Source organism: Halovivax sp. (assembly GCA_007119345.1).
Taxonomy (GTDB): Archaea; Halobacteriota; Halobacteria; order Halobacteriales; family Natrialbaceae; genus Halovivax.
In genome coordinates this window covers 1-48,767 of the sequence record SKPV01000239.1, presented here as the reverse complement: position 1 = coordinate 48,767, position 48,767 = coordinate 1, and the positions used below count along the sequence as shown (strand labels likewise).

General features: G+C 67.2%; 50 protein-coding genes, 2 tRNA genes and 1 pseudogene. 26 read left to right on the top strand and 27 right to left on the bottom strand.

Features of this window, described 5'->3' with window-relative positions; all coding sequences use genetic code 11:
• Positions 1–355: 355 nt before the first annotated feature.
• From QZT59_RS16655 to QZT59_RS16640, 4 genes are all read left to right on the top strand, one after another.
• On the top strand, positions 356–1,021 hold the full coding sequence (locus QZT59_RS16655) for a hypothetical protein (RefSeq protein ID WP_290818884.1): 666 nt from the start codon (positions 356–358) through the stop codon (positions 1,019–1,021).
• A gap of 202 nt (positions 1,022–1,223) precedes the next feature.
• Positions 1,224–1,352, top strand: coding sequence for a hypothetical protein (locus QZT59_RS16650; protein WP_290818882.1), 129 nt, complete (start codon positions 1,224–1,226; stop codon positions 1,350–1,352).
• A gap of 122 nt (positions 1,353–1,474) precedes the next feature.
• The gene (locus QZT59_RS16645; protein ID WP_290818880.1) at positions 1,475–2,236 is read left to right on the top strand and encodes a ribonuclease H-like domain-containing protein; all 762 of its coding nucleotides are present in this window, start codon (positions 1,475–1,477) and stop codon (positions 2,234–2,236) included.
• A 114-nt stretch (positions 2,237–2,350) separates the two neighbouring features.
• Positions 2,351–2,743, top strand: coding sequence for a thioesterase family protein (locus QZT59_RS16640; protein ID WP_290818878.1), 393 nt, complete (start codon positions 2,351–2,353; stop codon positions 2,741–2,743).
• A gap of 33 nt (positions 2,744–2,776) precedes the next feature.
• Here the strand turns inward: QZT59_RS16640 and QZT59_RS16635 are convergent, their stop codons facing one another.
• Positions 2,777–3,085, bottom strand: a complete 309-nt coding sequence (locus QZT59_RS16635; RefSeq protein WP_290818876.1) for a HalOD1 output domain-containing protein — start codon at positions 3,083–3,085, stop codon at positions 2,777–2,779.
• A gap of 489 nt (positions 3,086–3,574) precedes the next feature.
• Between QZT59_RS16635 and QZT59_RS16630 the strand changes: the two genes are divergently transcribed.
• Positions 3,575–3,712, top strand: a complete 138-nt coding sequence (locus QZT59_RS16630) for a zinc ribbon domain-containing protein (protein ID WP_290818874.1) — start codon at positions 3,575–3,577, stop codon at positions 3,710–3,712.
• A 30-nt stretch (positions 3,713–3,742) separates the two neighbouring features.
• Here QZT59_RS16630 and QZT59_RS16625 read toward each other — a convergent pair whose 3' ends face one another.
• The gene (locus QZT59_RS16625) at positions 3,743–4,207 is read right to left on the bottom strand and encodes a pyridoxamine 5'-phosphate oxidase family protein (protein ID WP_290818872.1); all 465 of its coding nucleotides are present in this window, start codon (positions 4,205–4,207) and stop codon (positions 3,743–3,745) included.
• A gap of 122 nt (positions 4,208–4,329) precedes the next feature.
• Positions 4,330–4,980, bottom strand: a complete 651-nt coding sequence (locus tag QZT59_RS16620; protein WP_290818870.1) for a helix-turn-helix domain-containing protein — start codon at positions 4,978–4,980, stop codon at positions 4,330–4,332.
• Between the two features lie 154 nt (positions 4,981–5,134).
• On the opposite strand from QZT59_RS16620, the gene QZT59_RS16615 reads away from it, so the two are divergent.
• Positions 5,135–5,554, top strand: a complete 420-nt coding sequence (locus QZT59_RS16615; RefSeq protein ID WP_290818868.1) for a helix-turn-helix domain-containing protein — start codon at positions 5,135–5,137, stop codon at positions 5,552–5,554.
• A 116-nt stretch (positions 5,555–5,670) separates the two neighbouring features.
• Here the strand turns inward: QZT59_RS16615 and QZT59_RS16610 are convergent, their stop codons facing one another.
• The 9 genes from QZT59_RS16610 to mct form a co-directional block, all read right to left on the bottom strand.
• The gene (locus tag QZT59_RS16610; RefSeq protein WP_290818866.1) at positions 5,671–5,865 is read right to left on the bottom strand and encodes a hypothetical protein; all 195 of its coding nucleotides are present in this window, start codon (positions 5,863–5,865) and stop codon (positions 5,671–5,673) included.
• A gap of 414 nt (positions 5,866–6,279) precedes the next feature.
• Positions 6,280–7,389, bottom strand: coding sequence for a copper-containing nitrite reductase (gene nirK, locus QZT59_RS16605; protein ID WP_290818864.1), 1,110 nt, complete (start codon positions 7,387–7,389; stop codon positions 6,280–6,282).
• 364 nt (positions 7,390–7,753) lie between these two features.
• Positions 7,754–7,827, bottom strand: a tRNA-Thr gene (locus QZT59_RS16600).
• An 11-nt stretch (positions 7,828–7,838) separates the two neighbouring features.
• Complete coding sequence (locus QZT59_RS16595; protein ID WP_290818862.1) at positions 7,839–8,351, bottom strand: GNAT family N-acetyltransferase; 513 nt, start codon at positions 8,349–8,351, stop codon at positions 7,839–7,841.
• Positions 8,323–9,540: a phosphoglycerate kinase gene (locus QZT59_RS16590; RefSeq protein WP_290818860.1), complete on the bottom strand. Its 1,218-nt coding sequence runs from the start codon at positions 9,538–9,540 to the stop codon at positions 8,323–8,325. Before QZT59_RS16590 ends, QZT59_RS16595 begins: the two co-directional genes overlap by 29 nt.
• Positions 9,541–9,613: 73 nt before the next feature.
• On the bottom strand, positions 9,614–10,192 hold the full coding sequence (locus QZT59_RS16585; protein WP_290818858.1) for a cyclic nucleotide-binding/CBS domain-containing protein: 579 nt from the start codon (positions 10,190–10,192) through the stop codon (positions 9,614–9,616).
• A gap of 235 nt (positions 10,193–10,427) precedes the next feature.
• Positions 10,428–11,192, bottom strand: a complete 765-nt coding sequence (locus QZT59_RS16580) for a GTP cyclohydrolase III (RefSeq protein WP_290818856.1) — start codon at positions 11,190–11,192, stop codon at positions 10,428–10,430.
• A gap of 198 nt (positions 11,193–11,390) precedes the next feature.
• Positions 11,391–11,711 carry a DUF5785 family protein gene (locus QZT59_RS16575; RefSeq protein WP_290818854.1) on the bottom strand — a complete coding sequence of 107 codons (321 nt, stop codon included), beginning with the start codon at positions 11,709–11,711 and terminating at the stop codon, positions 11,391–11,393.
• 202 nt (positions 11,712–11,913) lie between these two features.
• Positions 11,914–13,092, bottom strand: a complete 1,179-nt coding sequence (gene mct, locus QZT59_RS16570; protein WP_290818852.1) for a succinyl-CoA:mesaconate CoA-transferase — start codon at positions 13,090–13,092, stop codon at positions 11,914–11,916.
• Between the two features lie 289 nt (positions 13,093–13,381).
• Here mct and glmS point away from each other — a divergent pair, with 289 nt between their 5' ends.
• From glmS to QZT59_RS16540, 6 genes are all read left to right on the top strand, one after another.
• The gene (glmS, locus tag QZT59_RS16565; RefSeq protein WP_290818850.1) at positions 13,382–13,822 is read left to right on the top strand and encodes a methylaspartate mutase subunit S; all 441 of its coding nucleotides are present in this window, start codon (positions 13,382–13,384) and stop codon (positions 13,820–13,822) included.
• Between the two features lie 5 nt (positions 13,823–13,827).
• Entirely contained in the window at positions 13,828–15,273 is a 1,446-nt protein-coding gene (locus QZT59_RS16560; protein ID WP_290818848.1) for a methylaspartate mutase subunit E, read from the top strand.
• Position 15,274: 1 nt separating this feature from the next.
• Entirely contained in the window at positions 15,275–16,573 is a 1,299-nt protein-coding gene (locus tag QZT59_RS16555; protein WP_290818846.1) for a methylaspartate ammonia-lyase, read from the top strand.
• On the top strand, positions 16,566–17,729 hold the full coding sequence (gene mch, locus QZT59_RS16550) for a 2-methylfumaryl-CoA hydratase (RefSeq protein WP_290818844.1): 1,164 nt from the start codon (positions 16,566–16,568) through the stop codon (positions 17,727–17,729). Before QZT59_RS16555 ends, mch begins: the two co-directional genes overlap by 8 nt.
• A gap of 67 nt (positions 17,730–17,796) precedes the next feature.
• Positions 17,797–18,837 (top strand): L-malyl-CoA/beta-methylmalyl-CoA lyase, encoded by a 1,041-nt coding sequence (citE, locus tag QZT59_RS16545; protein WP_290818842.1) that lies wholly within the window; start codon positions 17,797–17,799, stop codon positions 18,835–18,837.
• A gap of 126 nt (positions 18,838–18,963) precedes the next feature.
• Complete coding sequence (locus tag QZT59_RS16540; RefSeq protein WP_290818840.1) at positions 18,964–19,344, top strand: hypothetical protein; 381 nt, start codon at positions 18,964–18,966, stop codon at positions 19,342–19,344.
• 396 nt (positions 19,345–19,740) lie between these two features.
• Here the strand turns inward: QZT59_RS16540 and QZT59_RS16535 are convergent.
• Positions 19,741–19,824, bottom strand: a tRNA-Ser gene (locus tag QZT59_RS16535).
• A 47-nt stretch (positions 19,825–19,871) separates the two neighbouring features.
• Positions 19,872–20,612, bottom strand: a complete 741-nt coding sequence (locus tag QZT59_RS16530; protein ID WP_290818838.1) for a hypothetical protein — start codon at positions 20,610–20,612, stop codon at positions 19,872–19,874.
• Positions 20,613–20,793: 181 nt separating this feature from the next.
• On the opposite strand from QZT59_RS16530, the gene QZT59_RS16525 reads away from it, so the two are divergent.
• A complete protein-coding gene (locus QZT59_RS16525) occupies positions 20,794–21,015 on the top strand; it encodes a hypothetical protein (protein ID WP_290818836.1) in 222 nt (73 codons plus the stop codon).
• A 28-nt stretch (positions 21,016–21,043) separates the two neighbouring features.
• On the opposite strand, the gene QZT59_RS16520 is transcribed toward QZT59_RS16525, so the two are convergent.
• Entirely contained in the window at positions 21,044–21,670 is a 627-nt protein-coding gene (locus QZT59_RS16520) for a uracil-DNA glycosylase family protein (protein ID WP_290818834.1), read from the bottom strand.
• Positions 21,671–21,885: 215 nt separating this feature from the next.
• Between QZT59_RS16520 and QZT59_RS16515 the strand changes: the two genes are divergently transcribed.
• On the top strand, positions 21,886–22,056 hold the full coding sequence (locus QZT59_RS16515; RefSeq protein ID WP_290818890.1) for a DUF2243 domain-containing protein: 171 nt from the start codon (positions 21,886–21,888) through the stop codon (positions 22,054–22,056).
• Between the two features lie 51 nt (positions 22,057–22,107).
• Positions 22,108–22,400, top strand: a pseudogene (locus QZT59_RS16510) (DUF2243 domain-containing protein).
• A 24-nt stretch (positions 22,401–22,424) separates the two neighbouring features.
• On the opposite strand, the gene QZT59_RS16505 reads toward QZT59_RS16510, so the two are convergent.
• The 3 genes from QZT59_RS16505 to QZT59_RS16495 all read right to left on the bottom strand — a co-directional run bounded on the left by QZT59_RS16505 (position 22,425) and on the right by QZT59_RS16495 (position 24,360).
• Positions 22,425–22,646 carry a hypothetical protein gene (locus QZT59_RS16505; RefSeq protein WP_290818832.1) on the bottom strand — a complete coding sequence of 74 codons (222 nt, stop codon included), beginning with the start codon at positions 22,644–22,646 and terminating at the stop codon, positions 22,425–22,427.
• 189 nt (positions 22,647–22,835) lie between these two features.
• Positions 22,836–23,915 (bottom strand): Mrp/NBP35 family ATP-binding protein, encoded by a 1,080-nt coding sequence (locus tag QZT59_RS16500; protein ID WP_290818831.1) that lies wholly within the window; start codon positions 23,913–23,915, stop codon positions 22,836–22,838.
• A 124-nt stretch (positions 23,916–24,039) separates the two neighbouring features.
• Positions 24,040–24,360, bottom strand: a complete 321-nt coding sequence (locus QZT59_RS16495; RefSeq protein WP_290818830.1) for a hypothetical protein — start codon at positions 24,358–24,360, stop codon at positions 24,040–24,042.
• Between the two features lie 100 nt (positions 24,361–24,460).
• Between QZT59_RS16495 and QZT59_RS16490 the strand changes: the two genes are divergently transcribed.
• Together QZT59_RS16490 and QZT59_RS16485 are read left to right on the top strand one after the other, a co-directional pair.
• A complete protein-coding gene (locus tag QZT59_RS16490; RefSeq protein WP_290818828.1) occupies positions 24,461–25,312 on the top strand; it encodes a translation initiation factor eIF-2B in 852 nt (283 codons plus the stop codon).
• 208 nt (positions 25,313–25,520) lie between these two features.
• Positions 25,521–26,807 carry a TIGR00341 family protein gene (locus tag QZT59_RS16485; protein ID WP_290818825.1) on the top strand — a complete coding sequence of 429 codons (1,287 nt, stop codon included), beginning with the start codon at positions 25,521–25,523 and terminating at the stop codon, positions 26,805–26,807.
• Positions 26,808–26,826: 19 nt separating this feature from the next.
• Here QZT59_RS16485 and QZT59_RS16480 read toward each other — a convergent pair whose 3' ends face one another.
• Positions 26,827–27,510 carry a ThuA domain-containing protein gene (locus QZT59_RS16480; RefSeq protein WP_290818824.1) on the bottom strand — a complete coding sequence of 228 codons (684 nt, stop codon included), beginning with the start codon at positions 27,508–27,510 and terminating at the stop codon, positions 26,827–26,829.
• Between the two features lie 282 nt (positions 27,511–27,792).
• On the opposite strand from QZT59_RS16480, the gene QZT59_RS16475 reads away from it, so the two are divergent.
• A complete protein-coding gene (locus QZT59_RS16475; RefSeq protein WP_290818822.1) occupies positions 27,793–28,932 on the top strand; it encodes a Gfo/Idh/MocA family protein in 1,140 nt (379 codons plus the stop codon).
• Between the two features lie 410 nt (positions 28,933–29,342).
• Here the strand turns inward: QZT59_RS16475 and psmB are convergent, their stop codons facing one another.
• Positions 29,343–30,071, bottom strand: coding sequence for an archaeal proteasome endopeptidase complex subunit beta (psmB, locus tag QZT59_RS16470; RefSeq protein ID WP_290818820.1), 729 nt, complete (start codon positions 30,069–30,071; stop codon positions 29,343–29,345).
• Between the two features lie 241 nt (positions 30,072–30,312).
• A complete protein-coding gene (locus QZT59_RS16465; RefSeq protein ID WP_290818888.1) occupies positions 30,313–30,525 on the bottom strand; it encodes a hypothetical protein in 213 nt (70 codons plus the stop codon).
• A 390-nt stretch (positions 30,526–30,915) separates the two neighbouring features.
• Here QZT59_RS16465 and QZT59_RS16460 point away from each other — a divergent pair, with 390 nt between their 5' ends.
• Together QZT59_RS16460 and QZT59_RS16455 are read left to right on the top strand one after the other, a co-directional pair.
• Positions 30,916–31,275 carry a DUF555 domain-containing protein gene (locus QZT59_RS16460; protein ID WP_290818818.1) on the top strand — a complete coding sequence of 120 codons (360 nt, stop codon included), beginning with the start codon at positions 30,916–30,918 and terminating at the stop codon, positions 31,273–31,275.
• Positions 31,276–31,341: 66 nt separating this feature from the next.
• Positions 31,342–31,881: a CBS domain-containing protein gene (locus QZT59_RS16455; protein WP_290818816.1), complete on the top strand. Its 540-nt coding sequence runs from the start codon at positions 31,342–31,344 to the stop codon at positions 31,879–31,881.
• Between the two features lie 455 nt (positions 31,882–32,336).
• Here the strand turns inward: QZT59_RS16455 and QZT59_RS16450 are convergent, their stop codons facing one another.
• Both QZT59_RS16450 and QZT59_RS16445 read right to left on the bottom strand, forming a co-directional pair.
• The gene (locus QZT59_RS16450; protein WP_290818814.1) at positions 32,337–32,627 is read right to left on the bottom strand and encodes a HalOD1 output domain-containing protein; all 291 of its coding nucleotides are present in this window, start codon (positions 32,625–32,627) and stop codon (positions 32,337–32,339) included.
• A gap of 61 nt (positions 32,628–32,688) precedes the next feature.
• Positions 32,689–32,820 carry a hypothetical protein gene (locus QZT59_RS16445; protein WP_290818812.1) on the bottom strand — a complete coding sequence of 44 codons (132 nt, stop codon included), beginning with the start codon at positions 32,818–32,820 and terminating at the stop codon, positions 32,689–32,691.
• A gap of 613 nt (positions 32,821–33,433) precedes the next feature.
• On the opposite strand from QZT59_RS16445, the gene QZT59_RS16440 reads away from it, so the two are divergent.
• Positions 33,434–34,654: a PQQ-binding-like beta-propeller repeat protein gene (locus tag QZT59_RS16440; protein ID WP_343195784.1), complete on the top strand. Its 1,221-nt coding sequence runs from the start codon at positions 33,434–33,436 to the stop codon at positions 34,652–34,654.
• A gap of 195 nt (positions 34,655–34,849) precedes the next feature.
• Here QZT59_RS16440 and QZT59_RS16435 read toward each other — a convergent pair whose 3' ends face one another.
• Positions 34,850–35,251, bottom strand: a complete 402-nt coding sequence (locus QZT59_RS16435; RefSeq protein WP_290818808.1) for a hypothetical protein — start codon at positions 35,249–35,251, stop codon at positions 34,850–34,852.
• Positions 35,248–37,746, bottom strand: a complete 2,499-nt coding sequence (locus QZT59_RS16430; RefSeq protein WP_290818806.1) for a penicillin acylase family protein — start codon at positions 37,744–37,746, stop codon at positions 35,248–35,250. The genes QZT59_RS16435 and QZT59_RS16430 overlap by 4 nt, the downstream gene beginning before the upstream one ends.
• 444 nt (positions 37,747–38,190) lie before the next feature.
• Between QZT59_RS16430 and QZT59_RS16425 the strand changes: the two genes are divergently transcribed.
• The gene (locus QZT59_RS16425; protein WP_290818804.1) at positions 38,191–39,159 is read left to right on the top strand and encodes a 4-hydroxybenzoate polyprenyltransferase; all 969 of its coding nucleotides are present in this window, start codon (positions 38,191–38,193) and stop codon (positions 39,157–39,159) included.
• Positions 39,160–39,252: 93 nt separating this feature from the next.
• Here the strand turns inward: QZT59_RS16425 and QZT59_RS16420 are convergent, their stop codons facing one another.
• On the bottom strand, positions 39,253–40,080 hold the full coding sequence (locus tag QZT59_RS16420) for a hypothetical protein (RefSeq protein WP_290818802.1): 828 nt from the start codon (positions 40,078–40,080) through the stop codon (positions 39,253–39,255).
• A gap of 676 nt (positions 40,081–40,756) precedes the next feature.
• Between QZT59_RS16420 and QZT59_RS16415 the strand changes: the two genes are divergently transcribed.
• Positions 40,757–42,085, top strand: a complete 1,329-nt coding sequence (locus tag QZT59_RS16415; protein WP_290818800.1) for a M20/M25/M40 family metallo-hydrolase — start codon at positions 40,757–40,759, stop codon at positions 42,083–42,085.
• Between the two features lie 799 nt (positions 42,086–42,884).
• Positions 42,885–44,333: an FAD-dependent oxidoreductase gene (locus QZT59_RS16410; RefSeq protein ID WP_290818798.1), complete on the top strand. Its 1,449-nt coding sequence runs from the start codon at positions 42,885–42,887 to the stop codon at positions 44,331–44,333.
• Positions 44,334–44,357: 24 nt separating this feature from the next.
• Here the strand turns inward: QZT59_RS16410 and QZT59_RS16405 are convergent, their stop codons facing one another.
• On the bottom strand, positions 44,358–44,594 hold the full coding sequence (locus QZT59_RS16405; protein WP_290818796.1) for a ribbon-helix-helix domain-containing protein: 237 nt from the start codon (positions 44,592–44,594) through the stop codon (positions 44,358–44,360).
• A 252-nt stretch (positions 44,595–44,846) separates the two neighbouring features.
• On the opposite strand from QZT59_RS16405, the gene QZT59_RS16400 reads away from it, so the two are divergent.
• Entirely contained in the window at positions 44,847–45,287 is a 441-nt protein-coding gene (locus tag QZT59_RS16400) for an ATP-binding protein (RefSeq protein ID WP_394348669.1), read from the top strand.
• Positions 45,288–45,506: 219 nt separating this feature from the next.
• Positions 45,507–48,206 (top strand): PAS domain S-box protein, encoded by a 2,700-nt coding sequence (locus QZT59_RS16395; RefSeq protein WP_290818794.1) that lies wholly within the window; start codon positions 45,507–45,509, stop codon positions 48,204–48,206.
• The last annotated feature ends 561 nt before the right edge of the window (positions 48,207–48,767 follow it).

The following is a 48,767-nucleotide window of genomic DNA, read 5'->3' as shown; positions in this document are numbered from 1 at the left end:
TGGGGCGGTCGGGGGAACCCGGGTCGCGGCCGGCGTCGCTCGGCGTCGAGTTCGTCCCGTAGGTCCCGGATCGCCTCGGCGAGCTCCGCGATCGCTTCGGCGAGATCGTCGTCGCTCATACTGACTCTTACGCGGCGAACAGGAAAAAGTGGCCGATCTCGTCCCGCGATGGCGTGCCGAGCGGTCGCTGTCGATTCGTGTTCTGCTCGCTCCGACGGAACGCTCGTCGTGTAGGCTACGGAGCCCTCGAGGGGGACAGGATACGCGTCGCCAGGACAAATTACCGGCGGATCGGCCGTTTGTATGAACTGCCGGCCGCAATGTTTATTTGACGGGGAACTGTGCAGGGAAGTGAATGCGCAGCGAGCCTGGGGTCGGTGTTCCGGAGAGCGCTTCGTTCGCGCAGGCGCTCGGGACGCTGAAGCGACGGGGGAGTAACATTCTGGTCGTGGGGGCGGCCGGGTGCGGGTCGCACGGATCCGCCTGCAATCGACTGTTAGGCGACGGCTCGAACGAGGCGAGATTCCGACTGGTCGTGGCCACGGATCCCGGCCGGGTCGCGTCTCACGCCGAACGTGGCGAGGACGGCGAGACGCGGTTCATCGTTCAGAGGGACGGGGACGCCGCCAGGTCGGATCGAACGTATCCGACCGGGTCGGTGATCGAGACCGAGATGTTGGGCGTGACCGGGGCGAAGTTCGTGGGGACCCTCGACGAGTTCGACGAGGAGAGCGACCTCGCCCCGTCGGAACTTCGGGTGTGCGTGGACTCGGTCTCGGATCTCGTCCAGTCCCACGACGCGGAGAACGTGTTTCGCCTCCTCCACGTCATGACGACCCGAATCCGTCGGAGTCGGGGGATGGGTCACTTTCACTTCCCGATCGACCGCGAGGAGGAGGCGGCTCGCCTGTTCGAACCGCTGTTCGACGCGGTCGTCGAGCTCCGATCGGGTTCCGAGGGCCCGGAACACCGCTGGCACCTTCGCGATCGGGACGCGGACACCGACTGGATCTCCCTGTGAGGCGTCGACGCCGTCGACGATGAGGAGCCGGCAACTCACCGGGTCGCCACACGGTCTCACGACGCGCGCCGAGGCGGACGAGAACGGCGCGGTTCTCGTCCACGAGTTCGACGCGGCCGACCTCTAGGCGACCGACTCGACGAAGCGGTTCCTGCGGTACCAGCTCGAGGGCTACGCCGATCGGATCGACGCCGACGCGTCCGTGACGGTCGAGGACGCCGGAGTCGCGGTCGAGATTCCCGGCGCCGAAGGCGAAGACGTCTCTCGCTGGCAGAGCGCGGCGGTCGAGGCGATCGATCGAACGCTGTTTCTCTCCGACAACAGCGAGTGACGGCGAACGCCGAGTGACGGCGTCTCGAGACCGCCGAACCGCCGCGAACTCGCGTGGCGGACTCGCGGGACCGGCCCGCCGGATGCGAGCGTTTTTATCGGATCGACACCCCAGGTCACCTCGTGCGAATCGAGAACAGCTTCATCCCCGTCCGGGGAGTCGGCGAGACGACCGAACGACGACTCTGGGCCGAGGGCGTGACCCACTGGGATGACTTCGACGGACGCGTCGTCGGTCCCGCGGTCGCCGACCGGATCGAGCGCTTCATCGAGACCGGTCGAGAGCGCATCGATCGCGGGGACTACGCGTACTTCGCCGAAACGCTCCCGAGCGGCTCTCGCTGGCGCCTCTACGAGAACGTGGCCGACGACGCGTGTTATCTCGACATCGAAACGACGGGACTCGACGCGTCCAGGGACGTGGTGACGACCGTGAGCGTCCACCGCGCGGGCGAGACGACGACGTTCGTTCGCGAGGACGACCTCTCTGTCGACGCGCTCACAGGCGCGCTCGAAGGGGCCTCATTGCTCGTCACGTTCAACGGACGCCGGTTCGACGTTCCGTTCCTCGAGACGCGATTCGATCTCGAGCTCACCGTTCCGCACCTCGATCTCATGTACCCGTGTCGAACGATCGGCCTCACCGGCGGTCTCAAGCGGATCGAGCGGGATCTCGATATCGACCGTGACACGCCCGACATCACCGGCCGTGACGCGGTCAGGCTCTGGCACGAGTACGAGCGCGGCGACGACGAGGCACTCGAGACGTTGATCCGGTACAACCGTGCAGACACGGTGAACCTCGAACGGCTGGCGACCGAAGTCACCGATCGGCTTCACGACGAGGTCTTCGAGTCGGTCTGTGACGGACCGATCACCGAATAGCTCGACGCTCCGAATCGCCGCGGTGCGTCGACGGTCGGTGACGAACGTCTCGACGAGTCGTACATGTCTCGCGGAACCGTAACGTTCAGCCCGCCGGCGTTCGAACCGGGGCTAATGACCGAATTCGCGTACGATGTCGACGTGCGGTTGCGCGACGTCGACTTCATGGGCCACGTCAACAACGCCGTCTACGCGACGTACCTCGAGGAAGCACGCGAGGCGTTCTTCGAACGAATCGTCGGCGAGTCCCTGGCCGATCTCGACACCGTCCTCGCGTCGCTAACGATCGACTACGAGCGACCGATCCACGCCGGCGACGAGGTCGTTGTCTCGGTAACCCTCTCCGAACTCGGCGAGTCGAGCGTGCCGATGGCCTACGAGATCCGGGCGGACGGCGATTTGGCGGCTACGGCTCGGACGACTCAGGTGTTCGTCGACCGGGAAACCGGTCGCGCGGCGTCGATCCCGAGGGACGTCCGCGAACGACTGTCGACGTCGATCGACTGACGAACCCGACTCGGACCGACCGTCGCGATTCGCTCAGGCGCTATCGGTTTCTTCGCCCTCGCTCGTCGCGTCGCCGTCGACAGTTACGCCCCCGTCGCTCGTGACGACGACGTCGTACCCGCAAAATCGCAGCTTGATCTCGCCGGGGCTCCGTCGGGTTTCACCCTCGCGAGGTGAGAACAGGACGTCGAGCGCTTCCGGGTCGCAGACCTCGTACAACGATTGATACTCGGGCGGCTCGATCTCCGTGACGTCCACACCCTCCCGTTCGGCGACCGCCTCGACGATGGCCAAGCTGAGTGATTCCCCGTCCCCCGTTGTGCTGTCCACTGAGACCAGCATCGACCGCAACCAACCCGTGGTTCATCATAAATCCTCCGGGAACGAACGAAATACGCCAGAATTGCGTAATTATTGTGGCACAAATCCGCCCATAGATGTAATAATTGGGTTGGGATTCGAGAAGGACACATGAATGTCACACATTTTGTTCGGTTGCGAGCCGAATTCGTCCGACCGATCGATCGTTAGTGCGTTTCAGCGAGCGATCGTTTCTCGCGTCCGGCCGAGCGATCGTTTCTCGCGTCCGGCCGAGCACTGGGTCGTCGATGACAGCGTCACCCGATTTCCGAGCGGACGGCCGCGGTCGGTACGAGCAACCCGGGAACCCGGACGGCCCGCACGGAACCGATAGTTAGATAATCCGCCGGTCGGATGCCGGAATCGATGGCCCGTCGTTTGATCGCACCTCGTGAACCACCCACCATATCGGGGGGCACAACCTTTGGGTAGTTACCTCGAATGCGGACAGACGGGATACCGGAGTAATCAATGAGCGAGTACGAGTTTGTCTGTCCCGAATGCGCCCAAGAGATCGAGATCAACGGTCCCATGCGCGAGGCGATCCTGGCGAACGGCTGTCCCGTGTGCTCGGCGGCCGTGGATACCGATCACTTCGCGCGCTGCTGATCGGGGATTTCGAGGCCGAATCGATTCGCGTCACTCGTCCGGTTCGCGGTCGATCTCGGTTCGGCGGCCGCTCAGCTCCGTCGGATCGAAGCGATACAGATTGATGTCGAGATTCTCCTTGGATCGCCCCCAGATTTCGAACAGCGGTCGCTTCGCGGCGCCGTACTGCTGGATGTCACGGACGGTCAGCTCGTCCGGCGAAATCTCTTCGAGCGCTCCGTTCGCCACGACGCTCCGGTAGGTCGATCCCTTCTCGGCCTCTTCGTAGACGACGATCCTGGCCGTCGGCGAGGACGCGAGGAACCGTCGTTTCTCGCTCTCGGGCGCCGAGACCAGCCGCACGTAGATCGTTCGTTCGTTCGCGTCGTAGCCGTAGGAGATCGGGATCGCGTACGGCACGTCCTCGCGGGCGAGCGACAGGACGCCGGTCTCGTGCCGGCCGAGAAAGTCGTCGATCTCCGAACACGTCATTTCGGTTTCCTCGGCGAGTGACATTGTCGTGTTCGCAGTGAGCGCGCAGGCGACCTTAAGTCCCACTGTCGGATGCCGTCGCGAGCTGACCGGCTCTGTCGGGTTTCTCGCCGCTCGGAACGCCTCGGCGACCGCCTTCGCCAGATTCAGCCGTCTCGCTCCAGGACGTCGCCCAGGATCTTTCGCTGGGCGGCCACCAGATGCTCGGTGAACGTCGACTGAGCGATGTCGAGTTCGGCGGCGATCTCGGTGGCGTTCGCCCCTTTCGGCCTCTCGAAGTATCCCCTCTCGTAGGCCGTTTGCAGGACCTCGTACTGGCGGTCGGTGAGCTTTCCGCGGTTGACGAACACGCTCTCCTCGGTCGTCTCGTCGAGCGGCGGGTGCAGGAGTCGTTGTACGTCGACCGACGGGAACCGATCCCTGAGGGCGGTCATCACGTCCTGGAGCTGCTCGAAATCGTTCGCGTGAAAAACCAGCGTCAGGTCGCCGTCCTCGGCGACGTACCGGTGGATCGGACACCCGAAGCTCCCCACGCACTCGCACGGACAGTCCGCCTCGCCGTCGTGGGTCGTTCGATACAGGTTCGACGCGCCGTAGGAGAATATCGCCTCGGCGTTCGCCCCGTCGGGTGCCTCGTCCGCGTCGGTCAAGAATTCGGTGACGCTCCCCGTCGCGTCCGGTAGCGCGACGCTCGTCGACACCTGGTCGATGATCCCCGTAGAGATCGTCGAGAACGCTGCGATCGGACAGTCCTCGGGGGCGTCGAACCGGATCGTCGCTCGGATACCTGACGCCATGCGTGTCTACGTCGACATGGGATCGCACGTCCTTTAGTCCTCACGTCCCGGTCCGTCCGGATGCGATCGGGCGATCCCGTTCGGCCGGCCATATAAACTACCCGCTATATCTGTGGTTCACCTTCCCCGCCGCCCGTCCCGTTCGTGAACGTGTATGAGAAACGAGACGCCGGCTATCATCGGCTCCGACCGGTACACGGAAACTCCAGATCGGGCGACGATCGTCGACGACGAGGAGGTTCAGCGCGTTCTCGAGGTCCTCGACGATCCCGACTGTCGAGCGATCCTCGGGGAAACCGGTGAAGAGCCGCTCTCGGCCGGCGAACTCGCCGATGCGTGCGACGTTCCGCTGTCGACGACGTATCGAAAGCTCGATCAACTCACCTCGGCGGGCGTACTCGCCGACGGATTACGACTGTGCCGGTCCGGCAAGCACACCAGCGAGTACGTTCGACGGATCGACGACGTCGTCGTCTCGATCGATCCCGAACGCGGGATCGTGCTCCGCGTCGCGCTGTGCGATCCGTCCGATCGCCCGGTGGAATCCGGCGTCGGGTGGCCCGCGAGCGAGTGAACTCACCGGCTTCGATGGGACCGTACCGACGGCGACTCTACAGTTCGATCGATTTCTTACCGTCGCTCCGCCCGCTGTGGACTCTTCCCATCGCTTTCCTCTGTACGATGGGGTCGTCAGGCCCGGTCACCGTTCCGACCGTCGATCGGAATCCCGAGAAATCCGCTGACGGCCCTGTACAGTACGGCGAAAGCCACGAGCGCCCCGATACCAGTGATAACGACGCGCTCTCGGGTGTCGTAAAACGCCGGATCGATCGCGGCGAACAATGCGACGGAGGCCGCCACCGATATCGCCGCGAGCGCGACCACGATCGACTTCTGCATTTGTCGGACGTTGTCACGAGAGGATTATATATCATTGCCTCCGGATTCTCGTCGGCGGCGGACCGACACCGGGGTTTTCGGCCCGACGTCTCCACCGATCGCGATCGAACGCCGGGAGGGTGGTTCGGACGAAATCGACGGGCGGTCGATCCGTCGGTGGATCCCACGTGATCATCGGAGCGCGCTCGACCGGCCGGATTGGGAACCTCGGACGCGCTGCGGAAGTGAATCCTGCTCGCGCCCGAAAACCGGTCGGTCCAGTCGGACGGCTATCGAGTCCGATGGTAATCGAGGAGGTGTCTGCCGAGAAGCGTGGAAGACGCCCGACGAACCGATCGTAATCGGCCGGCTGCGATCGTCGACGGGGAAAAATCGAGCTGCGTCGACCCAGTTGTCGGACTATTCTTCGTCTTCGTCGCCGTCGGGATCGGGGTTGAACACGTCCGGCTGGGGCTCGCCCTCGACGTTGATGGTGGCCATCAGCCCCTTCCGGTTGACCCGCGAGAGGGCGTGGTCGACCAGAAAGATCGGGCCCGGGACCACCATGTCCATGGTGCCGAAGGCGGTGGTGCCGGCGGCCTGGGCGGTGCCCTCGATGTACTGGGCGGGTTCCGAGAGGACGTCGCCGTCGCGGTACCACTCGGTCCAGACGTTGCCGATCGGGTGCGGACCCGAGGTCAGGTTAGGGCCGCCGTTGCACCAGAACACCCGGACGGTCTCGCCGACTTCGGCGTGGAGCGGGCCGTACTCGCCGTCCTCGGTGAAGCGGCCGACTTCGCCGTTGAAGAGGACGTAGGTGGGGTCCTCGGTGGCGGCCTCGTCGAAGTCGAACTCGTGGTGGCCCTCCTCGCCGGTGTCGCCGTTGAGGTAGAGCTCGTGCTGGCCGATGTAGAACTCTCTGTCGACTTCGGGGAGGCCGCCCTCGGGCTCGACGAGGATGGTGCCGAACATCCCCAGGGAGATGTGCTGGTCGTGGTTGCCGGGCGCGCAGTGGTAGATGTGGGCGCCGGGGTACGTGGTCTGGAACTCGATGACTTCGGTGTCCTCGCCGGGGGCGATCGTGGTGTCGACGGCGCCGCCGCCGGGGCCGTAGACCGCGTGGAAGTCGATGTTGTGGACGTCCTGGTTGAGATCTTCGGGGACGTCGAACTCGAGGCGGACGGTGTCGCCGACCCGGCAGCGGTACATCGGACCGGGGATCTGTCCCTCGAAGGTCATGAACCGAGTGGTGACGCCGGGTTCGATCTCCGCGACGTATTCCTCGGTCTGAATGCGCCACTCGTGGGTGCGCGGTTCGTCCCAGTCGACGGGGTCGGGGACGTCGGTCGGGTCGGCCGCGATGGTGTCGACGTCGGGCGTTTTCGCCGCCGGGAGGCCCTCGTCGGCGCCCGCGTCCGTGTCGGTACCGTTCTCGTCGCCGTTCGAACCGAGGCAGCCCGCGACCGCGACAGCGCCCGTGGTACCCGCAATAGCGAGGAATCGGCGTCGGTTTTGGATGTACTGGGTCATGGTCTTACGTACATTGATAGGAGACACACCTACTCACCATACTCGTTGATTCCTGGACGGTGGGAAGTCGAAACTCGATTCTGGTGAACAAGTGTTTACAATTCGCCCGTTCGATCCCCGGGGCTGCCAACACCTACCTCGACACGATTATCGTTTCGCCGGCCTGCCAAGGTACGACTCTCTAGAAGCCCTCTCGCTCGATGAAAATCGTCCCGTGCAAATACTGCAGCCGGCTCTGCTCTTCTCGTTCGTTCGTCGCGGGAAGAGCCAGGGGTGGGATAGTGAACCACGGTCGGAGCGGTGCTCCTCCCTGATTCAAATCCCACGTCCGATTGCTGACGCTCACGGATTGTTCGCGTCAGCAAGCCAGGGGTGGGATTTGAACCCACGAAGTCTCGATTACAAGTCGAGTGCATGAACCGCCCATGCTCCCCTGGCGCGACCGGAGATTACGCGTCGTCCTTTGAGTGTGTATCGTTTTCGGGTCCCGCGCCGAGTCGGCGTTCCATCGCGACGCGGTAGGTATCGTAGCCGTGTCGACGGTAAAACCGTCGCGCTCCATCGTTGGTCGCCATCGCCTCCAGCGTGCACACCTCGACGCCGCGGTCGGCGAGCGCGGACTCGACGGCCGACAGCAGAGCCGATCCCACCCCGCGATCGCGGTGGGCGGGGTCGACCCACAGGTTCGAGAGCAGCCCGCGGGTGGCGTCGAGTTCGAAGCTACCGCGCTCGACGGAGAACGTGGCGAAGCCGACGATCGATCCCGACAGCCGGGCGACGAACAGGCCGTCGGCGACCCGGTGAGCGGCGAGCACCTCGCGGATCGTCTCGCGGTTGGCCTCGGCGCGGACCCGGGAGCCGTGCTCGCGTTGCTCGCGAGCGAGCCGGACCCAGCAGTCGGCGAGTCGATCGAGTTCGTCCGCCGCGGCCGGTTCAACGACCGGCTGCTCGCTCGGGGGCATCCTCGAGGGCGGATACGGCTGGAAGGTCCTCGGCCGTGAGCATCTTCAGGGCCGCGCCGCCGCCGGTGCTGACGTGGGTGAAGCCCTCGACGCCCAACCGGCGGAGCGCGGAGGCCGTGTCGCCGCCGCCGACGATGCTCACCTCGACGTCGGTCGCCGCGCCGTAGAGTTCGCGCGTGCCGGTCGCGAAGATCTCCTCCTCGTAGACGCCGGCGGGACCGTTCAGGATGACGGTGCTGGAGTCGTCGAGGAGGCTCCCGTAGTACGTCAGGGTCGAGGAGCCGACGTCCATGGCCGCCTCGCCGTCCCCCGGCGGAAGGGCGTTGACGCCGAGCTCGTGGCGCTCGCCGTTTCGCTCGACGGCCACGTCTCGCGGGAGGGCGATCCGGTCGCCGTAGGCGTCGAGCACGTCCGCGGCGCGATCGATCTCGTCCCAGTAGCCCTGGTCGTAGATGAAGTCCGAACTCGCGTCGCCGAGGTCGACGCCGTCGGCGACGAGGAAGACGTTGCCGACCACGCCAGCGGTTAGCACGCGGTCGGCGAGATCCTTCTCGAGGACGGACCAGGCGACGTCGATCGAGTCCGGAACCTTCGCCCCGCCGAGGACGTAGGTGCGCGGTCGCGGCGTCTCCTCGATGCGTCCGAGCACGTCGAGTTCGGTCTCCATGACGCGGCCGGCGTAGCTCGGCAACACGGCGGGAAAGCCGACGAGCGAGGGTTGCGAGCGGTGGGCGGCGGCGAACGCATCGTTGACGTAGGCGTCGAGGAGGGGCGCGATCCTGGAGACGAGGTGGGTGCGCGAGGCGCGGTCCGGTTCGAACTCCATGTACTCCTCGCTGTAAAATCGCGTGTTCTCGAGGACGACGCACTCGCCGTCCTCGAGCGCCTCGATCGCAGATTTGGCGGCCGCACCGAAGTTCGAATCGACGTGCCCGACCGGGCGGTCGAGCAGCTCCGCGAGTCGCTCCGCGTGAGGTTCGAGGCTGGTGAAGTCGTCGCTCCCGGGGCGGCCCTGGTGGGCGAGCACGACGAGGCGCGCGTCGCGTTCGAGGAGTTCAGAGAGGGTGTCGACGTGCGCCCGCAAACGCGCGTCGTCGAGCAGGGCGTCGTCGTCGACGGGACTGTTGATGTCGACGCGCACCCCGACGACGCGTCCCTGGGCGTCCAGGTCGTCGAGGGTCCTGGTCATCGAGAGGGAATCCACTGGCGCGCCCGAAAGGTCTTTCCATCGAAAAATACGGTTCCGGAACCGTCGGCGGTCCTCAGACGGAGCGACAGTCGGTACAGACGAGCTGTCCGTTGGCCTCCCACAGCGAGTCGGCGAGGGATCCGCAGGCCTCGCAGACGCCCTGTCTGGTGTACTCGTCGCCGCCGTTCGTGAGGATCTGGCCCTCCTCGGCGGTCTGTCTGGGTGCGGCGGCCGTGAGGTCCTCGTTCTCGCCGATCGCCGTCGCGCCCTGGAACGACCCGGCCGCCGCGATGACGTCCCGCTGGGTCAGCATCCCCACGATACCGTTCGCGTCCTGGACGACCAGGTTCCTGATGTTGTCGCGAGCCATGAGGTCCGCCGCGTCGGACAGCGATCGATCCGGTTGAATGGACAGGACCGGCGTCGACATCGCCGACTCGACGGTCACCTCGGCCGGGTCTCGCTCGTCGGCGACGATGCCGAGGACGTCCCACTCGGTCATGATCCCGACGGGATCCGATCCGCGGACGACGAGCACCGAACCGGTCCGCTCCTTGCGCATGAGTTCGACGGCCCCCAGGACGGTGTCCGACTCGCTGACGCCGACGTACTCTTTCGTCAGGACTTCCCTGACCGACAGCTCCGGTTCCATGCTGGAATACTGCACGCAAGCGTTCAAAAAGGTAGTCCCGGCACGTTTATCACCGCGCCGTGTGTATGTTTTCTGTTGGCCGGCGCCGTCGACTTCGGTAGTCAGTTCGGCCGAATTCGGCAGTCGCCGCGGCCGAATCCGGCAGTCGCCGTGGCCGAATCCGGCAGTCGCCGCGGTCGAATCCGAGGAGTAACGATCCGTATCGATTCGGGACCGGTCGGCTCCGAGAGGGCGGTCACCACCAGGCGAGGTCGACCAGCGTGCCGTCGGCGCGACAGCGTTCCAGCGCGTGCTTGGCGTCCATGCCGGCGGCCTGGGCGGTCGCCGCCCGCCCGGCACCGACGCGGAGAGCGACGTCGACTTGCTCGCTGACGTGTGCGATGGCGTCCGCGTAGTCGTCGCGGTCGAGCGCGGGGCAGGTCGCGATGATGTTGTCGCCGCCGACGAAGAACGAGAGGCTGTCGTGATCCCTGCGCATGTATCGCATGAGCGCGGCGTACCCCTGCTCGATCTCGATGAAGCTGTCGAACGCGTTGAGCCGGTCCGTGTACTCGCCCGTCGCGTCCACCACGTCGAAGTGGGCGATCTGGACGTCGTCGTCGGTCCGGTGGACGGGGTCGATGGTCCTCCCCTCGAGGATCTCCCGTCGCCCCTCGTCCTGGGCGCTCCCGGCGTCCTGTACGACCGCGGTGGCGTCTTCGAGCGCCTGCGCAGGGGTTCGACCGGTCGCGACGCCGAGGCTCAACGTCACTGGATAGCGATTGCCGATCGATTCCTGGAGGAGCCGGTGGTCGTCGAGGTCGAGCCCGTTCGTGACGGCGATCATGTTGTCGAAGCGGGTGAAGAAGACGTAGCCGTCGCGGGCGCCGACGAACTGCGAGAGGTCGGCGTAGAGTCGCGACTGGAGGGTCTGGAGGTCCGCTTCCCGGCGCGGTTCCGGGGTCACCGTCCACGGTCCGTAGTTGTCGATCTGGACGAGTGTCACCTGCGTGTTGGTCACGGTAGGTGAGACATGCTACTGACGTCGTATAAGTGATACGCAATCCAATTTCGTGATGGTGGCCGGCGTCGACGCACACGAGGTCCATATCGATCGCCGCACTGACGCACTCGTCGCGGACGAGGTCCGCGCCGTCGGCGCGCCGACGCGCGAGAATCCGCTTCGGTCGGACCGACGAATCGTCGATCCGGCGGTCGGTCAGGCCGACTTCTTCTCCGGTTCGTCGCCCCTGGGGTGGTACTCCCAGAACTCGCCCGCGCGCATCGCGTCCCCGACGGCCTTGTGCATGTCGAGGATCGTCTCGAACGACTCGGGTTCGACGTACTCGAAGATGTCGCGCATGGGCACGACCGTCTCGTAGTTGATGCGGATCGGGTCGTCGCCGTGTTCGTCGACGAACTCGTCGCGGTCGAGCGGGAAGTCCTCGTCCTCGTCGACCTTCTTGGCGATGATCGCCATGTCGTACTTCCGGCGGCCCTCGCTGCCCTCCTCGCCGTCGGGGTCGTGCGGCCAGTCCATACGTGATCTCTCGACGGTGGCCGCAAAAGCGTTACTTCTCGCCGGCTGGACGGCGGTCGTTCGCCGGGCGCCGAGTTGCGTACCTCGATCGCTCGTCGCTCACCTCGGCCGCTCGGCGCCTCCTTCGATCGCTCGGCGCCTACCACAGCCGCCCGCCGCTTACCTCGGCCGCTCGCCGCATCCCTCGGTCGCTCGCCGTCGATCAGTCTCCGGCCGGGCGTTCCTCGGTCGCGAGCTCCTCGAAGATCTCCTCGCGATGCTCGTCGAGTAACGGGGCGCGGCCGCGCGGTTTCGGGTTCGTCTCGGTCATCTTGATCGGGCTGCCGGCGATCTCGACGCGTTCGTCCGTGCCCGGTTGTTCGACGTCGTACAGCATCTCCCGCGCGTGGACGTGCGGGTCGGCGAAGATGTCCGCCGTGTCCTGGACGGGCGCGACCGGAATCTTCCCCTCGAGCCGGTCGACGATCTCGTTCGTCTCGTGGTCGAGCATCCAGTCGGCGAGCTCGGCCCGGAGGCGGTCGCGTTCCGCGAGGCGGTCGTCGGGCGTGGGGTACGCCTCGGCGAGGTCCTCGCGGTCGATCGCCTCGCAGAGCGCCGTCCAGTGGTTGGTGCCGAACGCCGCGACGACGACGTGGCCGTCGGCCGCTTCGAAGGCGTTGTACGGGAATAGCGTGGGATGGGCGTTGCCGCAGCGAGTAGGTGGCTCGCCCTCGTAGGACTGGAGGTAGATCGCGCGCTCGGTCATGCTGAGCATCGAGTCGTACATCGCCGTGTCGACGTACTGTCCCTCGCCGGTCCGCTCGCGGTGGTGCAGCGCACCCAGGATGCCGATGCAGTTGAGCGTCGCGGTGAACAGGTCGCCGATTCCCGGCCCTACCTTCATCGGCGGCCGCTCGGCTTCGCCGGTGATCTCCATCACGCCCCCGAGCGCCTGCGCGATGATGTCGAACGCGGGCTGACCCTGTCGGTGGGTCTCGCCCGTACGGGGATCGCCGAACCCGCGGATGGACGAGTAGACGATGCCGGGGTTTCGGTCCGCGAGGGTCTCGTACCCGAGGTCGTACTTCTCCATCGTGCCCGCGCGATAGTTCTCGACGACGACGTCGGCCGTCTCGACGAGTCGGAGGAAGTCCTTGCGGTCCTCGTCGTCGCCGAAGTCCAGTTCGAGACTCCGCTTGCCTCGGTTGACGCTCTGGAAGTACCCGCCGTACGGTTCCTCGTCCGGATCGTCGACGTACGGCGGATTCGACCGGATGAGGTCGCCGCCGGGGCGCTCGATTTTGACGACGTCCGCGCCCATATCCGCGAGCAACATCGTGCAGTACGGCCCGGCGAGCACCTGCGTCAGGTCCAACACCCGCACGTCTTCCAGTGGTCCCATGCCCCGGGGTAATTCGAAGAACCGGTTAACCCTTACTGTCGTTCGTGATATTGCGGACCGTGCGCGTCGGAATATCGTGAACGGTGCACGTCACGACACGCTGAGTCGTGGCGTCGTGATAGTGCTGCCCGTGGCGTCGTTGAACGCCGAAACGCGGGAGCGGTCGTCGCACGGGGCGTCCCGCAGTCCGTTTCGACGCTCGTCACCGCGTCCCATTGGAGGGTGTATAAGGAGTATTATCATGAACAAACATTAACTTTATGGGGTGGTCTATCATGGTTCTGCACACATGACGAACACGGTCGTCCTCGGGGTGATCGGATCCGACGCGCACGTCGTCGGCATCACGATCCTCGAGCAGGCCCTCGGTGCAGCGGGATTCGACGTGAAGAACCTCGGCGTTCAGACCTCCCAGGAGGACTTCGCCGAGGCGGCCCTCGAGCACGAGGCCGAGGCCGTACTCGTCTCCTCGCTCTACGGCCACGCGGAGCAGGATTGTCAGGGCTTCCACGACCTCCTCGCGGCGAAGGAGGTCGACGCGATCACCTACATCGGCGGCAACCTCGCCGTCGGTCAGGACGACTTCGAGCACACTCGCGCCACGTTCGAAGCGCTCGGGTTCGATCGCGTCTTCGATTCGGAAACCGATCCCGAGGAGGCCATCGCGATGCTCCGACGGGATCTGCAACTGACGTCGACCGAGGCGGAGCGAGCCACGGTGAATTCGTAAGCCGAATGACACGAGACGAACGCATTCCGGACGACGAGCTACGGCGCATCGACCTGGAGATCCGGTCCGACTGGTCGACGGGAGCGGCCGTCGACTTCGACGAGGCGATTTCCTTCCACGAATCGCTACCGGCCGAAAAGCGGTTCGCCGAGGTGCTCGAGTCGGCCGACCGCCCGCTCTTGCAACCCAGGGCCGGCGTTCCGCGCCTCGACGATCAGATAGCGCTGCTCCGATACCTCCACCGGGAGGGAGAAGCCGACCTCTTGCCGACGACGATCGACTCGTACACGCGCGACAACGAGTACGGGAAAGCCCGGGAGGGGCTCGAGAAGGCTCGGGACACCGGCGAGGACACCCTGAACGGGTTCCCCGCGGTCAACCACGGGGTCGAGGGCTGTCGCGAGGTGGTCGAGGCGGTCGACGCCCCGATCGAGGTTCGTCACGGCACCCCCGACGCCCGGCTGCTGGCGGCGATCACCTTCGCCGGAGGCTTCCAGAGCTTCGAGGGCGGACCGATCTCGTACAACATCCCCTACACCAAAGAACACGATCTCGCGGAGACGATCGAGCACTGGCAGTACGTCGACCGACTCGCGGGGGCGTACACGGAGCGCGGCGTGACGATCAACCGAGAGCCCTTCGGACCGCTGACCGGCACGCTCGTCCCGCCGTGTATCGCGATCGCGGTGATGGTCATCGAGGGGATGCTCGCGGCAACCCAGGGCGTTCGATCGATCACGCTGGGCTACGGCCAGGTCGGCAACATCGTCCAGGACGTCGCGGCGCTCCACGCGTTGCGCTCGCTGGGCGAGGAGTACCTTCCCGACGAGGTCGCGGTCACGACCGTCTTCCACGAGTGGATGGGCGGATTCCCGCCGGACGAGGCCCGTGCCAACGGCGTGATCGGTCTCGGCGGGATGACCGCCGCCGTCGCCCAACCGGACAAGGTCATCACCAAGTCTCCCCAGGAGTTTCAGGGCGTTCCGACCATGGAGGCGAACGGAGCCGGACTCCGGACCACGCGCCAGGTCATCAACATGGTCATCGAGCAGGACGTCCGGATCGACGGCGTGGACCGCGAGCTGAATCTCATCCAGCGCTCGAGCCGTGAACTCATCGAGGAGGTGCTCGCGCGCGGGGACGGTGACGTCGCCCGGGGCACCCTGGCCGCCTTCGAATCCGGCGCGCTGGACGTCCCGTTCTCGCCGTCCGACAGCGCGAAGGGCGCCGTGCTCCCCGCGCGCGACGACGACGGCCGGATACGGATCTTCGAGTTCGCGGACCTCGCGCTCTCCGACGAGATCGAGGAGATCCACCGGAACCGGCTGGACTCGCGGGCCCGCACCGAGGGTCGGGACCAGTCGTTCCGGATGGTCGCCGACGACGTGGACGCCATCAGCGACGGCAAGCTCATCGGCCGCCCGCAGAGCGCCGAGAGCGGAGGTGTCTGAGATGCGGATCGAAGCCGTCCACGCGACGCCGGGCTACTCGGGCTTCTTCTTCGACGATCAGCGGGCGATCAAGCGCGGCGCCGCCCGTGACGGATTCGCCTACCTGGGAGAGCCGGTCACCGACGGGTTCGACGCCATCCGCCAGGCCGGCGAAGCGATCGTCGTCGACGTCGAACTCGCGGACGGGCGCCACGCCCGTGGCGATTGCGCCGCGGTGCAGTACTCGGGCGCGGGCGGGCGCGACCCCCTGTTCGCCGCCGACGAGTACGCGCCCGCGATCGAGGGACCGGTCGCCGAGGCGCTCGTCGGCCGCGACGCGACCGCCTTCCTCGACAACGCCGAGGTGCTCGAATCACTGGAAGTGGACGGCGACCGCCTGCACACGGCGATCCGTTACGGCGTCTCGCAGGCGTTGCTCGAGGCGGCCGCCGAGGCCCTCGGAACGACGAAGACCGACGTGCTGGCCGACGCGCTGGGAACCGAACCCGCCACGGAGCCCGTTCCCGTCTTCGGCCAGTCCGGCGACGATCGCCACGTCAACGCCGAGAAGATGTTCGTCAAGGGCGCCCCCGTCCTGCCCCACGGGTTGATCAACAGCGAGGAGAAGATCGGTTCGAACGGGGAGGCGCTGCTCGAGTACGTGGAGTGGCTCGTCGAGGGCGCCCAGCGACTGGGTCCCGACGAGTACGAGCCGCGACTGCACGTCGACGTCTACGGGATGATCGGCGAGATCTTCGGCGAACCGTACGACGGAACCGCGGTGGTCGACTACTTCGCCGCCCTGGAGGCGGCCGCCGGTCCGTATCCGCTACAGATCGAAGGGCCGATGGACGTCGGCGGCCGGACGGCCCAGATCGACGCGATGTGCGAGCTGCGGGACGCCCTCCGCGACGCGGCGGTGGGAGTCGACCTGGTCGCCGACGAGTGGTGCAACACGTTCGAGGACGTGCGGGCGTTCGTCGACGCCGGGGCGGCCGACCTGGTGCAGATCAAGACGCCCGATCTCGGCGGTATCCACCGCAGCGGCCAGGCGGTGGGTTACTGCGAGGGAACTGACACCCGCGCGTACCTCGGCGGCACCTGCAACGAGACGGAGACCTCCGCACGCGCCTGTGCGCACGTCGCACTCGCGACCGACGCGGCTCAGGTGCTCGCCAAACCCGGGATGGGATTCGACGAGGGGTACATGATCGTCGAGAACGAGATGCGACGTACGATCGCGCGACGGGCGAGAGATGCGGACCGCTCGGGCGCCGATTCGGATCCGGAACCGGAAGCGAGGGTGACCACAGATGACTGACGATATCGACTGGACCGACCCGGATACCTTCACGCGGGTGCTCGACCGCGTCGACACCCGGGAGAAGGGCAACTACTACGAAGATTTCGAGGAGGGACAGCTCGTCGAACACGACCCAGGCCTCACCCTGACGCGGTGGGGTAACGAGGCGTGGATGAGTCAGACGCTCAACCACGACCCGGCCTACTGGCGCTCCGACGCGGCCCACGATCGGGACTTCGACGAACCGCCGATCCATCCGGACTACCTCACCGCCGCCACCCTCGGCTGTACCGTCGAGGACCTGAGCGAGAAAGGCGGTTACTTCCTCGGGCGCACCGACGTCCGGTTCCCGCGGGACGCGGTGTACTCGGGCACCGAACTCCGCGTCGAGAGCGAGGTCGTGAGCAAGAAGCGCTCTCGCTCCCGGCCCGAGTACGGCATCGTCACCTGGCGCACCCGCGGGCGGGACGCCGAAACTGACGACGTCCTGTGCTCGTACGAGCGGACGAACATGATCCCGCGCCGGGAGCCCGTCGCGACGGACGGCGGCAACGCGGCGACCGAAGCGGCCGGCGGAAACGACGAGGGGGACGACGCGGAGCGAGACGGAGACGATGCGGAGCGAAACGGAGACGACGAACCGTCCCTCCCTGCGAAGTTCGTCACGCCCGACGGCGGTTACTTCGAGGACTTCGAAGCCGCCCTCGAGAGGGCCGGGGACGACGGCGCCGTCGCCTACCGCCACGAACGCGGACGCACCCAGGACGACGTCACCGTGGCTCAGCTTCCCCTCGCGACGCTCAACACCGCGAAGCAACACCACAACGTCGATCAGATGGTCGACTCTCCGTCGGGCGACATCGTCACCTACGGTGACGTGACTCGCTCGACCGCGCTCGGCCATGCTCGCTCGGACGAGCGGACCTACCGCGAAGTCGGCTTCGACGACGAGCGCTTTCACACGTTCGTCACGCCCGGCGACACCGTCTACGCGTTTACACGCGTTCTCGACGCCGAGGACGGCGTCGGGAATACCCCGACCGGCTCTCGGACGTCGTCCGGGAACCGCGGCGACGTCGCCGGCACCGTCCGGTTCGAACACGTCGCGTTCAATCAGGACGACGAACCGCTGTACTCCGGTACGCGAACGGCGATGATCCGAAAACGGGGCTGACGGGAATCGTTCCCCGACTACGACGACTCAGACCACGCACGCGCCACGACAGACACACCACACCGACATGACCGACGTTCGACTCTGCCGCACGTTCCAGACCGCACCGGCCGCCGTGCCGAAAGACGACACGGCGAAGTACCTCCGCTCCGGCCTCGCCGCCGAGGGTTTCCAGGCGCCGGACTGGCTCGTCCCCGACATCGAGGACGGGACGGCGCCGGACATGAAAACCGAGGGGCTCGAGAACACGATCGACCTCGTTCCCGAGCACGAGTTCCCGGGCGAGATCTGGCCCCGCGTCGAGTGGAGCTACGACGACGAGGCGTTCCGCGAGCGAGGCCGCGACCAGATCGACGCGCTCGTCCGCGAGATCGGCGACGAGATCGACGGGGTGGTCGTGCCGAAGATCGGCCGCCTCGACGATCTGCAGCGTGCGGAGCGGGCGGTCGCCGAGGCCGAAGCCGAGTACGGCCGTCCGGACGGCTCGATCGGCCTCTCGATCATCGTCGAGACCGGCCGCGCCCGCTCGGATCTCCGCGAGATCGCCCGGTTCGGCGAGGACTCGAGACTGACCGCGCTCGTCTTCGGACCCGTCGATTACACGGCCGAGCTCGGCGGGCGCGATCTCGGCGACGGCCGCCCTCGCTGGGACGGCCTGCTCGAGGCGCTCTCGAACGAGGCGAGCGCGGCAGATCTGCTCTCGATCGGCGGCCCCTTCGACGACCTCTTCAAAGAGCGCGCCGGCCTGACCTACTACAACGCGGACGACTACGCCGATCAGGTCGAACACGAGGCCCGTCTCGGTCTGGACGGCTCCTGGTCCCTGTACCCCAAGCAGACGATCCAGGCCAATACGATCCACACGCCGACGCCCGACGAGCTCGAACGCGACGTCCACAAGATCGAGCGCTTCAACGAGGCGAAAGCCGAGGGGACGGGCGCGGTCACCATCGACGGCCAGATGGTGGACGAGGCGACGTTCAAGAACTTCCGAAACACGGTGGAGACGGTGCGCGCGATCGACGAGATTCGCCCCGGACAGACGGCCGAGCGGTACGACGAAGCCCTCCTCGAGCGCACCCGCCGGCTCGACCTGGCGTACCGCTGAGGGCCGTCTCGTACGGAGTCCATTCGGTGACGAGATCGACCGATAAAACGTTTTCCATCACGAATGTCTCGCCGGTAGTTTTACTACCCTCACCTGAGTATCCGTCTCCCGAGTTGACCGCGACGCATGGAGGGGGAACTCGGACGTCGATGTGTGCGCTGTGACGACGAGCCGGGCTTCAACCGGGCCGTTCTCGACGTCGTCGCCGGCGCGGAGGTGGGTGCGCTCTGTCGCAACTGCGAACTGGACGTGCTCGTCGAGCCTGAATCGTACGAGCGAGGGTCGCGCGATGGCGCCTGCGGCTGTCCCGGTTGCGACCGCGACGCCACGTTCGCGCTCCCGCGGTGGCTACCGGAGACGACGGTCTCGAACGGCGCGGTCGAATCGCGCGTCGATTACGGACTCGACGAGCATCCGCTCTCGCTCTGTGACGAACACTACGGCGACCTCGTCTCGGGCTCCTCGGTGCCGTCGACGCCGCTCGCGTCCGCAGCCGAACACCGGTAGATCGTTTGAAACAACCCTCGAGAGGGTTCTTTTCGGTGGGGTCGCGCGCCCGACCGAGCGTTTCCGATTTCTCTGGTCGTTCCCGACGGACCACCCGACAGCGTTCGCCGAGCGATCGACAGACCAACTGACGGCGTCCGCCGAACGGTTGTGATCGATTGCGCTCGCACGCGCAACGACAGGAGCTGTTATCGACGGCGCTCATCGGATCTCTGGGCCGCGACTCGTCGGAGTTACATTGCTTCGTGATCGCCGCTCCTCACGTCCGTTCGTCGCAGAAGCGGTGGGGATGGGATTTGAACCACGGTCACACGACCTCGCTTCGCTCGGCTGCGTGCTCCCTGATTCCAATCCCATCGAACGCAACCGTCGCTCACGGAGTGTTCGCGACGGTGACGGTGGGGATGGGATTTGAACCCATGAGGCCTTCCGGCCACCTGCTCTCAAGGCAGGCGCGTTGGTCCGCTCTGCCACCCCACCTCGTTCGAATCTTTCCCGTCCGATCCAAAAGGGTTGTCGGTCGGCCGTCAGTCCCTCGAGATCGATCGCCCGTCCGCGGTCTCGAGTTCGAGTTCGTCGACCGTCGCCGCGGTCGATTCCGGAACCGGTCGCCCCGCCGCCCGCCAGGCCTCGATCGCGACGATCGTCGCGGCCAGCCCGCGCTCGTCCGCGATCGTCGGAACGGTCGGCGCGAAGCCGACGGAGTGACCGGCGTCGACGCCGCGACGGGCCAGCCGCGAGAGCGTCGGCTGCTCGTACGCGTCCGCGAAGTCGATCGGTTCCGAGAACGCCGACAGGTAGTTCGATCCGGCGCCGTCGGGACCCAGCACGACCTCGTGGCGGCGCATGGACATGGCGACTCCGTCGATCTCGGTGCGACGAATCAGCGCGGCGGTCGGCTCGAGAACGGCGACGCTGGAGGCGTCTTCGCGCTCCAGCAGGTGCGTGACGGTGTTACCGATCCTGGCGGAGGGGGTCGATCCCACCTGCCGTTCGAACCGAACGTCCTCGAGGTCCGCGAGCGCGTCCTCGATCATCGATCGGCACGCGGTTTCGGGGTCGCCGACGGATACCGAGTCGGGGAGGGTTTCATCGTCACGGTAATTCACCAGTAACTCCCCGCCGCTCATGGCGACGGCGCTGACTGCGTCGGCCGCGGCGGCCCGATAGAGGTCGGCCGCCTCGGCTTCGGAGACGACGTCCGCCGCGGCGAGCGACCGGCAGGCGAGCCCGTCGACGGGCGGGTCGACGGGGACGACGACGATCATGACGGTGGATGGGTGGTGAGCACCCTTGAACGCGACGCTCTCGCGTAATCGACCTCGATCCGACTACGGCTCCGATCGGCCCGCTCCGATCGGTCCGATTCGAGTCGGACGAACCGTGGGAACCGGCGCTGACGCGGGTGCGGGTCGGGTGAATTAAGGCGTCCCGCTTCGAGAACGAACCATGGTCGAACGAACGCTCGCGGGCGTGTTCGGTGTGCTATCCGTCGTCGCGTTGATCGCGCTCGGCGCGTACGGTTTCGTAGACGGCTACGTTCTGGACGTCCCCGGGGACGCGCGCCCGGCGGCTTCGTTCGTGACCCTGATCGTCGCGGCGGCGTTCGTGGCGGGCCTCTCGGCGATCGGCGCCCGGGGCGGCCGCGGGCTTCGGACGCCCTACTGGTGACCCGCTCTCGAACGGTCGCGGTTGCCGCTTACCGACGCCGGCGCCCCTTCGTCTGTCGATAGTCCGAGGCCATGAGCGAGGCGAACGCCTCGACCCACTCGTCGATCGCGTCGTCGCTCGCCCCACGGGGGTCGCGCATGGGGACGAGTTCGAAGCCGCGCCCGCGGATCGTCTCCGCGTGGCGGTCCGCGATATCGAGGTCGTCCGGATCGAGCGTGGTGTACTCGCTCGTGATCCGCTCCAGCGCGCGTTGGCCGACCGGGATCAGTATCTCGGGGTTGATCATCCGCACTTCGGCGTCGAGGTACGGCTCGCACGCCTCGATCTCCTCGGCCGTCGGCTCCCGATCCGGGTGCCGACACCGGGTGAGGTTCGTGAGGTAAACGTTCGCCAGGTCGGGGCGGGCGGGATCGCTCGTCAGGGCACACAGTCCGAGTCGTCCGAGGACGCGCTGGAGAGGTGACGGTTCGTCCTCGCCGGCGAAGGGAACGCCCGTTACGTCCGCGCGCGGGCCCGGACGCTCGCCGACGACCAGGAAATCCGCGGCGACGTCGCCGTAGCCGTGGGCGATCGCGGTTCGACAGTCGGCGAGTGCCGGACAGTTGCGACAGTCCTCGTCCATCCCGAACGGGTTCGACCGCGACTGCTGGGCCATCGGTGCTTCTCGGCGGGCGGCGCCCAAAAGCCCCTCGGCGTGACGCCCGACCCCGTGGCGGCGACCTGGTCCCCGTCGACGAACGAGTCCCGTGGCGAGAGTCGACAACCGCGGCGACGAACGGGTACCCCATCCGCGGGCGTTCGAGCCGCTAACCCGGTGTCCGCGCGAGTGCAGGGGCAACCAGGAGTGTCCTCACCGGACAACGGGGGGACGTGACGGATCCGGATTCGGCCGTCCTCGAATCCCGCGGGCGGGTCTACGACGAGCGGTCCCGCCGACCGATCGTCCTGGCCGGCTCCGTTCTCGGATTCGGCGTCGGCGGGCTCGTCGACGCGATCGTCCTCCACCTGGTCTTCCAGCACCACCACACGGTGTCGGGGTAGGTCGATCCGAACACGGTCGACGGACTCCGGACGAACGTCCTGGCGGACGGATTGCTCGCGTCGGCCGTACTGGTCGTCGTCCTGATCGGCGTCGGCCTCCTCTTCCGGGCCGCGGAGCGCCCGGATGCGCGCCTCTCTCGGCGTTCGTTCATCGGGGCGACGCTACTCGGGCGGGGGTCTTCAACGTGCTCGACGACCTCGTGAACCACCGACTGCTGGGCGCTCACCACGTCGTCCACGGCCCGGACCGGTTCTGGTGGAACACCGGGTTTCTGCTCGCGAGCGCCGTCCTGATCGGGATCGGCTGGTACGTCGTGCGATCGGATCCCGACGAGCGCACGTGAGGAGAGCGCTCGATCGAACCGCCGCTACCGCTCCAGCCCGCCGCGCTCTTTGACCTCGAGGATGAATTTGACGTTCCGGACGACGTCCTCGGGGCTCGTCTCCTCGTCCGCGTCGTAGATGTCGCTGACGCGGTAGAGGACGTTGGCCAGCTGCTTGCGCTCGCTGGAGTCGCCCCGGACGTCGTCGGCGATCTCGCGCAGGAGCGCGACGCGTTCCGGGTCGGGTTCGAACTCGTCGTCGGTCATCGGTCGGAATTGTCGCGCGTCGCGGACATTAATCTCCCCGTTCGCCGGTCGGGAGCGGTCCGTCGAAACGCGGGCGTCAAGGGGTGGTAGTCGATCCGTCGAAATGCGATCGTTGTGGAAGGCGATCGATCCGTCGGAACGCGATCGTTGAGGACGGTGATCGATTCGTTGTCGTCCGACCGTCGACGTTCAGTCGTCGGATTCCGTCGCGGCCGGCGGCGCCAGCGACTCGGCGATGGCGCGCCGGTGGACGATCCCGACGTTGTTCGCGACGCGTTCCGTGGCATCGGCGAACGCCGCCGCCGTCTCGCCCTCGCCCGAGAGGACGATCGGTTTGCCCTCGTCGCCGCCCGCGCGGACGGACGGATCGAGCGGGATCGAGCCGAGAAACGGCATCTCGTGGACGTCGGCGAACGACTCGCCGCCGCCGGCCCCGAAGATGTCGTGTTCGCTTCCGCAGTCGGGGCAGGCGAACGTCGCCATGTTTTCGAGCACGCCCAGGACGACGGTGTCGTGGCGGCCGAACATTTCGAGGCCCTTGCGCGCGTCGTCCAGCGCGACGTCCTGTGGAGTCGTCACGACCACCGCGCCCGTCACGGGCATCGTCTGGAGCATCGTCAACTGGGTGTCGCCGGTGCCCGGCGGGAGGTCGACCACCAGGTAGTCGAGGTGCCCCCACTCGACGTCCTCGGTGAGCTGGGTGATCACCTTGTGAACCATCGGGCCGCGCCAGATGACGGGATCGTCCTCGCCGACGAGAAATGCCATGCTCATCAGCTTCACGCCGTACTTTTCGGGCGGGACGAGCGTCTCGTCCTCGGTCGCCATCGGCGGCTCGTCCGCGTCCACCATCCGGGGGACGTTCGGTCCGTAGATGTCGGCGTCGAAGAGCCCGACCCTGGCACCCATGTCGGAGAGACCGGCGGCCAGGTTCACCGCTACAGTCGATTTGCCGACGCCACCTTTGCCGGAGGCGACCGCGATCACGTTCTTCACGTTCGGCAACACCGCCTCCGCCTGCGGCTGGTCGTCGCGGCCGGGGATGCTCGCCGAGAGGTCGGCGTCCAGTCCTTCGGCTTCGATGCGCTCGCGTACCTCGCCGGCCAGGGTCGTCTCGGTCGGCGAGTAGGGGGCCCCGAGCGCCAGATCGATCGAGACCGTCCCGTCGTCGACCGCGACGTCGTTGACGAGGCCCAGCGAGACGATGTCGTCCCCGAGGTCGGGGTCCTCGACTTCGCGAAGCAGGTCGCGTACCGCGTCGTCGTCCATGCCCGGACCTCCGGGCGCCTCGGTCGAAAAGGTTGTGTTGGCCGTGACGTTCGAGCCGACCGACCGGCCGGGAGCGACGAGGATGGGGAGAGCGGGACGCGTCGAGGCGCCGTCGACGACCGACTCACCGACGGAAGTCAAAGCGGGGCCCGCCCTCGGCCGGCGGATCGGGTTCGAGCTCGACGCCCCGCCGGAATCGGACGAAGTTGAGGTAGAACGGTCGCCCGCAGCCGTCGACCGTCTCGCCGTCGCGGTTCGTCGGCTCGCCGTCTTCCCCGCAACGCAGCGCGATCCCGTCGGCGGATTCTCGATCGGAGTCGTCGGGCGCGGCGTACTCCCAGCCCGGTTGTTTGCGGGCCGTCACCGACTTGTCGGCGAGGCGCGCCGGTCGCTCGAGCACGGTGATCGCGCCGCAGTGGGGACAGTAGTAGCTGACCTCGACCATCGTCTCGTCCACGTCGCCGAGGTCCCTAAGATTGCCGCCCGCCCGCGAAACCCGTCGGGTACCCGGAAGGCCTTTTGCCCGGACGGGTGATCCGGTAGGTATGATCGACGAAACGGCCGAGGAAATCCGGCAGATGCAGACCCACAGTTCCTCGGTGGTCGCCGTCAACGCGGCGCGCGCACTCGAGGAACTCCTCGAACGCGAGTACGCGACCGTCGAGGAGTTCCACACCGCGCTCGACCGAAACGCGAAGATCCTCAGGCGGGCGAATCCCTCCCACGCGTCCCTGCAGAACGCCCTCCGAAAGGTGGTCGACGAGGCGTCCGGGACGGAGAGCGACTCCGTCGAGCAAGCCCAATCGGTCGCTGGCGCGGTCATCGAGGACGTCGTCGCACGGATCGAGGCCGGTAAGCGTCGCGCGGCCGAGAACGCCGCGTCGGTCCTCGCCGGCGACGAGACGCTGCTCACCCACGACTACTCGACGACCGTCCTGGAGGCGATCGAACTCGCCACCGAAACGGGCGCCGAGTTCGACCTCTACGTGACCGAGGCTCGACCGCGATACATCGGCCGGAAGGCCGCCCGTCGGTTCGCCGCGATCGACGGCGTCGACGTCACGCTGATCACCGACGCGGCGGGCGGTCACCACCTCGCGGACTGCGACCGCGTCGTCGTCGGCATGGACTGCATCGTCGACGACGTGCTCTACAACCGCGTCGGCACGTTTCCGCTCGCCGCCGCCGCGGACCGTCGTGACGTCCCCGTCACCGTCCTCGGCGCTGCCTCCAAGCTCATCACCCAGGGATTCGTCTTCGAAAACGAGTACCGGCCCGCGAGCGAGGTGATGCTCGAACCCGCGGAGGGCTTCGACGTCTCTAACCCCGCCTACGACGCGACGCCTGTGGACCTCCTCGAGAGCGTGATCACGGACGAAGGCCGCGAGACGTTCTGAGATCGAGGGGAGGTCGGTCGGTTCGGTTCCCACGTTCTCTCTCGGTCGCGTCGATGCCCGCGCCCAACCTCGTCGATGGATCGGTTCTGGCCCAACCTCGTCGATGGATCGGTTCTGGCCCAACCTCGTCGATGGATCGGTTCTGCGCCCGATCTCTCCGTTGGACTCGGTCCCATCGTACTTTCTCTCCGGTCGGTGTGCGGTGGGTATGCGACTCGTGCAGCTGTACGTTCCCCACGGCGAGCGTGACTCGATCGTCGCCACGCTCGACGCCGAAGGGGTCGATTTCGGGATCACCGAGGAGACGGGCGACGGCAATTTCGAGGCGATCGCGTCGATCCCGGTCGCGCCGAAGGCGGTCGATCCGTTGTTGTCCCGGCTCCGGTCGGCGGGGTTGCACCGCGACTCCTACGTCGTGGTCCTCGCCGCGGAGACGATCGTCGCCGGACGGGAGGCCGATCCCGCCGATCGTTTCGAGGGCGCGCGGATATCGCGAGACGAGCTGCGGGCTCGCGCCGAAGAGCTGGCACCGGCCCTCTCGACGTTCCTCGCGCTGCTCGTGTTGAGCACCGTCATCGCGACGGCGGGCCTGCTGACGAACTCCGCGGCGACGATCATCGGGGCGATGGTCGTCGCGCCGCTGATGGGGCCGGCGTTGGCCGCGAGCGTCGGCGTCGTCGTCGACGACCAGGCGCTCGCCTCCCGCGGCGTCGTCCTCCAGGGACTCGGGTTGGTGGCCGCCGTCGCGACGGCCGCGCTCGTCGGCTGGCTGCTCAGGGGAACGGTTCTCCTCCCGCCCGGCTTCGACGTCACCGGCGTCCCCGAGGTGCGCGAACGGATCACGCCGACCGTCCTCTCGTTGTTTCTGGCGCTCGGATCCGGCGCGGCCGCGGTCGTCAGCCTCACGCGAAACGTCGGCTCCGTCCTGGTCGGCGTCGCGATCGCCGTCGCACTCGTCCCGCCGGCGGCGACGGCCGGACTGGGGATCGCCTGGGGACACCCGACGGTGATCCTCACCGCGGGGACGCTCGTACTCGTGAACCTGCTGGCGATCAATCTCACGGCGTTGCTCTTGCTGTGGTTTTCCGGATACCGGCCACACGGGCCGACGGACCTCGGCCGGACCGTCCGGACCGTGCTCTCGCGGACGGTCGTCATCCTCGTCGCCATCTCCTTGCTCACCGTGGTTCTCGCCGGCGTCTCTTACGGCACCTACCAGGTCTCGGCCGTCGAACACGACGTCGACGAGGAACTCGCGGCCATGAGCGAGGATGGCGCGTTCGACGAACTCCGATTTCACGAGGTCGAGGTCGCCTACGAACTCCACGACGTCTACGCGGATCGCGATCCGGCGGTGACCGTCCTCGTCGAGCGGCCGCCCGGGGAGGAAGTGCCGTCGGACTTCGCCGACGCGGTCCGCGAGCGACTCGAAGCGGCGACGGGAACGGAGCTGTCGGTCGCCGTCGAGCTGGTCGACACGCAGCGAAGCGGTTGATGGACGACCGGCCGCCCGCTCACCCCTCGGTCACCGATTTCGTGACCGGCGCGGCCCACGATACGGCGTTTCGGAGGACCTGCTGCACCTCGGGCTCGTGATAGATCGGATACGTCTCGTGGCCCGGCCGAAAGTAGAAGATGTGTCCCTTGCCGCGACGGTAGCAACAGCCGCTCCGGAACACCTCGCCGCCCGCGAACCAGCTGACGAAGACGAGACGATCGGGCTCCGGCACGTCGAACGGTTCGCCGTACATCTCCGTTCGCGCGAGTTCGATCGACTCGCCGACGCCGTCGGCGATCGGATGTCCGGGATCGACGACCCAGAGCCGTTCGGTCTCGCCGTCTTCGCGCCACTGGAGGTCGCACTCGGTACCCATCAAGCGCCGGAATATCTTCGCGAAGTGCCCCGAGTGGAGAACCACGAGTCCCATTCCGTCGAGTACTCGCTCGTGGACGCGATCGACCACCGCGTCCGAGACCTCGTCGTGGGCGACGTGTCCCCACCAGCAGAGCACGTCGGTTTCCGCGAGCACGTCGTCGGACAGGCCGTGTTCCGGCTCGTCGAGCGTGGCCGTCCGCACCTCGTGGTCGTCCGCGAGCGCGTCGGCGATCGTCGCGTGGATGCCGTCGGGGTACACGGCCGCGGCGTCGTCGTCCTCGCGTTCGTGTCGGAACTCGTTCCAGACGGTGACCGTGGACATGGTCGTCGGTCGCGGCGGACCGACTAATGTCGCGCGGTCCGACCTCGACCCGGGCGGAGAATAGAATCGAGTGTCGCGAGATTTCGTCCGCCCAGTACCAGTAAATCCCGTCAATATCGACGACTGTGTCCGGTTTGCGGGGATTAATATGGCACAACCCTTATTTCGATCCCCGACTCAAGTACCGTCGATGAACGCCCAGCACCGCCGCCCAACCTCCTCGAAATGGCCCGTTGATCGCTCGCCGTTCCCTCTCACGACCGATAAAGCGGGGGTTTACGCGTGATCGGCGCCGGTATCGGCGTCGGGGTCGTCGGCCTCGGCGGGATGGGCCACCACCACGCGAGAAACGTCCGCGAGCTGGGCGCCGACGTGGTCGCCGGAGCGGACATCTCGGCCGACGCGCGCGAGCGGTTCGCCGATGAGTTCGACGCCGAGGGGTACGACTCCCACGAAACACTTGTCGCCGACGAGCGCGTCGACGCGGTGATCGTCACCACGCCGAACCGGTTTCACGAGCCGATCACCGTCGCCGCGCTCGAGGCCGACCTCGACGTCCTCGTGGAGAAGCCGCTCGCGCACACGCTCGAGAGCGCAGAGCGTATCGCCGCGGCCGCGGCCGAATCGACGGCGAACGTGATGGTCGGATTCCACAACCGCCACGCGGCGTCGATGCTCCTCTTCGAGGAACAGAAGTCCCGCGGTCGATTCGGCGACCTGACCCACGTCGAGGCGAACTACGTTCGCCGGCGGGGCGTGCCGGGGACGGGATCGTGGTTTACGAACCCGGAACTCGCGGGCGGCGGCGCGCTCATCGACATCGGCGTCCACGCGCTCGATCTGGCGCTGTACGCGATGGACTTCCCGGACGTCGTGGAGGTCTCGGGCGTGACTCGATCGACGTTCGGCGACAGCGAGGACTACGCCGATCCCGAGGGATTCGGCGACGCCTGGGCGGGCGTCGACGAACCCTACGAGGTGGACGACTCCGTCACCGCGTTCGTCCGCTGTGCCGGCGGCGAGACGATCGTCCTCGACGCGGCCTGGGCGACGAACCGCGACCCCTGCATGGACTTCGTCGTTCGCGGAACGGACGCCGGCGCTCGATTCGAGATCGGCGACACCGACGTCTCGATCCTCGAGACCGGAACGGCCGGCGTCGACCACTTCGCGAACGTCGACCTGTCCGGTGATTCCACGATGACCGGCCACCGCGAACAGGACGAGCGGTTCCTCGAGTGCGTGGCGACGGAGACGGCGCCGGAGACGAACACGGTCGAGGAGGCCCTCGTCGTCCAGCGGGTCATCGACGCGATCTACGAATCCAGCGAGACGAACCGCGCGGTGTCCGTCGAGTCCGAACCGACGTCGGTGACGAACGGTGACGAGTTAGCGGGTGCACCGCGGATCCAGCGCCGATAACGCCGACCGCTCCGCGCGTACCATCCGAACGGAGCCGACGAGCGGGGTTCGTTTTCGTGCGACCTATCGCTGCTGACGCGAGAGGCTGGTTCGGACGACGCGTTTTCGGACGCGGCCGACCGACGCGTTTCGCGGGGTGTTCGACCGACGCGTTTCGCGGGAGGTCTTGGCGATACGTTTCGCGGGGTTTTCGTCCGACGCGTTTCCCGATGTGTCCGACCGACGCGTTTCCCGAGGAGTCCGACCGACGCGTTTCGCGGGAGGTCCTGACGATGCGTTTCCTGGGAGGTCCGAGCGACGGCCGGTCCCCGGAATCGGCGGACGGGTCGGATTGGGACCCGCACTCGATCGAATACGATGGCGGCGGCTGACGAATCCGGCGACCGCAAGAATGGGTCTCGGCCGTGAGTTCAGATGACTTCCTCGAAGTCGTGGTGGCCGTGGATGTCGACGCCCTCGCCGGTGATCTCACAGAGGAAGACGCCGTTGCCGGATCCGGTGTCGCGCTCGGCGGCGGACTTGATCCCGCGTGCGGCGATGGTGGTCGCCTCGTCGTTCGAGAGTCCCTCCTCGTAGGCCTGCTCGAGGTGGCCGTAGGCCAGTTGCATCCCGGATCCGGTGACGGTGTACTCGTCTTTCATGACGCCGCCGGCCGGGTCGATGCTGTAGACGTGGCTGCCCTCGTCGTCGACGCCGCCCAGGATGGGGTGGATGGCGAAGAACGGACCGCCGCGAGCGAAGTTTCCGGCCAGCGTCGCGAGCGCATCGATGCTCATATCGCTGCCGCGGCGGGCTTCGTAGAGGTTCACCTCCGCGCGGAGGCTGGAGATGAACGACTGGGCGCCGCCGACGCTGCCGACCATCGTGAGCGCGCCGGTCGGATGGATCTGTTCGACCTTCTGCACGTTCTTGTTCGAGACGAATCGTCCGCCGAGGCTCGCGCGCATGTCGGTCGCGATGACGACGCCGTCTTCGGTCGTGATGCCGATCGTCGTCGTGCCCGTCTTGTTCACGTTGTCGAGTTCGGACCGGCTGAGATCGGTCTGGGGCAACGAGCCGAGCTCCGGGCCGTACGGATCGGTGTCGTCGGTCAATCGATCGGCGGTTCCCGAGAAGTCGTCGACGTTGGGCGTACGCATTATCGGTCACTAACGGTCGGGACGGTATAAAACACCGGCGGTCGCGGCGGTCGGGGCGACTCGCCGAACCGCTGGCGAAGGGGCGATACCTCCCGGTTTTCGGAGCAGGCTCCGGTGTTGGTCTCGAGCGCGCGGGAAGGCCGCTCGCAGCAGGAGGCTCACTCGTAGCCGCCGGGCCGTCGCTCACACCGTCGGTACTATCCGGGCGGGACGGTCGTCGGGAAAATACGTGATCAGTAATTCACGATTGCGAGGCGGTGTTCTCGTACGCGCTCTCGACCCGCACGAGGAGGCGGTGGACTGGCAGCGTCAGGCCGACCTGCCGGGTCAGTAGTGCGATCGGCAGCGCGGCGATGCCGACCAGGATGCACAGCTGGTACAGGGCGAACAGCGTTGCGCGGTGGACGCGGGATATCATCGGGGTGTGCTCGGCTCTCAGCGGCAGGGGATACATAAACCTTCTTGCTCGGCGATCATTTATCACGATCTTACACGACGAATTAGGTCGACGCAGTCTGTCGATTCAAGTCCAGTTGTAGCCGACGCAACTTGACGTTCACTCGAGTCGGAATTCGGTTATCCCGACGGGAATCGACCCGATCGTTCCTCGTAAGTTATCGCCATCGTTCGCTTCACGTGCGCGCCGGCGGTCGTGTCGGGCGCGTTCGGCGAACCCTCTCGATTCACCGCCGATTCCGAGGCTGTCGAATTATTCGGACCGCTCGAACGATGCGAACGAACCCGCGAGCACCCCGAAGGCGGAGTACTGGGACCGAATTCGGTCCCCGGTTTCTCCGCGCGCGGAAACCGCAACATAAGTGGGGGGTCGGGCAGACGTGTGCGTATGAGCAACTACTTGGTCGGGATGGAAGCCGCGTGGCTGGTCCGCGACGTCGACGGCGTCGACGACGCGATCGGCGTAGCGGTCAGCGAAGCCGGGAAGCGACTGAACGCCGCCAGCATGGAGTACGTCGAGGTCGAAGTGGGAGCGACCGGTTGTCCCGCGTGCGGGGAGCCGTTCGACTCGGCGTTCATCGCGGCGGAGACCGGGCTCGTCGGTCTGGCCCTCGAAATGGAGGTTTTCAACGCCGACAGCGAGGAGCACGCCTCCAGGATCGCAAAGAGCGAGGTCGGCGGAGCACTTCGGGACGTCCCGCTATCGGTCGTCGAGGTGTTCGAAACCGACGGGAACGGAGAAGACTGATCGCGCGGGGCCGGTCGTACCGGCCGGACCCAAACACCTTTCTATAACCCGTGGTTATGTGCCCGTATGGAACTGCCCACGCCCGCGGACCTGCGCCAGCGGCGAACCGACCTCGAGCTGACCCAGAGCGAACTGGCCGACCGAGCCGACGTCTCCCAACCGCTGATCGCCCGCATCGAGGGCGGCGACGTCGACCCGCGACTGTCGACGCTGCGACGGATCGTCACCGCGCTGGACGAAGTCGAGGGGGGCATCATCCGCGCGGCGGACCTGATGAACGAGGACGTCGTCAGCGTCTCCCCCGACGACTCGGTCAGCGAAGCGGCGCGCAAGATGGAGGCGGAAGCGTACTCGCAACTCGCCGTCATCCAGGACGGCACCCCCGTCGGTTCGATCAGTCAGAGCGAACTCGTCCACCTCGACGAGGCCGACCGGGACGAATCGGTCGAGGCGCACATGGCCGAGAGCTTTCCCACGGTTTCGAAGGACGCCTCGCTGGACGAGATCAGCAATCTCCTCGATCACTACAAGGCGGTGATGATCACGGAAGCGGGCAGCACCGTCGGCATCATCACGGAAGCGGATCTCGCGGCGCGGCTCTCTTGATCGGTGTGACGCGACCGCGCCCGGCCCCGGCACGCACCGTCGGGACGGCGATTCGAGAGCCCAACTGACGATCCTCGGGGCGTCCGCGCCGGGAGTCCCAGGCCCCGATCTCGAACGACGCTTCGTCGAGACGGTGACTGGTGCTCGAGTGCACCGTCCGGAACTCCGCCCGCGCCCGAATCACGGGATCCAGAACGGCGTCGGTCGGCATTCTCGTCACGGGACGCCGAGCGGATTCCGCCCGCGTGTCGGCGTCGACCGCGCCGGGATACTCGCCGTCGGGTTCCGTTCGCTGACCGGCGTGACGAGTCGATCGACGGACCTGTGGGGGCGAACGGTGCAGCGTCCACCGCTTTCGATGCGAGCGGCTGGTCGGGCGAGACCGCACCCGTCTCCAGCCGGTCGAACGGCGAGCGAATCGAGTTCGCCGTGGTTCAGCGAACCGGGGCTCGATCCTACCCGTACACCTCCACCCGCCGTCTCGCAATCTGCACCCGGTAGTTGCCGACCGAGAACGCGACGCGGAGGTCGCTCCGCGCCGCTCGCTCGCCGACCATCGTATCGAGCGCATCGGGATCGACGTGGTCGAAGAGGCAGATGCCGCGATCCGCCGGAAGCGCGACCGGATCGACGTTCTCGGCGTCAGCGATCGCATCGACGACCGCGGCGCCGACGGTCGGGTAATCGTCGATCGGCCGCTGGGTCACTCGCGTGTAGTCGTTCGGCGACGCGTCGTCCGAGATCATTCGGACCACCGGTAGCGTCGAGGGTCGTCGGGCGTCACGTCCGATATCGATTCTCGCACCATCAGTCGGCCTCGCTGTCGTCGATCCGGTCGTCGGCTTCGCGATCGCCGACGACGAACGCCGTCGTCCTCGCCGTCCCCGGTTCGATCGTCGCACCCTTCGCCGCGGTAGCACCACTTTGTGATAACGTCATACGGCACCGTAGGGTGGTTGACCGATTCAAAAATACCCCGAGTCCGTTCGTACGGATCGATCATCCGATGACGAATTCCTGGTCCGAGTCGAACCCGCGGTCTCGGGGAATCGGATACGACGACGGATACGTCGCGGAGCCATCAGATCGGTGACCGATTTTCGACGGCCCCGAGCGGCCTATTCGCGATCGGACCCGCGCGTTCGAAGGTGCTGGTGGATCTGAGTGTGACTATCTGCTCTGCAGACCGTAATTCGTCGTTACTCGCCGTCTGCGCCGTTCAGACCGTCACGGATTGTGAGGGGAAACGGTCCCGAACGTTTTCGAACGGTCAGCCGGTTCGGGGGCGAACGCCTCGGCGGATCGATTGCAGGCCCCGTCGCTTCACGGGTTCGATCGGTAGAACCCTTCCCGCCGTCTTCGATCGCGTTCGAGGCGCCCTCCACCGACTGTACCGAACGCGAGCGTATCGACCGGTCGGCACGAGGTCGCGACCGGGCGCGGTCGACGGCTGGACGCCGGTCGTCCCGACTCGACGGAACCTCGAGCCCGGGGCGAGGGCGCGAACGGCGAGCCCGTTTTAACGCCTCCGACGTGGAAGGAACCGAGTGGGATGGATCGAGATCGGACGCTGGATACGACGCGCAGGAAGCTGATGCGAGGCGCACTCGCGGCGGGAGTAGCCGGGGCGGTCGCCGGTCGAGCCGCGGGAGCGGACGAGTCTGGATACCCCGAGGGGACGCCTCCGGTCCGCGGACGACCGGTCGACGATTCCCGGGCGGCCGATTCGTGGCCGATGCGCGGGGCCGGACCGAAGAATACCGGTCACGCCCCGTCGGCGGCCGGTCCGGCTGGCGACGTCTCCGCGCTGTGGACATTCGAGACCGGCGATTGGGTCGCCAGTAGTCCCGCTGTCGCGGACGGAACCGTGTACGTCGGTTCGGCCGACGGGAACGTCTACGCGCTGGACGCGGCCGGCGGTGGCGACCGATGGTCGTTCGAGACCGACGGCGAGGTGATAAGCAGTCCCGCCGTCGCGGACGGGACCGTCTACGTCGGCTCCTACGACGGGACCGTCTACGCGCTGGACGCGACCGACGGAGCCGAGCGCTGGTCGTTCACCACGATCGACTGGGTCGAGAGCAGCCCGACCGTCTCCGCGGACGCCGTCTACGTCGGTTCGGACGACGGGACCGTCTACGCGCTGGACGCGGCCGACGGCGACGAACGGTGGACTTTCGAGACCGGCGACAGGGTGGTGAGCAGTCCCGCGGTCGCGGACGCGACGGTCTACGTCGGCTCGAACGACGGGACCGTCTACGCGCTGGACGCGGCCGGCGGCGACGAACGGTGGACCTTCGAGGCCGACGGAGCGGTTTCCAGTAGCCCCGCCGTCGTCGATGGAACCGTCTACGTCGGGTCGACCGACACCAGCGTGTACGCGCTGGACGCGGTGGCCGGCGGCGAACGGTGGTCCTTCGAGACCGGGGGAGCGGTGACCAGCAGCCCCGCGATCGCGGACGGGACGGTCTACGTCGGCTCGGACGACGGGACCGTCTACGCGCTGGACGCGGCCGACGGCGACGAACGGTGGACCTTCGAGACCGGCGACAGGGTGGTGAGCAGCCCCGCGGTCGCCGCCAACACGGTCTACGTCGGCTCGAACGACGAGACCGTCTACGCGCTGGACGCGGGCGGCGGCGACGAACGGTGGACATTCGATACCGACGGGTGGGTGGTCAGCAGCCCCGCTGTCGCGAACGGGACGGTCTACGTCGGTTCGAACGACGGGACCGTCTACGCGCTAATCTCGACCGATGCGGACGGAGGTTAGGACGCCGCCGCGTCCTCGATCAAGCCGATCCCCCACTCCACCTCCTCCGGCGTCAGACCGCTCCTGCCGTTTCTCCGAACCTGGCTCCAGCGCGCACTTGCAGACGGCTCCACATCCCGTCCCAGTTCCTTCTCGAGGGACGAACGGTCGAGTAGCAGACCGTTCGTCGCCCTCGTTCCAGCGACGGGCGGCCGATCAGCCCAGGCCTCTGACGAGCGATCCGAAGACTGGAAGGGCGAGGGCGGCGCCGACGGTGAGATAGATGACGGGCCGCATCGCCAGCACGTCGCCGAGCGATCCACCCACGGTGAGCGCGAAGACGCTCAGGACGAGCGCGCCGAATCCGAGCCCGAAGAGCAGGCCCCGACGGAGCGAGGGCGCGACGAGCCCGACGAGCGCGCCGCCGAGTACGAGACCGAACCAGTGCACCCAGGTGAGGGAGAGGCCCACTGCCACGGCGCCCGCGAGGGCTAGGGGGTGATCGCGCGGATGCGTTCGCGCCCGGTCCACCGTCGCACCGCCTCGGTGGCGGACCCGTGCCAGTTTCGACGCCGATCCGTCCCGTTCTCGCTCGTCGGATCGTTCCTCGACGGTCATTCCGATCCCTCCCGGAACTCGACGATCACGTCGCCGTCCACCTCGAGCGGGATCGAGCGGTACTCGCTGTCGACCCATCGCTGGAACTGGTCGCCGTAGTGTGGCGAGAAGTAATCGCCCGAATTACCTCCCGGCAGGATCGCTCGATTCTCGTCGCCGGGTACGGCGAGGAATCTGATGCTCGCACCGACCGCCGACTCGACCCGGTAGTTGTTCACCGTCGTCCGCGAGCCGTCGGCCGGTCGGGCCGAGAGATTGAGGAACGGCGCCTCGGCGCCGAACGGGTGCTCGATGGGGGCGGTGGTGTTGTAGTCGCCGTGCGTCTCCCACCCCTCTTCGTCGAGCTCGTCGAGCGTGTCCTCGAGCGCCGCGATCATCGTCTCCTCGCGAGACCGGTCGGCGAAGAACGCGCTGTCTCCGGAAAGCGTGGCGACCACCCAGTCGTTCGGATAGTACGATTCGTCGAGTCCCGCGTCCTCGAACGCCGGCTCGCAGATGGCTTCGACGAACCGATCGAACCATCGCGCGAAGAGCAGGGCGGCGCGGGAATCGCGTTCCATCTCGTAGGCCCACTCGTCGAGCGTCTCGGCTGCATCGACGAGTCGCTCGTCGTCGTCCCCGTGAGCGTCGACCGCGGTCACGAGGTCGGGGACCACCCGCTCTGCTCGCCGGTCCCGGACGTCGGTCTGGAGCGCCTCGTGGAACGCGAAGTCCGTGGGGTCCCCTCCCTCGACGACCTCGTCCAGAACCTCGTAGATCCGCGCGCCGCGATACGGCGAGGCGAAGCGGGTCCCGATGTAGTGGTCGGGCTCGTCCGCGAGCCGCTGGTTGGCCGTCGCGAGCGCGTCGGGATCGATCGCGTGCGGCTTCTCCTCGAACGGCACGAACCCGTCCCAGGAGGACGTCCCGTAGGGCGTGAACCCCTCCCACTCGCCCTCCCCTGTCGAGCCGTCGAAGATCCGGTCTCCGTCGACGACCTCGCCGTCGACGGTGCGGATCGGAATTCGACCGGTCGCGTAGTACAGCGTGCGGCCGTCCGCGTCCGCGTAGACGAAGTTCTGAGTGGGTTCGTCGAACCGCTCGAGCGCGTCGAGGACGTCGTCGAGGCCCTCGCTGCGACAGATGTCGTAGATCGCTTCCGAGGTGCGGGTCGCGGTGAGACCCGTCCACGCCACCCCCACGCGGCGACCCTCCCGCTCGATCACGGGGCCGTGAACGGACTTCGTCACGGCGACGGTCTCGGACTCCGCCCCGGCGACGTCGATCTCGCGTTCCTCGCGGTCGAACTCGCGCCACTCGCCGCGGTAGCGGTACCGGTCGCCGGTCTCGTCGACCTCGTACTCGTAGCAGTCGAGGACGTCCGCCCCGACGTTCGTGAACCCCCAGGCGCCGCGCTCGTTCGCCCCGATGACGACGAACGGAACGCCGGGGAACGTGAACCCGCGGACGTTCGCCTCGGGCGTCACCACGTGCTGTTCGTACCAGACCGGCGGCGTCATCAACAGCAGGTGCGGATCGTTGGCGACGAGGGGTCGACCGCTCTCTGTGTACTCGCCGGAGACGACCCAGCTGTTCGAACCGACGCCGGTCGGCGACTCGAACCGCGAGAGCCAGTCCGCGAGGGCCGCGCCGTCGCGCAGATCGTCGGCGGGCGATTCGCCGTCGCGGACGGCCTCGCCGCCGGCCGAATCGTCGTCTGTCCCGTTGCCGCCGCCGGTTCCATTGTCGCCGTCGACCGAATCGCCGTCCGTGTCGTCGCCGTCTCCACTCGCGCCCCCGACCTCGCCGAGTGCGTCGTCGCCCTCGCGAAGGATCGGACTGCCGTGGTCGAGAAACGGCGGAAACAGCTCCTCGACGACGTCGTCTCCGAGTTCGTCGGCGATCTTCGCCCGCCGGAGCTCTCCGAAGTCGCCCGTCAGATTCCAGGCGATCTGCTTGGCCATCAGCATCGCGTCCGTCGGCGTCCAGGGGTCGGGCTCGTACCCCAGGAGTTCGAACTCGAGCGGGAGCCGCTCGTTCTCCATGGCTGCGGTCACGCCGTCGGCGTAGGCTTCGACCAGGGGCGCGTGGTCAGTGTCCTCGAGGCCCGCCCAGGTGGCCTCGGCGGCGCCGACGAAGTCCATCCGCACGTGGAACTCGTCGGACTCGAGGGTGGCCGATCCCGCCAGCTCCGACAGCTCCCCACGCATCTGTCGTCGCTGGACGTCCAGCTGGAAGAGGCGATCGAATCCGTGAACGTAGCCGACGGCGAAGTACGCCGCCGCTTCGTCGTCCGATTCGACGTGCGGAACGCCATCGTCGTCGCGCCTGACCGCCGCCGGGCCGTAGGGACTCTCGACACGCTCGCTCAACCGGCGATCGGCGGCGCGCCAGGCGTCCCCCGAGAGCGGCGCGAATCGATCCAGCAGGGTCCTCGCGTCGGTTGCGGTCAGCCCAACGACGCCGCCCACCAGCACCGTCGCCAGGACGGCCCGGCGCGAAATGCGTTCGCTCACGGTCGTTCCTTACAGCGAGGCATCTTAATCGTCACTCCGTCAACGTCGCGTCGCTCGACCATATACGCCACTCCGTTAGCGTCGCGTCGCTCGTCCGGATCGTCGATCCGTGCTCGCCGCATCTCCGGCGTCTCGAGTAATATTCCGTTACGTCGCTCGCGAACGGCGCTCCCGATCGACCGATCGCCGAAAACGGACCGTTTGGACTCGAACGAACTGACGGACCCATGGTCGGGGTTCTCCAATATCGCCCCAGTGACACACACCGGTCCGCACTCGCATCGAATGCATCGACCGAGGGACGGCCGGAGACCGATCCCGCGAGGCGTTCTCGATACCGTCGGCCGCTCGCCGGCCGGCCGTGAACGAGTCGTCCGATTGAGGATCGCTCCCGCGTGCGCTCTCGTGGCCCCGGACCCCCCGGCAAATCCCGGGTGAGCGGAGGTGGCCAACGATCGCGGCGAACTCGGGGACGCCCGCGATCGGAACGCCGCGAGAGCTCAGGCGGTGCGTCGCAGGGTCGCCAGCATCGAGGGTCTCGTCCGGCTCCCGACGGTTTGTACGGCACCCCCGGACGTTCTCCTCGGTGCGGCGCTCGTCGCCGGCGCCGGCATCGGCGTCTCGCTTCTCGACGTCGCCGGTCTCTCGATGGCGTCGATCTTCCTCTTCGCCGGCGTCTCGACGTTCCTCGACGAGTCCGACTCTTCCGGCATCGAATCGGAGCGACTCGTCCGCACCGTCGAGCCCTCTCGACGCGCGACGGTGCTGCTCGGCGGCGCGTTCCTCGCGACCGGCGTGGTCGTCGCGGGCGCCTCGACGGGCGTCACCGGGGCCCTCGTGGCCGGGTCCCTCGCAGTTGTCGTGGTCGTCGCGGAGGGTCGGACGTCGGACGCGCCGGTCGGCGTGCTGTCGCGGGGCGGGACGCGAGCGCTAAACGTCCTCCTCGGCGTCACGGCCGGGATGGGCGCGGCCGGCGTGTCCTCGAGCGACCTGCCGGGGACCGCGATCGTCGTCCCGCTCGTGATCGGCGGGTACGTCTCGACCGTGGTCGCGATCTCGCCCGTCGAGACTGCCGGTAGCGATCGCCGCGCCATCGCGACGGCCGGCGCCGCCGTCGTGTTCGCGGTCGTCGCGCTCGGCTGGTTCCTCGTCTGGATCGACGCGGGACCCCTCGAGCTGGTTCTGTCGCTCTCCCTGGCGGCGGCGTTCGCCGGATTGGTCGGCCGAGCGATCCTTCGCGCCTACGCGGAACCGGTGTCCGTCGTGGTCGCACCGGCGGTCGGTACCGCCCTGTTCGGGCTGGTTCTGCTGGAGGCGGCGTTCGCCGTCGCCGGCGGCGTCGAATGGGCGCTGGCGATCGCCGCGTTCGGCTTTCCCTTCGCCGTCCTGTCCCGTCGGTTCGCCGTCCGCTAACTCGTCGGTCGCCCCGTCCCGACGCTCCGCCGTCTGCTGGTCCGACGATCTATCGGCGCCAGATCCCCGGGCAATTCGCTCGGAGGGGTGCGCTTATTCTTCCTCCTCTTCGTCTTCGTCTTCGAGTTCCTCCTCGTCGATCTCGTCGTCGGGCCTCGCGCCCTCCAGCGTGAGCGTGAGCTCTTCGTCCCCCTCGAGGGTGATCTCGTCACTGACCTCGTCGAACTCCTCTTCGAGGCTGGTGACGGTGATCTCGTACTCGGCCTCGTAGAGCGCTTCTTCGAGCGTTCCGTCCTCGATCACCTCCGAATCGAAGTGGTACGCCGGGATGGTCCCCTCGTCGGGGACGACCGATCCTTCGATGAAGTGCGAGACCGCCTCGCCGTCCTCGTTCTCGAAGTGGAGCGTGAGCGTGTGTTGGTCGAGGTCAGCGAAGGCGAACTCGTCGCCGTCGGCGTGTTCGACCTCGCCGCGCATCTCCTCGGGGTGGAACGGACAGTGGTAGGCGACCATCTCCTCGGTGGCCTCGAACTCGAACGTCTCGGTTTCTCCCTCCGCTTCGAGCGTCTCGCCGCGTTCTATCTCCTCGTCCTCCTCGTCGAGGAGGGCGAAGGCGTGCTCGACGTCCTCACAGTTCTCCCACTCGAGGACGTAGCTCTCGCCGGCTTCGAGCGCGAGCGTCGGATTTTCCTCTTCCGCGATATCGTCCGGTTCGACGCCGCTCCAGCCTTCCGTGCGGGCCGTCAGGACGAAGTCCGGTTCCGCTTCCTCCTCCTCCTCGTCGGCCGACGCGAGGCCGGCTAACGAGCCGGCGAAGCCGGTCGCGGCGATCGTCGCCAGGACGCTCCGTCGCGCTCGTGCGAGCCGCGGACCACCGCCGCGCTCCGAATCGCTTTCGTCGCTCGGCTGTCTGTGTGCCATAGGACAATCGACAGTGGCAAACGCGGCGAATAAACCCGACATACCGTTGTCCGAGGAAAAGGACGGCTACGATTCGCGATTCGATCGTCGCGTTCCCCGTCCCTTGCCGGTAATCGACGTTCAATCGCAGCCGTCGTCGACACTCGCCGGGGTTCGTTGGAGTGCTGTCGGAGGACCGATAAAACCGGGTTCAGCGAACGGACGTGACAAATTGGATTTTGCATTTCGCCGAGAGGTGGTCCCGACTTGCGGCCGGTTGGGGGAGCCTCGCTTCGGGGGGACGATCGCGCTCGTCCACGAGCACGTCCTCGGCAGATCGATGCCGGAAGCGGTTGGACGCATTCGGTCGCCGTCGGGGTCGGTGAGGACACCTCGGCGTGACCCGGCCGATGGCTACTCACGCACGATCCGTTCGATCGGTGGTGCGGACGAATCGTTCGGATCGTGTTCTCGGTGCACCGAGGTCTTGCGGGTGAAAGCCTTTCGCCGGCGACGGCTCCGAAGCGAGTACTGAGCGTCGGAGGGGGCGCGGATCGTCGGAGCGAGTACTGAGGGTCGCAGGTCGCCCTGGCGTGACTCGGCTGAAGCGTCTCGGCCCTGGGATAGCCCCCGCAGAGTCCACTCGCCCGAACCGTTATCGTTCGAACGACCGAAGATCCAACGGAGCGATTCGCGAATGGCAAGGGATTCCACGGACGACGCCTCGTTGCGGGAGTTCGCCGAGGAACTGCTGCGTTTCGATACGACGGACGGGAACGAGCGACCGGCCCAGGAGTGGGTCGAGGACCGCCTGCAGGAATTCGGGTTCGAGACGTACACCTGGACGGCTGACGGGGAAGCGCTGGGAGCGCATCCGTCCTTTCCGGACGATCCGGCCCCGGCGAGTATCGAGGATCGGCCCAGCGTCGCCGGCGTGCTGGAATTTGGGGACCCGGACGCGGGACCGACGCTCGCGTTCAACGGACACGTCGACGTGGTGCCGGCAGACCGGGGGCGCTGGACGAGCGACCCCTTCGAACCGACCTGGGACGGTGACGAGCTCACAGCGCGCGGCGCTGCTGACATGAAGTGCGGACTGGCCGCTGGCATTTTCGCGGCGCGAGCGCTTCGTGATTCCCACGGAGACCGCGAACGTCGCGAAGTTCGCGAGACTGGGCCCTCCGACGCGGACCGCGATCCCGCGGACGAGGGCGCGGCATTGAACGGTCGGCTCGTCGTCGAGAGCGTCGCGGGCGAGGAGGAAGGCGGCGTGGGGGCCGCGGCGGCCGCGCTCGACTCCCCGTACCCGTTCGACCGGGACGCGGCGATCGTGATGGAGCCCACCGAGCTCCGGCCGGTGGTCGCGACCGGCGGGAGCCTGATGGCGCGGCTGACCGTGGCCGGCCGATCCGCCCACGCAGCGCGCGCGTGGCGCGGCGAATCCGTCTTACCACACTTCGATCGGATTCGGGACGCGTTCGACGAGCTCGCGGCCGAGCGGAGCGAGGCGATCGACCATCCGCTGTACGACCGGTTCGACGATCCGACCCCGACGTCGATCGGAACGGTCGACGCGGGGTCGTGGGCCTCGACGGTCCCCGCCGCTCTCGAGGCCGAGTACCGGATCGGTGTCGGTCCGGACGAGACGGTGGCCGACGCGGAGGCGGCCTACCGGGCGCGTCTGGACGAGGTCGTCGCCGGGGACGACTGGCTCGCCGACCATCCCCCGACGTTCGAACGGTTCTCGATCCAGTTCGAGCCGGCGGAGATTTCGCCCGACGAACCCGTCGTTCGGGCGTTGCAAGCGGGAATGCGCGACTGCGGGCTGGCGGGGACGACGCCGCTCGGCGAGACGTACGGCGCCGACTCGCGCCACTACGTCGATGCCGGGATTCCGACCGTCCTGTTCGGCCCGGGATCGGTGGATCAAGCCCACTTCCCCGACGAAACCATCCGGTGGTCAGACGTGACGACGGCGGTGGACGTACTCGCGGCGACCGCCGAGCGATTCCTGCGTCGTGACTGATCGGGCGATACTCGTCGATCGGACGCTGACGGCCGGACGCGGCCGCCGACTCGTCTCGACGGACCGACCCCGGGCCGACCCGCCACGTCGGTCACCGGTTCGGAGGGGACGTCTCGTCCGTCCGCGCTTCCGTCGGACCGTCACGCCGATCGGTGAATTATCCGTCTTCGCCCGGTAGCCGTGTCGTGAGCGTCATCGCCGAGTTCACGATCCCGGCGGAGGCCTTCGCCATCGACCGGGCGTTCGAGACCGGTCCGGCCGTGACGATCGAGGTCGAGCGGTTGGCGACGCACAGTCGCGAGTGGGTGATGCCGTTTCTCCGGGTGAGCGCCGACGACCCAGAGTCGGCGACGGCGGAACTGCGCGAGGATCCGTGCGTCGAGGATTCGACCGGACTCGATGTCGTCGAGGAGGCGAGTTGCGCTAACGGCCAGCGGAACGAGGACGTCCGGAGGTTCGTCGGCCAGATCGTCAACAAGCACGGTATCGTGCACGAAGCCGAAGCATCGGGAGAGACGAATTCCATGCGGGATCGACGGTGCGCTACGGCGTTCGCGTCTCGACACGGGTCCGACTCTTCGAATCGGCGCCCCGGTCGTGCGTCGCGGTGCACGACCGCGACCGCGTTACCCGGACGGCGATCGCATCGACGGGGGACGATGCCCCGTTTCCCGGAAACCGCTCCGTCGCGATCGACCACTCCCTCGCCACACCCCGTCGAGTATCGGCGGTCCGTGGGTCGTCTCCCGGCGTCCTCGGACGGCGTACAATTACCCGGCTGGACGGTGAACGTTCGACGATGACCGATACCTTCGTCGTCGTCGGCGGCGACGCGGCGGGAATGTCCGCCGCAAGCAAGGCGAAACGGGACGACCCGGACCTCGAGGTCGTCGTCTTCGAACGCGGGCGGTGGGTCTCGTACGGCGCCTGCGGGCTTCCCTACTACGTCAAGGGCGAGATCCAGTCCCTGGAGCACCTCGTGTCGGTGACGCCCGAGGAGTTCCGCGAGGAGCGGGACATCGACCTGCGGACGGGTCACGACGTGGTTTCGATCGATCCCGACGAGCGGACGGTCACCGCGGAGCGGACGGACGACGGCGACGCGACCGCCCCCGACGGAGATGGCGCTCCCGTCGTCCAGCCCTACGATCACCTCCTGATCGCCACGGGTGCGGAGGCGGTGGTCCCGGAGATCGAGGGGACCGACCGCGAGGGCGTCTACACCCTGGGCTCGATGAGCGACGGCAAGGAGCTCCGGGAGTACGTCGCGCGGGCGCGCTCCGGGGAGTCGATGCAGCAATCCGACCGCGGACCGGCGTGCCGGTACCTCGAGGACTGTGCGGGGCCGGTCGCGGTCGTCGGCGGGGGCTACGTCGGCATCGAGATGGCCGAGGCGCTCGCCGCCAACGACTTCGAGGTGAACCTGTTCCAGCGCGGCGACCGGGTGCTGACGGGATTCAGCCCCGAGACGAGCGACGAAGTCGCCGCACACCTCCGCGACCGGGACGTCGGGCTCCATCTCGGCGCCGAAGTGCGGGAACTCGCGGGCGCCGATCGCGTCGAGGCGGTCGTGACGGCCGACGAGCGCGTCTCGGTCGACATGGTCCTCCTGGGAACCGGCGTCCGTCCCCGGACCGCGCTCGCCGAGGACGCCGGCATCGAACTCGGCGCCGCGGGTGCGATCGCGACCGACACGTACCGGCAGACCAACGTGACCGACGTTTACGCGGCCGGCGACTGCGCCGAGGCCACGCACGCGATCACCGGCGAGTCGACCTACGTTCCTCTCGCGCTGACCGCCAACCGTCACGGTCGCGCGGTGGGTCAGACCGTAACCGGACGTCCGACGGAGGGCGGGGACGTCGCCGGGACGGCGGCCGTAAAGGCGTTCGACGTCGAGGCCGCTCGCACGGGGATTCTGGATCACGAGGAGGCGCGCGAGGCCGGGTTCGATCCCGTCGTCGAGACGATCGAGGCGAAATCCAGGGCGGGCTACTACCCCGAAGGCGGGACCGTCACGGTCACCCTCGTCGCCGACCGAGAGACGGGGCGCGTCCTCGGAGCGAGCCTCGTCAGTGAGTACGGGGAGGGCGCCGTCCACCGCAGCCACGCGATCGTCGGGGCCATCGAGGAGGGTGCCAGCGTCTTCGACCTGGAGAACTACGATCTGGCGTACGCGCCGCCGTTCAACACGACCTGGGATCCGGTGCTCGTGGCCGCGAAGGTGGTGGCGGGGAAGCTGCGGTGAGCCCGTCCCCCGACGGAGCGGTGCTCAGTCGGTTTCGCAGTCGACGTCGTCCCGGGGGTGCGCTTCGATCACGGCTTCGATGCCCGCCCGGACGGCCTCGCTCCGGTTCGGGTAGACGCCGGCTTCGACGAGCGATTCGAGCGCCGCCAGCTGTTCGTCGGTCGTCCGGACGGTGACGCGGTCGCAGGTTCGACGGCGCTCGAGTCGGGAGCGACGCGAATTCGACGCATCACTCGCATCGTTCGACGAGCTACCCGCCACGGCTTCCCTCCGCTTCGCGTGCGGGAACCGGTTGTGAGGGCGCGCTCATCCCCGTCTCCGTGCGAACGTTGGAACCGATGGTTCGCTCTGAGCGCATACGGGCCGAACGGTCCGACCGCGGAAAAGGGCTCGCGTAGCACGGTGAAAGTGAAGCCGGCGGACGATTCGGGAGTCCGTGTTCGACCTCCCTCTCGTCGGCACGGTTCCGGGCGGAATGTGGGGGCCATTCGACACTTCTAGCCTCGTATCGGTGTGCTGGTCCAGCTGGCGGAGACCGACGCGAAACTCACGGGCGACGCGAAACTCGCGGACGAGGTGAAACTCACGGTGGAGTCGCTCCCGCGCGTCGAGGGCGACGCTGGCCAGTTCCGACAGTTCGTCCAGAACCTGCTGAGCAACGCCATCAACTGCTCGGGTGACGAACCGTCACGAATCGACGTTGCGGCCGAACCCGACGGCGGCGCCCGAGTGATCTCGGTCAGCGACGGGGGGATCGCCATCGATCCCGACGATCGGGAGGGCCTTTTCGACATTTTCGACCGGTTGCACGGTCGGGAGACTTACGACGGAACGGGGATCGGTCTCGCGGTCTGTGAGCGGATCGTCGCGCGTCACGGCGGCGAGATTCGGGTCGACTCCGGGCCCGGAGAGGGGTCGACGTTTTCGTCCACGGTCCCCGATTCGAGCGACTGACGGCATGTTCGCCACGCTGTTCCGAGCGACGGTCCGTTCACTGTGCGGTTGCATCCGTCGTCGTCTCGCTTTCGCGCACGAACGTCCCGAGCAGGCGGACCGACCTCCTCGGGCACTTCCCGGACGTCGGTGACGGGGTCCGGTCTAGCGGCTCGACGGGTCGTGAGCTCGCTCGCATCCACCAATTCGTTTAACCCGATCCGTCTCGATTTTCCGCTGATGAGTGATCCAGGGGGATCTTTTGACGCGCCGCTTCGAAGCGATGGGGGCGAACCGGACTCGCTTCATCGCGTCCAGCGGCTCGTGAACGCCGTCGACGACGGTATCTATCGGCTCGATCCCGAGGGCCGGTTCGTCTCCGTCAACGACGCCATCCTCGACGCGTCGGGGTACTCGCGGGAGGACCTCCTCGGATCGCACGTCTCGAGCGTCATCGCGGAGGCGGACGCGGACCGGCTCGAACGGGAGATCCGGACGCGGCTCGAAACCGGCGCGGATCCCGGTTCGACCTTCGAGCTCTCGGTCGAGACGGCCGACGGCGATCGCCTCCCCTGCGAACTTCGGTTTACCCTGCTCCGCGAGGACGGAACGTTCGAGGGCACCGCAGGGGTTATCCGGCCGATCGACGATCGAACCGGCCGGGGAGCCCGCGAGCAGCTGCCGTCCATCTGGGAGACCTACGACTCGATCTCTTCGGTCATCGACGAAGCCGACGTCGGGGTGTTCGTCCTCGACGACGACTTCGACGTGGTCTGGATCGACGAGACCGTCGAGGAGTACTTCGATATCGATCGGTCCGCGGTCGTCGGGCGGGACAAGCGAACGCTCATCGAGGAGACGATCCGGGACCGGCTCGCCGACGCCGAAACGTTCGTGGAGACGGTCACGGCCACCTACGACGACAACACCTACGTCGAACGGTTCGAGTGTCGAATCACGCCCGGCGAAGGTCGGGAAGAGCGCTGGCTCGAACATCGGAGCAAGCCGATCGAGTCCGGGCGGTACGCCGGCGGTCGGATCGAACTCTACTACGACATCACCGACAGAAAGACGGCAGAACGCGCGCGCAAAGAGAGCGAGCGGCGATTCGAAACGCTGGTCGACGCCGTCGAGGAGTACGCGATCTTCATGCTCGACCCCGAAGGGACCGTCGTCAGCTGGAACGACGGCGCCGAGCGAATCAAGGGCTACGACGCCGACGAGATCCTCGGCGAGCACCTCTCGCGCTTCTACACGGACGAGGATCGAGCCGACGGGATGCCCGAGCGAAACCTGGCCAAGGCGAGAGCGCTCGGAACGATCGAAGAGGAGGGCTGGCGCGTCCGGAAGGACGGCTCGCAGTTCTGGGCGAACATGACGATCACGACGATCCGGGAGGACGGCGAGTTGCGAGGGTACGCGAAGGTCACCCGCGACCTGACCGATCGCCGAGAGCGCGAGGAGCAACTGCGACGCGAGCACGATCTGACTGAACGGATCTTGGAGACGAGTCCCGTCGGCATCGCGGTCGTGGACGCGGACGGGTCGACCGAACGGGCGAACGATCGCATGGCTGACCTGCTCGACCTGCCGCCCGAGGAGATCGGCTCCTACGAGGCGGGCCAGCGGGACATGTACGACGCGGACGGGACGTTCCTCCCGGTCGAGGAACGGCCAGCGGGTCAGGCGTTCGAGCGGGGGGAACCGATCTTCGATCGGGAGATCCTGATCGACCCGTCCGACGGGCAGCGACGATGGCTGTCGATGAACGCCACGCCGATCACCGACGACGACGGCGAGCCGACACGGGTGGTCGCCACCGCGACGGAGATCACCGAGCTGAAGGAACTGGCACAGCGACGCAAGCGCGACCTCAGGGAACGCGAGAAGGAACTGGCCGCCATCCGCGTCGCGACGGACCTCCTCGATACCGGCGGCCGGCCGGTCGACCAACTGCTCGAGGAGTTCGTCGCCAACCTGCCGCAGTTCTTCCGGTACCCGGCCCGGACCGCGACGCGAGTCTCGGTCGGCGACGAGGCGGTGGCGAACGACGGGTACGCCTCCGTCGATCGTTCGATCGCGGCCCGCACCCGCACGGAAAGCGGGACCGAGATCGCGATCGACGTCGCTCTTCTCGACGATCCGCCGCGGAACGACGACGCCGCGTTCCTCGAGGAGGAACGAAAGCTGATCGACACGATCGCGACGCTCCTGAAAGCCCACTTCGACCGGCGCGAGTACGTCGACGAGCTCAGGGAGTCGAACGCCCGCCTCGAGCAGTTCGCGTACGCCGCGTCTCACGACCTTCAGGAGCCCCTTCGGATGGTCTCGAGCTACCTCCAGTTGCTCGAGCGGCGGTACGCCGACGAACTCGACGAGGACGGCGAGGAGTTCATCGCGTACGCCGTGGACGGGGCCGAGCGGATGCGCGAGATGATCGAGGGGCTGCTCGGGTACTCCCGCGTCGAGAGCCGCGGCGACCCGTTCGAACCGGTCGACCTCGAGGCCGTGCTGGCCGACGTCCGCGACGACCTCGAGATCCAGATCGACGCCCAGGACGCGGTGATCTCCATGGAGGCGCTGCCCACGGTGGAAGGCGACGCGAGTCAGCTCCGACAGGTGTTCCAGAACCTGCTCGACAACGCGATCCAGTACAGCGGCGACGAGCCGCCGCGAGTGCACGTCGCCGCCGAGCGTCGGGGCGACGAGTGGGAAGTGTCGGTGCGCGACGAGGGGATCGGCATCGACGTCGAGGACCAGGAACGCGTCTTCGAGGTCTTCCAGCGCCTCCACACGCGCGAAGAACACGACGGCACCGGCATCGGGCTCGCGCTCTGTGAGCGGATCGTCGAGCGCCACGGCGGCGAAATTCGTGTCGAGTCGGCCCCGGGGGAAGGGGCGACGTTCACGCTTACGCTCCCGGCGGTGAAGGAGTCCTAGCACGCCGAAACGGACTTCTCCCGCGAACCGTACCGCTGCGAGGGATTCTCGTCGAATGGGCGCTATCGGTCGGTACCGCTCGACTGCGTGATGCGATCTCCTCGGCGAACAGAGGGAGATAACGCACGCACGCGAAGAGCTAATTATCAGTTCACCCCGGACCTTGACGCTCGATATCGGGTAACGCCGGTTTCCCCCACGTCGAGTCGCTCGATCCACGATGCCGGTCGGACCGCTCGTTCGCCCGACCCCCTCGCCGTCGATGCCGACCTGACGTCCGTCTCTCCGCCGCGAAGTCTCGGTCCCCGAGGACACACATCCTGCATGATACTACCTAGCTTCGGCGGTCCAGTTCGCAGGCCTTATGTAGTGGCCGGCGTCTACAATTTAATCCGAAGAAGATGAGGACCCCACCCCTGCGGTCCGCCGTACAGAGGGGGTCTGATGTTAGCCTCGACAGTTCGGTGACGCTCGATCGGTCGGTCCGATCGTCTCGCCGAACACGGACCCATGTGTGAGTGTGTACTACATTCACCGCCAACCTCCCCGGTCTGACCGGGG

What these genes read in the sequence shown, in the direction of transcription:
- QZT59_RS16655 (WP_290818884.1), top strand. Translation starts at nt 356, where the DNA reads ATGCGCAGCGAGCCTGGGGTCGGTGTTCCGGAGAGCGCTTCGTTCGCG.
- QZT59_RS16640 (WP_290818878.1), top strand. Translation starts at nt 2,351, where the DNA reads ATGACCGAATTCGCGTACGATGTCGACGTGCGGTTGCGCGACGTCGAC.
- QZT59_RS16635 (WP_290818876.1), bottom strand. Translation starts at nt 3,085, where the DNA reads ATGCTGGTCTCAGTGGACAGCACAACGGGGGACGGGGAATCACTCAGC.
- QZT59_RS16630 (WP_290818874.1), top strand. Translation starts at nt 3,575, where the DNA reads ATGAGCGAGTACGAGTTTGTCTGTCCCGAATGCGCCCAAGAGATCGAG.
- QZT59_RS16625 (WP_290818872.1), bottom strand. Translation starts at nt 4,207, where the DNA reads ATGTCACTCGCCGAGGAAACCGAAATGACGTGTTCGGAGATCGACGAC.
- QZT59_RS16620 (WP_290818870.1), bottom strand. Translation starts at nt 4,980, where the DNA reads ATGGCGTCAGGTATCCGAGCGACGATCCGGTTCGACGCCCCCGAGGAC.
- QZT59_RS16615 (WP_290818868.1), top strand. Translation starts at nt 5,135, where the DNA reads ATGAGAAACGAGACGCCGGCTATCATCGGCTCCGACCGGTACACGGAA.
- nirK (WP_290818864.1), bottom strand. Translation starts at nt 7,389, where the DNA reads ATGACCCAGTACATCCAAAACCGACGCCGATTCCTCGCTATTGCGGGT.
- QZT59_RS16595 (WP_290818862.1), bottom strand. Translation starts at nt 8,351, where the DNA reads ATGCCCCCGAGCGAGCAGCCGGTCGTTGAACCGGCCGCGGCGGACGAA.
- QZT59_RS16590 (WP_290818860.1), bottom strand. Translation starts at nt 9,540, where the DNA reads ATGACCAGGACCCTCGACGACCTGGACGCCCAGGGACGCGTCGTCGGG.
- QZT59_RS16585 (WP_290818858.1), bottom strand. Translation starts at nt 10,192, where the DNA reads ATGGAACCGGAGCTGTCGGTCAGGGAAGTCCTGACGAAAGAGTACGTC.
- QZT59_RS16575 (WP_290818854.1), bottom strand. Translation starts at nt 11,711, where the DNA reads ATGGACTGGCCGCACGACCCCGACGGCGAGGAGGGCAGCGAGGGCCGC.
- mct (WP_290818852.1), bottom strand. Translation starts at nt 13,092, where the DNA reads ATGGGACCACTGGAAGACGTGCGGGTGTTGGACCTGACGCAGGTGCTC.
- glmS (WP_290818850.1), top strand. Translation starts at nt 13,382, where the DNA reads ATGACGAACACGGTCGTCCTCGGGGTGATCGGATCCGACGCGCACGTC.
- QZT59_RS16560 (WP_290818848.1), top strand. Translation starts at nt 13,828, where the DNA reads ATGACACGAGACGAACGCATTCCGGACGACGAGCTACGGCGCATCGAC.
- QZT59_RS16555 (WP_290818846.1), top strand. Translation starts at nt 15,275, where the DNA reads ATGCGGATCGAAGCCGTCCACGCGACGCCGGGCTACTCGGGCTTCTTC.
- mch (WP_290818844.1), top strand. Translation starts at nt 16,566, where the DNA reads ATGACTGACGATATCGACTGGACCGACCCGGATACCTTCACGCGGGTG.
- citE (WP_290818842.1), top strand. Translation starts at nt 17,797, where the DNA reads ATGACCGACGTTCGACTCTGCCGCACGTTCCAGACCGCACCGGCCGCC.
- QZT59_RS16540 (WP_290818840.1), top strand. Translation starts at nt 18,964, where the DNA reads ATGGAGGGGGAACTCGGACGTCGATGTGTGCGCTGTGACGACGAGCCG.
- QZT59_RS16530 (WP_290818838.1), bottom strand. Translation starts at nt 20,612, where the DNA reads ATGATCGTCGTCGTCCCCGTCGACCCGCCCGTCGACGGGCTCGCCTGC.
- QZT59_RS16525 (WP_290818836.1), top strand. Translation starts at nt 20,794, where the DNA reads ATGGTCGAACGAACGCTCGCGGGCGTGTTCGGTGTGCTATCCGTCGTC.
- QZT59_RS16520 (WP_290818834.1), bottom strand. Translation starts at nt 21,670, where the DNA reads ATGGCCCAGCAGTCGCGGTCGAACCCGTTCGGGATGGACGAGGACTGT.
- QZT59_RS16505 (WP_290818832.1), bottom strand. Translation starts at nt 22,646, where the DNA reads ATGACCGACGACGAGTTCGAACCCGACCCGGAACGCGTCGCGCTCCTG.
- QZT59_RS16500 (WP_290818831.1), bottom strand. Translation starts at nt 23,915, where the DNA reads ATGGACGACGACGCGGTACGCGACCTGCTTCGCGAAGTCGAGGACCCC.
- QZT59_RS16495 (WP_290818830.1), bottom strand. Translation starts at nt 24,360, where the DNA reads ATGGTCGAGGTCAGCTACTACTGTCCCCACTGCGGCGCGATCACCGTG.
- QZT59_RS16490 (WP_290818828.1), top strand. Translation starts at nt 24,461, where the DNA reads ATGATCGACGAAACGGCCGAGGAAATCCGGCAGATGCAGACCCACAGT.
- QZT59_RS16485 (WP_290818825.1), top strand. Translation starts at nt 25,521, where the DNA reads ATGCGACTCGTGCAGCTGTACGTTCCCCACGGCGAGCGTGACTCGATC.
- QZT59_RS16480 (WP_290818824.1), bottom strand. Translation starts at nt 27,510, where the DNA reads ATGTCCACGGTCACCGTCTGGAACGAGTTCCGACACGAACGCGAGGAC.
- psmB (WP_290818820.1), bottom strand. Translation starts at nt 30,071, where the DNA reads ATGCGTACGCCCAACGTCGACGACTTCTCGGGAACCGCCGATCGATTG.
- QZT59_RS16465 (WP_290818888.1), bottom strand. Translation starts at nt 30,525, where the DNA reads ATGTATCCCCTGCCGCTGAGAGCCGAGCACACCCCGATGATATCCCGC.
- QZT59_RS16460 (WP_290818818.1), top strand. Translation starts at nt 30,916, where the DNA reads ATGAGCAACTACTTGGTCGGGATGGAAGCCGCGTGGCTGGTCCGCGAC.
- QZT59_RS16455 (WP_290818816.1), top strand. Translation starts at nt 31,342, where the DNA reads ATGGAACTGCCCACGCCCGCGGACCTGCGCCAGCGGCGAACCGACCTC.
- QZT59_RS16450 (WP_290818814.1), bottom strand. Translation starts at nt 32,627, where the DNA reads ATGATCTCGGACGACGCGTCGCCGAACGACTACACGCGAGTGACCCAG.
- QZT59_RS16445 (WP_290818812.1), bottom strand. Translation starts at nt 32,820, where the DNA reads ATGACGTTATCACAAAGTGGTGCTACCGCGGCGAAGGGTGCGACGATC.
- QZT59_RS16440 (WP_343195784.1), top strand. Translation starts at nt 33,434, where the DNA reads ATGGATCGAGATCGGACGCTGGATACGACGCGCAGGAAGCTGATGCGA.
- QZT59_RS16435 (WP_290818808.1), bottom strand. Translation starts at nt 35,251, where the DNA reads ATGACCGTCGAGGAACGATCCGACGAGCGAGAACGGGACGGATCGGCG.
- QZT59_RS16420 (WP_290818802.1), bottom strand. Translation starts at nt 40,080, where the DNA reads ATGGCACACAGACAGCCGAGCGACGAAAGCGATTCGGAGCGCGGCGGT.
- QZT59_RS16415 (WP_290818800.1), top strand. Translation starts at nt 40,757, where the DNA reads ATGGCAAGGGATTCCACGGACGACGCCTCGTTGCGGGAGTTCGCCGAG.
- QZT59_RS16410 (WP_290818798.1), top strand. Translation starts at nt 42,885, where the DNA reads ATGACCGATACCTTCGTCGTCGTCGGCGGCGACGCGGCGGGAATGTCC.
- QZT59_RS16395 (WP_290818794.1), top strand. Translation starts at nt 45,507, where the DNA reads ATGAGTGATCCAGGGGGATCTTTTGACGCGCCGCTTCGAAGCGATGGG.